General features: G+C 60.3%; 54 protein-coding genes (2 of these 54 only partly in view). 23 read left to right on the top strand and 31 right to left on the bottom strand.

Annotation, left to right across the window (positions count from 1 at the left end):
• Window positions 1-6, bottom strand: the start of a protein-coding gene (locus AB1J88_RS07735) for a LysR family transcriptional regulator (RefSeq protein ID WP_430290679.1). It extends 909 nt beyond the left edge of the window; only the first 6 of its 915 coding nucleotides appear in the window; its start codon is at window positions 4-6; its stop codon lies beyond the left edge, outside the window.
• 99 nt (window positions 7-105) lie between these two features.
• On the opposite strand from AB1J88_RS07735, the gene AB1J88_RS07730 reads away from it, so the two are divergent.
• The 5 genes from AB1J88_RS07730 to AB1J88_RS07710 all read left to right on the top strand — a co-directional run bounded on the left by AB1J88_RS07730 (window position 106) and on the right by AB1J88_RS07710 (window position 4,663).
• Window positions 106-1,197, top strand: coding sequence for a polyamine ABC transporter substrate-binding protein (locus AB1J88_RS07730; protein ID WP_086791523.1), 1,092 nt, complete (start codon window positions 106-108; stop codon window positions 1,195-1,197).
• A 16-nt stretch (window positions 1,198-1,213) separates the two neighbouring features.
• Complete coding sequence (gene speB, locus AB1J88_RS07725; RefSeq protein WP_430290678.1) at window positions 1,214-2,173, top strand: agmatinase; 960 nt, start codon at window positions 1,214-1,216, stop codon at window positions 2,171-2,173.
• Between the two features lie 121 nt (window positions 2,174-2,294).
• On the top strand, window positions 2,295-3,413 hold the full coding sequence (gene zapE, locus AB1J88_RS07720; protein ID WP_430290677.1) for a cell division protein ZapE: 1,119 nt from the start codon (window positions 2,295-2,297) through the stop codon (window positions 3,411-3,413).
• A gap of 17 nt (window positions 3,414-3,430) precedes the next feature.
• Window positions 3,431-4,012, top strand: coding sequence for a DinB family protein (locus tag AB1J88_RS07715; RefSeq protein WP_198759374.1), 582 nt, complete (start codon window positions 3,431-3,433; stop codon window positions 4,010-4,012).
• 153 nt (window positions 4,013-4,165) lie between these two features.
• A complete protein-coding gene (locus AB1J88_RS07710; protein ID WP_430290676.1) occupies window positions 4,166-4,663 on the top strand; it encodes a GNAT family N-acetyltransferase in 498 nt (165 codons plus the stop codon).
• 84 nt (window positions 4,664-4,747) lie between these two features.
• On the opposite strand, the gene AB1J88_RS07705 is transcribed toward AB1J88_RS07710, so the two are convergent.
• Window positions 4,748-4,957: a hypothetical protein gene (locus tag AB1J88_RS07705; protein ID WP_430290674.1), complete on the bottom strand. Its 210-nt coding sequence runs from the start codon at window positions 4,955-4,957 to the stop codon at window positions 4,748-4,750.
• Between the two features lie 204 nt (window positions 4,958-5,161).
• Window positions 5,162-7,408, bottom strand: coding sequence for a TonB-dependent siderophore receptor (locus AB1J88_RS07700; RefSeq protein WP_430290673.1), 2,247 nt, complete (start codon window positions 7,406-7,408; stop codon window positions 5,162-5,164).
• Between AB1J88_RS07700 and AB1J88_RS07695 the strand changes: the two genes are divergently transcribed.
• Window positions 7,395-7,622: a hypothetical protein gene (locus AB1J88_RS07695; RefSeq protein WP_430290672.1), complete on the top strand. Its 228-nt coding sequence runs from the start codon at window positions 7,395-7,397 to the stop codon at window positions 7,620-7,622. The genes AB1J88_RS07700 and AB1J88_RS07695 overlap by 14 nt on opposite strands.
• Window positions 7,606-8,964, top strand: a complete 1,359-nt coding sequence (gene gorA, locus AB1J88_RS07690) for a glutathione-disulfide reductase (RefSeq protein ID WP_430290671.1) — start codon at window positions 7,606-7,608, stop codon at window positions 8,962-8,964. Before AB1J88_RS07695 ends, gorA begins: the two co-directional genes overlap by 17 nt.
• Here the strand turns inward: gorA and AB1J88_RS07685 are convergent.
• Window positions 8,961-9,977 (bottom strand): DNA-binding protein, encoded by a 1,017-nt coding sequence (locus tag AB1J88_RS07685; protein WP_430290670.1) that lies wholly within the window; start codon window positions 9,975-9,977, stop codon window positions 8,961-8,963. The two genes, gorA and AB1J88_RS07685, sit on opposite strands and share 4 nt — an antisense overlap.
• Window positions 9,978-10,154: 177 nt before the next feature.
• Between AB1J88_RS07685 and AB1J88_RS07680 the strand changes: the two genes are divergently transcribed.
• The 3 genes from AB1J88_RS07680 to ahpF all read left to right on the top strand — a co-directional run bounded on the left by AB1J88_RS07680 (window position 10,155) and on the right by ahpF (window position 13,488).
• Window positions 10,155-11,093, top strand: coding sequence for a site-specific integrase (locus tag AB1J88_RS07680; protein WP_041067146.1), 939 nt, complete (start codon window positions 10,155-10,157; stop codon window positions 11,091-11,093).
• A 136-nt stretch (window positions 11,094-11,229) separates the two neighbouring features.
• Window positions 11,230-11,793, top strand: a complete 564-nt coding sequence (gene ahpC / locus AB1J88_RS07675) for an alkyl hydroperoxide reductase subunit C (protein WP_003224621.1) — start codon at window positions 11,230-11,232, stop codon at window positions 11,791-11,793.
• A gap of 132 nt (window positions 11,794-11,925) precedes the next feature.
• Complete coding sequence (gene ahpF / locus AB1J88_RS07670; RefSeq protein WP_222019241.1) at window positions 11,926-13,488, top strand: alkyl hydroperoxide reductase subunit F; 1,563 nt, start codon at window positions 11,926-11,928, stop codon at window positions 13,486-13,488.
• Between the two features lie 126 nt (window positions 13,489-13,614).
• Here ahpF and gloA read toward each other — a convergent pair whose 3' ends face one another.
• On the bottom strand, window positions 13,615-14,136 hold the full coding sequence (gene gloA / locus AB1J88_RS07665) for a lactoylglutathione lyase (protein ID WP_108182643.1): 522 nt from the start codon (window positions 14,134-14,136) through the stop codon (window positions 13,615-13,617).
• 139 nt (window positions 14,137-14,275) lie between these two features.
• Here gloA and AB1J88_RS07660 point away from each other — a divergent pair, with 139 nt between their 5' ends.
• Window positions 14,276-14,794 carry a DUF4946 domain-containing protein gene (locus AB1J88_RS07660; RefSeq protein WP_430292674.1) on the top strand — a complete coding sequence of 173 codons (519 nt, stop codon included), beginning with the start codon at window positions 14,276-14,278 and terminating at the stop codon, window positions 14,792-14,794.
• A gap of 217 nt (window positions 14,795-15,011) precedes the next feature.
• Here the strand turns inward: AB1J88_RS07660 and AB1J88_RS07655 are convergent, their stop codons facing one another.
• The 3 genes from AB1J88_RS07655 to AB1J88_RS07645 all read right to left on the bottom strand — a co-directional run bounded on the left by AB1J88_RS07655 (window position 15,012) and on the right by AB1J88_RS07645 (window position 18,135).
• A complete protein-coding gene (locus AB1J88_RS07655) occupies window positions 15,012-15,377 on the bottom strand; it encodes a histone-like nucleoid-structuring protein, MvaT/MvaU family (RefSeq protein WP_003224630.1) in 366 nt (121 codons plus the stop codon).
• A gap of 234 nt (window positions 15,378-15,611) precedes the next feature.
• A complete protein-coding gene (locus tag AB1J88_RS07650) occupies window positions 15,612-17,147 on the bottom strand; it encodes an EAL domain-containing protein (RefSeq protein ID WP_430290668.1) in 1,536 nt (511 codons plus the stop codon).
• A 115-nt stretch (window positions 17,148-17,262) separates the two neighbouring features.
• A complete protein-coding gene (locus AB1J88_RS07645; protein ID WP_430290667.1) occupies window positions 17,263-18,135 on the bottom strand; it encodes a LysR family transcriptional regulator in 873 nt (290 codons plus the stop codon).
• 78 nt (window positions 18,136-18,213) lie between these two features.
• On the opposite strand from AB1J88_RS07645, the gene AB1J88_RS07640 reads away from it, so the two are divergent.
• Window positions 18,214-19,161, top strand: a complete 948-nt coding sequence (locus AB1J88_RS07640; RefSeq protein WP_430289931.1) for a DMT family transporter — start codon at window positions 18,214-18,216, stop codon at window positions 19,159-19,161.
• 245 nt (window positions 19,162-19,406) lie between these two features.
• Window positions 19,407-20,483 (top strand): 4-hydroxyphenylpyruvate dioxygenase, encoded by a 1,077-nt coding sequence (gene hppD, locus AB1J88_RS07635; protein WP_041067161.1) that lies wholly within the window; start codon window positions 19,407-19,409, stop codon window positions 20,481-20,483.
• Between the two features lie 119 nt (window positions 20,484-20,602).
• Here hppD and rarD read toward each other — a convergent pair whose 3' ends face one another.
• The 4 genes from rarD to AB1J88_RS07615 all read right to left on the bottom strand — a co-directional run bounded on the left by rarD (window position 20,603) and on the right by AB1J88_RS07615 (window position 25,156).
• Entirely contained in the window at window positions 20,603-21,484 is an 882-nt protein-coding gene (gene rarD / locus AB1J88_RS07630; RefSeq protein WP_041064620.1) for an EamA family transporter RarD, read from the bottom strand.
• 200 nt (window positions 21,485-21,684) lie between these two features.
• Window positions 21,685-22,698: an aldo/keto reductase gene (locus AB1J88_RS07625; RefSeq protein WP_430289932.1), complete on the bottom strand. Its 1,014-nt coding sequence runs from the start codon at window positions 22,696-22,698 to the stop codon at window positions 21,685-21,687.
• A gap of 68 nt (window positions 22,699-22,766) precedes the next feature.
• Window positions 22,767-23,666 (bottom strand): LysR family transcriptional regulator, encoded by a 900-nt coding sequence (locus AB1J88_RS07620; RefSeq protein WP_262947787.1) that lies wholly within the window; start codon window positions 23,664-23,666, stop codon window positions 22,767-22,769.
• Between the two features lie 179 nt (window positions 23,667-23,845).
• Window positions 23,846-25,156: an MFS transporter gene (locus AB1J88_RS07615; RefSeq protein WP_430289934.1), complete on the bottom strand. Its 1,311-nt coding sequence runs from the start codon at window positions 25,154-25,156 to the stop codon at window positions 23,846-23,848.
• 172 nt (window positions 25,157-25,328) lie between these two features.
• Here AB1J88_RS07615 and AB1J88_RS07610 point away from each other — a divergent pair, with 172 nt between their 5' ends.
• The 4 genes from AB1J88_RS07610 (at window position 25,329) to AB1J88_RS07595 (ending at window position 31,029) form a co-directional block, all read left to right on the top strand.
• Window positions 25,329-26,450 carry a sugar diacid recognition domain-containing protein gene (locus AB1J88_RS07610; RefSeq protein WP_430289935.1) on the top strand — a complete coding sequence of 374 codons (1,122 nt, stop codon included), beginning with the start codon at window positions 25,329-25,331 and terminating at the stop codon, window positions 26,448-26,450.
• A 246-nt stretch (window positions 26,451-26,696) separates the two neighbouring features.
• Entirely contained in the window at window positions 26,697-27,839 is a 1,143-nt protein-coding gene (locus AB1J88_RS07605; RefSeq protein WP_430289937.1) for a glycerate kinase, read from the top strand.
• A 335-nt stretch (window positions 27,840-28,174) separates the two neighbouring features.
• Complete coding sequence (locus tag AB1J88_RS07600) at window positions 28,175-29,800, top strand: methyl-accepting chemotaxis protein (protein ID WP_108182650.1); 1,626 nt, start codon at window positions 28,175-28,177, stop codon at window positions 29,798-29,800.
• Window positions 29,801-29,841: 41 nt separating this feature from the next.
• A complete protein-coding gene (locus tag AB1J88_RS07595) occupies window positions 29,842-31,029 on the top strand; it encodes a pyridoxal phosphate-dependent aminotransferase (protein ID WP_108182651.1) in 1,188 nt (395 codons plus the stop codon).
• Window positions 31,030-31,171: 142 nt separating this feature from the next.
• Here AB1J88_RS07595 and AB1J88_RS07590 read toward each other — a convergent pair whose 3' ends face one another.
• The 8 genes from AB1J88_RS07590 to AB1J88_RS07555 form a co-directional block, all read right to left on the bottom strand.
• Window positions 31,172-32,149 (bottom strand): 2-hydroxyacid dehydrogenase, encoded by a 978-nt coding sequence (locus tag AB1J88_RS07590; RefSeq protein WP_430290666.1) that lies wholly within the window; start codon window positions 32,147-32,149, stop codon window positions 31,172-31,174.
• A gap of 14 nt (window positions 32,150-32,163) precedes the next feature.
• Window positions 32,164-33,462 (bottom strand): MFS transporter, encoded by a 1,299-nt coding sequence (locus AB1J88_RS07585; RefSeq protein ID WP_430290665.1) that lies wholly within the window; start codon window positions 33,460-33,462, stop codon window positions 32,164-32,166.
• Between the two features lie 43 nt (window positions 33,463-33,505).
• Window positions 33,506-34,564 carry a sugar kinase gene (locus AB1J88_RS07580; protein ID WP_430290663.1) on the bottom strand — a complete coding sequence of 353 codons (1,059 nt, stop codon included), beginning with the start codon at window positions 34,562-34,564 and terminating at the stop codon, window positions 33,506-33,508.
• Window positions 34,557-35,339, bottom strand: coding sequence for an AP endonuclease (locus AB1J88_RS07575; protein ID WP_430290662.1), 783 nt, complete (start codon window positions 35,337-35,339; stop codon window positions 34,557-34,559). The genes AB1J88_RS07580 and AB1J88_RS07575 overlap by 8 nt, the downstream gene beginning before the upstream one ends.
• Before the next feature lie 177 nt (window positions 35,340-35,516).
• Window positions 35,517-36,545 (bottom strand): LacI family DNA-binding transcriptional regulator, encoded by a 1,029-nt coding sequence (locus tag AB1J88_RS07570; RefSeq protein ID WP_430290661.1) that lies wholly within the window; start codon window positions 36,543-36,545, stop codon window positions 35,517-35,519.
• 166 nt (window positions 36,546-36,711) lie between these two features.
• Window positions 36,712-37,353 carry a DUF1345 domain-containing protein gene (locus tag AB1J88_RS07565; RefSeq protein ID WP_198758109.1) on the bottom strand — a complete coding sequence of 214 codons (642 nt, stop codon included), beginning with the start codon at window positions 37,351-37,353 and terminating at the stop codon, window positions 36,712-36,714.
• Between the two features lie 138 nt (window positions 37,354-37,491).
• Window positions 37,492-40,590 (bottom strand): efflux RND transporter permease subunit, encoded by a 3,099-nt coding sequence (locus AB1J88_RS07560; protein WP_108182657.1) that lies wholly within the window; start codon window positions 40,588-40,590, stop codon window positions 37,492-37,494.
• A gap of 15 nt (window positions 40,591-40,605) precedes the next feature.
• Entirely contained in the window at window positions 40,606-41,763 is a 1,158-nt protein-coding gene (locus AB1J88_RS07555) for an efflux RND transporter periplasmic adaptor subunit (RefSeq protein WP_430290660.1), read from the bottom strand.
• Between the two features lie 277 nt (window positions 41,764-42,040).
• Between AB1J88_RS07555 and AB1J88_RS07550 the strand changes: the two genes are divergently transcribed.
• On the top strand, window positions 42,041-42,742 hold the full coding sequence (locus AB1J88_RS07550; RefSeq protein WP_041063735.1) for a response regulator transcription factor: 702 nt from the start codon (window positions 42,041-42,043) through the stop codon (window positions 42,740-42,742).
• Window positions 42,743-42,746: 4 nt separating this feature from the next.
• Complete coding sequence (locus tag AB1J88_RS07545) at window positions 42,747-44,048, top strand: ATP-binding protein (RefSeq protein WP_430290659.1); 1,302 nt, start codon at window positions 42,747-42,749, stop codon at window positions 44,046-44,048.
• A 107-nt stretch (window positions 44,049-44,155) separates the two neighbouring features.
• Here AB1J88_RS07545 and pncA read toward each other — a convergent pair whose 3' ends face one another.
• From pncA to AB1J88_RS07525, 4 genes are all read right to left on the bottom strand, one after another.
• Window positions 44,156-44,782 carry a bifunctional nicotinamidase/pyrazinamidase gene (gene pncA / locus AB1J88_RS07540; RefSeq protein WP_108182660.1) on the bottom strand — a complete coding sequence of 209 codons (627 nt, stop codon included), beginning with the start codon at window positions 44,780-44,782 and terminating at the stop codon, window positions 44,156-44,158.
• Between the two features lie 50 nt (window positions 44,783-44,832).
• Entirely contained in the window at window positions 44,833-45,591 is a 759-nt protein-coding gene (locus AB1J88_RS07535) for an anti-sigma factor family protein (protein ID WP_430290658.1), read from the bottom strand.
• Window positions 45,588-46,046 (bottom strand): sigma-70 family RNA polymerase sigma factor, encoded by a 459-nt coding sequence (locus AB1J88_RS07530; RefSeq protein ID WP_430292673.1) that lies wholly within the window; start codon window positions 46,044-46,046, stop codon window positions 45,588-45,590. Before AB1J88_RS07530 ends, AB1J88_RS07535 begins: the two co-directional genes overlap by 4 nt.
• A gap of 90 nt (window positions 46,047-46,136) precedes the next feature.
• Window positions 46,137-46,670 (bottom strand): tetratricopeptide repeat protein, encoded by a 534-nt coding sequence (locus AB1J88_RS07525; RefSeq protein WP_430290657.1) that lies wholly within the window; start codon window positions 46,668-46,670, stop codon window positions 46,137-46,139.
• A 175-nt stretch (window positions 46,671-46,845) separates the two neighbouring features.
• Between AB1J88_RS07525 and AB1J88_RS07520 the strand changes: the two genes are divergently transcribed.
• The 3 genes from AB1J88_RS07520 to nudC all read left to right on the top strand — a co-directional run bounded on the left by AB1J88_RS07520 (window position 46,846) and on the right by nudC (window position 49,484).
• The gene (locus AB1J88_RS07520; protein ID WP_430290656.1) at window positions 46,846-47,619 is read left to right on the top strand and encodes a class I SAM-dependent methyltransferase; all 774 of its coding nucleotides are present in this window, start codon (window positions 46,846-46,848) and stop codon (window positions 47,617-47,619) included.
• Between the two features lie 215 nt (window positions 47,620-47,834).
• Complete coding sequence (locus AB1J88_RS07515; RefSeq protein ID WP_430290655.1) at window positions 47,835-48,647, top strand: crotonase/enoyl-CoA hydratase family protein; 813 nt, start codon at window positions 47,835-47,837, stop codon at window positions 48,645-48,647.
• 6 nt (window positions 48,648-48,653) lie between these two features.
• Window positions 48,654-49,484, top strand: a complete 831-nt coding sequence (gene nudC, locus AB1J88_RS07510; RefSeq protein ID WP_430290654.1) for an NAD(+) diphosphatase — start codon at window positions 48,654-48,656, stop codon at window positions 49,482-49,484.
• Here the strand turns inward: nudC and AB1J88_RS07505 are convergent.
• From AB1J88_RS07505 to AB1J88_RS07490, 4 genes are all read right to left on the bottom strand, one after another.
• The gene (locus AB1J88_RS07505) at window positions 49,452-50,231 is read right to left on the bottom strand and encodes a TSUP family transporter (RefSeq protein WP_222019259.1); all 780 of its coding nucleotides are present in this window, start codon (window positions 50,229-50,231) and stop codon (window positions 49,452-49,454) included. The two genes, nudC and AB1J88_RS07505, sit on opposite strands and share 33 nt — an antisense overlap.
• A 104-nt stretch (window positions 50,232-50,335) precedes the next feature.
• Window positions 50,336-50,857, bottom strand: coding sequence for a hypothetical protein (locus tag AB1J88_RS07500; protein ID WP_430290652.1), 522 nt, complete (start codon window positions 50,855-50,857; stop codon window positions 50,336-50,338).
• 222 nt (window positions 50,858-51,079) lie between these two features.
• Complete coding sequence (locus AB1J88_RS07495; RefSeq protein ID WP_430290651.1) at window positions 51,080-51,559, bottom strand: DUF1348 family protein; 480 nt, start codon at window positions 51,557-51,559, stop codon at window positions 51,080-51,082.
• A 56-nt stretch (window positions 51,560-51,615) separates the two neighbouring features.
• Window positions 51,616-52,179 (bottom strand): TetR/AcrR family transcriptional regulator, encoded by a 564-nt coding sequence (locus AB1J88_RS07490; protein ID WP_430290650.1) that lies wholly within the window; start codon window positions 52,177-52,179, stop codon window positions 51,616-51,618.
• Between the two features lie 204 nt (window positions 52,180-52,383).
• On the opposite strand from AB1J88_RS07490, the gene pssA reads away from it, so the two are divergent.
• On the top strand, window positions 52,384-53,727 hold the full coding sequence (gene pssA, locus AB1J88_RS07485) for a CDP-diacylglycerol--serine O-phosphatidyltransferase (protein ID WP_430290649.1): 1,344 nt from the start codon (window positions 52,384-52,386) through the stop codon (window positions 53,725-53,727).
• Window positions 53,728-53,836: 109 nt separating this feature from the next.
• On the opposite strand, the gene efeO (AB1J88_RS07480) is transcribed toward pssA, so the two are convergent.
• The 3 genes in view from efeO (AB1J88_RS07480) to efeO (AB1J88_RS07470) are tightly spaced (at most 25 nt apart) and all read right to left on the bottom strand, a layout consistent with a single transcriptional unit that may run on beyond the window.
• Complete coding sequence (gene efeO / locus AB1J88_RS07480) at window positions 53,837-54,661, bottom strand: iron uptake system protein EfeO (protein WP_430290648.1); 825 nt, start codon at window positions 54,659-54,661, stop codon at window positions 53,837-53,839.
• Window positions 54,662-54,686: 25 nt separating this feature from the next.
• A complete protein-coding gene (gene efeB / locus AB1J88_RS07475; RefSeq protein ID WP_430290647.1) occupies window positions 54,687-55,985 on the bottom strand; it encodes an iron uptake transporter deferrochelatase/peroxidase subunit in 1,299 nt (432 codons plus the stop codon).
• Between the two features lie 17 nt (window positions 55,986-56,002).
• Window positions 56,003-56,029 carry the end of an iron uptake system protein EfeO gene (gene efeO, locus AB1J88_RS07470; protein ID WP_430290646.1) on the bottom strand. 1,173 nt of this gene lie beyond the right edge of the window, so only the last 27 of its 1,200 coding nucleotides appear in the window; its start codon lies off the right edge, out of view — the gene reads right to left on this strand; it ends in the stop codon at window positions 56,003-56,005.

The following is a 56,029-nucleotide window of genomic DNA, read 5'->3' as shown; positions in this document are numbered from 1 at the left end:
GAGCATCACATTACTCCCGGATAAAGTCAGGTTAACAAACTTGGTATTTCTGCAATGTATCCGACGGCGCATCCTGCCACCACTTCCTCCGGTCAGGTGTTCGTCATGGCTCCCGTATTCAAGCTGTGTTTTCCCGCGCTGTTGTTGTCCGTGGTCATCCAGGCACAGGCCGAGGACAAGACCCTCAATCTCTACAGCTGGGCCGATTACGTGCCGGCGCAGACGCTGCAGCGTTTTGAGCAGGAGACCGGCATTCATGTGCGATACGACACCTTCGATACGTCCGAGGTGTTGGAAACCAAACTGCTCACCGGTGGCAGCGGTTATGACGTGGTGGTGCCGTCGTCCAGCGTGCTGGCCCGTGGCTTGGCGGCGGGCGCGCTGAAGGAAATTCCCCATGAGGGCCTCAAGGGTTACGCCAACCTTGATCCCGATCTGCTGGAAAAACTTGCCGCCGTCGATCCCGGTAATCGCTACGCCGTGCCTTATACCTGGGGCACACTCGGGTTGGGGCTGAACGTCGAGGCGGTGAAAAAGCGCTTGCCGGACGTGCCGCTGAACAGCCTCGACCTGCTGTTCAAACCCGAGTACGCCAGCAAGCTCAAGGACTGCGGCATTGCTGTACTCGACTCGCCGCAGGAAGTCATTGGTCTGGCGTTGCACTACTTGGGTAAAGATCCCTACAGCACCGACAAAAATGATCTGGCCGCCGCCGAAGCCTTGTTGCAGAAACTCCAGCCGTCAGTGCTGTACGTCGCCACCGGCCGGCAGATCAACGATTTGGCCAATGGCAGCGTATGCCTGGCGCTGACCTACAACGGCGATGTGAGCATGGCAGCCGATCAGGCGCACAAGGCCAGCAAACCGTACGAGGTCGCTTACCGGATTCCGCGCGAAGGCACGTTGATCTGGCAGGACAACCTGGCGATTCCCAAGGACGCGCCGAACCCGCAGGCCGCGCGGGCGTTCATCGAATTCATGCTGCGCCCCGAATCGGTCGCCGAGCTGACCAACACGCTGTTTTTTGCCACCGCCAATCAGGCTGCAACGCCGCTGGTGGACGAGGCGGTGCGCAATGATCCGGACATCTATCCACCCGCCGAAATGCGCGAGCGCTTGTACGCCGACCGCAGCATGAGCCTCAAGGACATGCGTCAGCGCACGCGCCTGTGGACCACTTTCCGTAGCCATCAATAATCAAAGGAGCACACCGATGGACGTGCCGATGCTCAACGACCAAGCCATGACCCGTGACAGCCTGTACGGGACTGCCGCCGAAAGCACCTACGCCGGGATCACCAGTTTCATGCGTCGCCGCTACAGCCGTGATTTGCGCGGCGTTGACGTGGCCGTCAGCGGGGTTCCGTTCGACACGGCCACCAGCAACCGCCCGGGCGCGCGTTTCGGGCCTCGGGGGATTCGCGCCGCGTCCACCGGGATCGCCTGGGAGCGCCACTGGCCGTGGGCGTTCGATCCGTTCGATCATCTGGCGGTGATCGACTACGGCGACTGCGACTTCGATTACGGTTCACCGCACACCATCCCGGAAAGCATCGAGGCGCATGCCGAGCGCATTCTTGATGCCGGCAGTGCGATGCTGACCTTTGGTGGCGACCACTTCATTACCTATCCGCTGCTCAAGGCCCATGCCCGCAAACACGGCGCGCTGTCGCTGATCCACTTCGATGCGCACAGCGACACCTGGCCGGACGAGGGCGGCAAACGTGTCGATCACGGCACCATGTTCTGGCATGCGGCCAAGGAGGGCTTGGTCGATCCGGCGCGCTCGGTGCAGATCGGTTTGCGCACCACCAATGACGATCATCAGGGCTTTGCCGTGCTTGATGCACGTCAGGTACATCGGCGGGGCTGCGAGGCGATTGTCGAGGCAATTCGCGCACGGGTTGGCGACCACCCGGTGTATCTGACGTTCGATATCGACTGCCTCGATCCGGCCTTTGCCCCGGGCACCGGCACTCCGGTGTGTGGCGGGTTGAGCACGGTGCAGGCGCTGGAAATCCTCGGCGGCTTGCGCGGAATCAATCTGGTGGGCATGGACGTGGTGGAAGTGGCACCGGCCTATGATCATGCGGACGTGACGTCACTGGCAGCGGCAACCCTGGCCATGGAAATGCTCTGCCTCTACGCCGCCCGACATAAAGTCGACCTCTGACACCCCACAACCCCTGTGTAGGAGCTGCCGAAGGCTGCGATCTTTTCATCTTTAAAACAAAATAAAAAGATCGCAGCCTCGTTGCACTCGACAGCTCCTGCAGGGATATATACTGCCGCGCATGACTTTCGACTCTCCTTTAAGCGCCTGGCAACACGCGATCGAGCACAAGGGTTTCATCCAGGATGAAGCCCAGGAGCATGCGGTCTGGGCGCTGCAAAAATGCCATGAAGCCTTGCACGCCGGTGCCCGTTCGGTCGCCGGCGTGTATTTGTGGGGCCCGGTCGGGCGCGGCAAGACCTGGTTGATGGATCAGTTCTATCAGAGCCTGCGGGTGCCGGCCCGACGGCAGCACTTTCATCATTTCATGGGCTGGGTGCACCAGCGCTCATTCCAGTTGACCGGGATCGCCGATCCGCTGCGAGCGCTGGCAAAAGAGCTGGCGGCGCAAGTGCGCGTGCTGTGTTTCGATGAGCTGTTCGTCAACGACATCGGCGACGCGATCATCCTCGGACGCCTGTTTCAGGTGATGTTCGACGAAGGCGTGGTGGTGGTCTGCACCTCCAACTTGCCGCCGGATGAGCTGTATGCCGACGGCTTCAACCGTGATCGTTTTGTCCCGGCGATTGCCGCGATCAAGGCGCATATGCAAGTGGTGGCGGTGAACGGTGCCGAGGATCATCGCCTGCATCCGGGTGCAGGTCTGCAGCGGTATTTTGTCGTTGCGCCGGGGCAGGACAGCGCGCTGCAGCAGGTCTTCCAGTCGCTTAACGCCGGGCAGCCCGCCAGCAACGAGCCGGTGCCCGTCGGCCATCGTGTGCTGAACGTGGTGCAAGCCAGTGCGACGTTGCTCTGGAGCCGCTACGCCGATCTCTGCGAGCAACCGTTTGCCGCGATGGACTTTATCGCGCTGTGCGATCGCTATCGGGCTATTCTGTTGAGCGATGTGCCGAACCTCAGCGCACAGAAGCGCGAAGGGCGTATCGCTCGCGGTACCGAGGATGGCTCGGCGCAGGTGGTGGCCGGCGACCGCGAACTGCCGCAACTGTCGGTGCACGACGACGGCGTGCGTCGTTTCATCGCCTTGGTCGACGAGTGTTACGACCGTAAAGTCCCGCTGTACATTGAGGCGCAGGTGCCGATGGACGCGCTGTACACCGAGGGTTATCTGGAATTTCCGTTCCGGCGCACCCTCAGCCGATTGCAGGAGATGCAGTTGCAGCGTTTTGCCGAATCCTGAGCGCAGAGGGCGCGAACATGAGCCAACCGCTGTCGCATCATTTACTGACCATGGCCTACCAGAACGCGTGGGCCAATCATCGCTTGGGCAACGCCTGGGCCCAACTCGACGCTGAGGCTCTGGCAGCGCCACGGGTGAGTTTTTTTCCGAGCATCCGCCTCACACTCAATCATATCCTGACGTGCGACTGGTTCTACGTCGACGCGCTGGAGCGCGAGTTGCGCGGTGACGAGCCGCATCCCGACTGCTATGTGTTTTTCAACCGTGACGAGCCGTTTACCGAGGCCTCTGCGCTGCGTGAAGAGCAGGCGCACGTGGACCGTCGGTTGATCGCTTATTGTGAGCAACTGCGCGATGCCGATCTGGGGCGGATCGTCACCATCGCCCGGGAAACGCCGCAGCACGACAGCCGCCTGCGCATGCTTTCGCACCTGTTCGAGCATCAGATCCATCATCGTGGGCAAGTGCATGCGATGCTCAGCGCAACTTCGGTGAAACCGCCGCAGCTGGATGAGTTTTTCTGCGCTGGCGAGAGCGGCCTGCGTGCTCAGGATTTTGCCGAACTGGGTTGGACCGAGGAGCTGATCTGGGGGCGCTGACGCTGGAAAATCAAAAGATCGCAGCCTGCGGCAGCTCCTACAGGCGTTTGCTATCAGCGTTTCTCCGGTTGTGGCCCACGGCAGCCTCGCGTTAAGGTCGAGCAGCCTTTCAGGTGTGCACCTTGCACGCCGGGGCTTTGATCGGGGATGGAAATGGATTCCGCAGAAATACTTGTGCTGCAAGCCAGCTACACCAATCCACTGCACGCCGAAGCCATCGGCATTGTGCTCAATCATTACGCAGAAGACCCGATGGGCGGCGGCCATTCGCTTGACCCGGATCTGCTGCGTCGTCTGCCTGAAGAGCTGGCCCGCCGGCCCCACGCGTTCAGCGTGCTGGCGTTCGTCGGTGGTGAGCCGGCAGGGCTGGTGAACTGCTTTGAAGGGTTCTCGACGTTTGCCTGCAAACCGCTGGTCAATATTCACGATGTGTCAGTGCTGGCGAAATTTCGCGGCCTCGGGCTGAGCCAGAAAATGCTACGCAAGGTCGAGGAGATTTCCCGCCAGCGCGGCTGCTGCAAGATCACCCTGGAAGTGCTCGAAGGCAATGCGGTGGCGCAGAACGCCTATCAAAAGTTCGGCTTCGCCCCCGGCATGTTCGACCCGGAACATGGCCGCATGCTGTTCTGGATCAAGGATCTGCAGGCATAAAAAAAGGCGCCCCACACAGGGCGCCCAACTGTCGTCTCCGAGGCCAGAGCGGAGCCATCGGAGGTCCATCGGTTGCTCGGCGAATCAGTCGCGATAAGACTCGGTGACTTGCGCGGTCTGATCGATCGGGACCTGCAGTTCCGCTGCTTTGTTGTCGGTCGGTTGTTCACTTGGCGCGGGGTGGACCGGGAAGTTGTCGTAGTAATGCCGCATACGTTCGGCGCCGCCCTCGGCAAAGGCGCTGGCGGAACCGAAGGCGAGTAGCCCGGCAAGAATGGCGGTGGTGGTTTTCATGGTGCCTCCTACTGAAAAACGTGGGAGCCGTTCGTCCATGAAGCAGATCTCGGGGCACAGTGTCCCGGCGCGGCATTAACTCGGGGTTAACAGCGGTGGTGAGGGGATTGGGTGACGCATTGCGCGTCACCTCGAGCGTGGGGCCGCTTCGCGACCCATCGGGGATGAATCCCCTCACCACAGGGTTTGGTTTGATTGGATGGGTCAGAGCTTCCAGTCCAGGCTCAGCGTCACCGTGCGCGGGTCGCCCCAGTACACGCCGTTGTAGAAACCGACATTGTCGTAATACTTCTTGTCGAACAGGTTATCGACGTTCAGCGATGCCGACAGGTGCTTGTCGAATTCATAACGCGACATCAGCTTGACCACGCTGTAGGCCTGTTGAGTGATACGCGCCGGTTCGGTGATGATCCGGCCGTTGGCGCCGCGCCCGACCGGGCGGTTGGCCGCGCCATAGACGTCGCTCTGCCAGTTCACCGCGCCACCGACAGTCAGTGCGTGCCAGTTGCCCGGCAAGCGATAGGCCGTGGACAGCCGCAGCATGTTCAGCGGTTGCGCGGTGTTGCTGCGCTGTTTTTCGCCGTCGACGGAATGGGTGTAGGTGTAGCCGGCGGTCATGTTCCAGCCATTGAAGATTTCGCCGGACACTTCGGCCTCGAAGCCATTGACCTTGTTGCCCTTGCCGCCGGACTTGAAAAACTCCTCGCCACTCACCGGGTCTGGTGGCACCGAGTTGTCGCGCTCGGCGACGTTGTCCTGTTTGCTCCAGAACACTGCTGTCGCCAGGTTCAGGCGTTCGTCGAGCAGGCTGCCCTTGAGCCCGACTTCGTAGTTGCTGCCAACCACGGGGTCGAGGTAATTGCGGTTGCTGTCGCGTTTACTCTGCGGTTTGAAAATGTCGGTGTAGCTCACGTAAGCCGTGTACTCCGGCGTCAGGTCATAAAGCAGGCCGGCGTAGGGCGTCCAGATATCGTTCTGACGCTGATGGGTGGCATCGGTGCTGGTCAGTTTTTGCTGCGCGTCATAGTAGTAATCGGTGCTGGATTCGTCCCAACTGCCATAGCGGCTGCCGATGACGGCATGCAGCTCATCGGTCAGGCTCAGGCGGGTCGCGAGGTAACCGGCCTTTTGCCGAGTGATGCCTCGCGCGCCCGGCAGGCCGGTAACGGTGTCGGCGAATTTGCCGATGTCACCCATGTATTTCCAGTCGCGGATCTTGCCGTAGTCGGCGGCTTGGGGGCTGTTGAAGGCGTAGGGCGAAGTCGAGCGGTTTTCCGCCTCGCCGTAGCCGAACATCATCTCGTGTTCGCGGCCGAACAACTGGTATGGCCCCGACAGGTTGAAGTCGTACACGCTCATTTTCTGCGTGCCGAGCATGTGCCCCATGTAGGCCGTCATGCCGCTGCGGTCGGCCTCGGGGAAACCGGAGCCGCCGTAATAGACCTTGCCGTCGGTATCACTTTCGCGGTGGGTGTAGGCGGCCTTCAGCTTCCAGCCATCACCCAATTGCTGGTCCAGAGTAACGAACGCGGTCTTGTCCTTCAGCGGCCAGGAGCTCCAGGAGGTCGCCATGTTCGTTGACCGGCCAAGACCCGCCTTGCTGCCGTCCGCGTTCCAGTACGGCACGGTGCCCCAGGAGGTGCCTTGTACCTGCTTGTCCTGATAGTCGTAACCGACGGCAAGCACCGTGGAGTCGGTCAGATCAGCCTCGAGAATGCCGTAGCCGACCTCGCGTTGCAGCGCGTATTTGTCACGGAACGACTGGCTGTCACGATAGGCCAGCACCGTGCGCCCGCGCAGCCGGCCGTCGAAAGCCAGCGGCCCACCAACATCGACATAGCTGTAATAGTTGTCATAGCTGCCACCGCTGACCCCGGCCAGTGCCTGCCACTGGGCAGTCGGGCGTTTGCGTACCATGTTGATGGTGGCGGAGGGATCACCGGCGCCGGTGGTAAGGCCGGTCGCGCCGCGGACCACTTCGATGCGGTCGTAGATGATGGTGTCCGAATCCGATTTCATGCGCCCGAAGGTGTTGAGCATTCCGTCGATCTGGAAGTTGTTGATCGGGTAACCCCGCGCCGAATAGCTGACTCGGTCCGAGTCGTTGTGTTGCACGACGATACCGGTGGTCTGACGCATGGCTTCGGACAAGGTACCGAGCTTGAAATCATCCATCTGCTGGCGCGTGACCACGGACACCGATTGCGGGGTTTCTTTGATCGACAGGTTCAGCCGCGTTGCGGTGCTCATCGCGCCGGTGGTGTAGGAATGGGTGTTTTCGGTATTGAGGCCGAGGCCTTCAGCGCTGACGCTGGTGGCGTCCAGTTCCAGCGCCTGGGCGGCGGATTGTGGCGCTGTTTCAGGGTCGGTTTCAGCCAGCAGATCGGGACTCAACGCCATGCTGAACAAGCCGACAGTCAGGGTCATGGAACGGGTAATGGGCGCGAACATCGCAGCCGACTCCTTGTCTTCGAGGGAAAAAATCCGTTGGTTCAAAGACGAGGTGCAGCCCGACGATTTAGTATCAAACAAGAGATATTATTATTTGGAGATATTTCCCGACTTCGCCGAGACGGGCGAAAAGCTGCTCACGGCGCTTGCCCAATGGACGGCGGCGGGTATGCTGTTGGCCTGCCGAGGAGATAGCAATGGCCTACGATTTTGACCTTTATGTGATTGGTGCCGGTTCCGGCGGTGTACGTGCAGCGCGCTTCGCGGCCGGTTTCGGCGCGAAAGTGGCGGTGGCCGAGAGTCGTTATCTGGGCGGTACCTGCGTCAACGTCGGCTGCGTGCCGAAGAAACTGCTGGTGTACGGCGCGCATTTCGCCGAAGACTTCGAACAGTCGTCCGGTTTCGGCTGGAGTCTGGGTGAAGCCAATTTCGACTGGGCGACCCTGATCGCCAACAAAGACCGCGAGATCAATCGCCTCAACGGCATTTATCGCAACTTGCTGGTCAACAGCGGCGTGACCCTGCACGAAGCCCACGCGAAAATCGTCGGTCCGCATGAGGTCGAGGTCAACGGTGAGCGCTTTACCGCGAAGAACATCCTGATCGCTACGGGTGGCTGGCCGCAGATTCCGGAGATTCCGGGGCACGAACACGCGATCAGTTCCAATCAGGCGTTCTTCCTCAAAGAGCTGCCGAAACGGGTACTGGTGGTCGGTGGTGGTTACATCGCGGTCGAGTTTGCCGGGATTTTCCACGGCCTGGGCGCGAACACTACGCTGCTGTATCGCGGTGATCTGTTCCTGCGTGGTTTCGATGGCTCGGTGCGCAAGCATTTGCAGGAAGAGCTGACCAAGCGCGGTATGGATCTGCAATTCAACGCCGACATCGCGCGCATCGACAAGCAGCCTGACGGTAGCCTCAAGGCGACCCTCAAGGATGGCCGCGTACTGGAAGCCGACTGCGTGTTCTACGCCACGGGCCGCCGTCCGATGTTGGACAATCTGGGCCTGGAAAACACTGATGTGCAGCTGACAGACAAGGGCTTTATCAAGGTCGACGAGCAGTATCAGACCAGTGAACCATCGATTCTGGCGTTGGGTGACGTCATCGGTCGCGTGCAACTGACGCCGGTTGCACTGGCCGAAGGCATGGCGGTGGCGCGGCGCTTGTTCAAGCCGGAGCAATATCGTCCAGTGGATTACAAGATGATCCCGACGGCGGTGTTCAGTCTGCCGAACATCGGCACTGTCGGCCTGACCGAAGAGGACGCGCGGGAAGCGGGCCACGAAGTGGTGATTTTCGAGAGCCGCTTCCGTCCGATGAAGCTGACGCTGACCGAATGTCAGGAGAAAACCCTGATGAAACTGGTGGTCGACGGCAAGACCGACAAAGTGCTCGGCTGCCATATGGTCGGCCCGGACGCGGGTGAGATCGTGCAAGGTCTGGCAATTGCTCTGAAGGCTGGCGCGACCAAGCGTGACTTCGACGACACAATCGGGGTGCACCCGACGGCCGCCGAAGAGTTCGTCACCATGCGTACGCCGGTCGGCGCTTAAGCATCCTTCGCTTTGGCTGTGTCTGGCGCTGCTGCAACGGTAGCCGCCAGACGCAGGCTGTCTTCCAGGCTCGCTTGAGTCTTGGTCAATTCCTTTTCCAGTGACTGATTGAGCTGCCGCTGTTCGTCGGCATCCTGTTTCAGCGTCTGACTCTCCAGCAGGGCCACGCGCAAGCGTTCCTGGAGGAGGGTGCGCTCGCTGTCGACGCGAGTGGCTTGCTCCAGCAACTGATCCTGACGCTGGTTGCTGTGCTTGAGCTGCTCCTGCATCAGGCTCAGTTCGCGCTGGGTACCACGGTTTTCCGTGAGCAGACGTTCGTTGTCGCGGTGCAGCTGGGTGATCTCGTCCTGACGCACCAGTGCACTTTGTTGCGCCTGGCGCAATTCCATCTGCAACTGCTGCAGCTGTCCTTCGTGACGGGCCTGCTCCTGTTCGCGCTGCTCTTTAGTGGCGTTGCGGTAATGCTCGAGAGCATCGCGGGCGTGCAGATGTTTTTCTTCCAGCGAGCGGATCTGCTCGTCCTTGTCCTGCAGGCGCAACTCGAAGTCGGCCAGCGCCTGATTGAGTCCGGCGTTGCGGGTTTGCTCGGTCTGCAGCATCGAGCGGGTTTCTTTCAACGCCTCGGACTCCCGGGCCAGTGCTGCGCCCTGGATGTCGTGCTGATGCTCCAGTTGTTCGAGTGCCTGGCGTACCTGTTTGAGTTCCGCTTCCAGCGTTTCACGCTGCTCTTCGAACTGCTCGCGCGCTTGCTCGATGGGCTCTTGTGCCTGTTCTTTCAGGCGCTGGGCGAGGCGTGAGACCAGCGCCGTCAGCTCATCGTTGATCGGTTCCGCGGACGCTTCGACCGGTTGGCTGCCGTCATCCAGCTCTTTCAGATAGCGATGGATCGTGGTTTTCGAACCGGTGTTGCCCAGTTCGATGCGTACTGCATCGATGCTGGGGTGTTCGCCTCGGGCCAGAATCGCTGCGCGCGCGATCTGCACCACTGCCTTATTTACGCCGCCACGGGCCATGTGAATTCCTACCATTTCGTACTGTGGTACATGCCACCAAAGTACGCAGTGTACCACGCTGAAAATAAAGTTAAATGCTTGATTATTCACAGGCGGGATATACTGGTATTACCCAATGTCAGGTGATTAAATTGCTTTTTTGCGCCCTGAATCAGTACGCCAGCGAGAACACTGTCCATGAGCGAGATTGATCGCTATCTGCAAGCCGCCACCCGTGACAACACCCGCCGCAGCTATCGTTCGGCGATTGAACACTTTGAAGTCAAGTGGGGTGGATTCCTGCCGGCGACGGCCGATAGCGTTGCGCGTTATCTGGTCGAGCATGCTGGCGTGCTGTCGATCAATACGCTGAAGCTGCGTTTGTCGGCGCTGGCGCAGTGGCACAACAGTCAGGGTTTTGCCGACCCAACCAAGGCGCCAGTGGTGCGCAAGGTCTTCAAAGGCATTCGCGCACTGCATCCGGCGCAGGAAAAACAGGCCGAGCCGCTGCAATTGCACGATCTGCAGCAAGTGGTCGACTGGCTTGAACAGGAAGTCCGCAGTGCGCGGCAGCAGCAAGATCGCCCGCAGTTGCTCAAGGCCTGTCGCGACCGGGCGCTGATCCTGCTGGGTTTCTGGCGCGGCTTTCGCAGCGATGAGCTGTGCCGTTTGCAGATCGAGCATGTGCAAGCGCACGCCGGCAGCGGCATCACCCTGTACCTGCCGCGCAGCAAGGGCGACCGCGAGAACCTCGGGCAGACCTATCAGGCACCGGCGCTGCTCAAGCTGTGCCCGGTGCAGGCTTATATCGACTGGATCACCGAGGCGGCGCTGGTACGCGGTCCGGTGTTTCGCGGCATCGACCGCTGGGGACATCTGAGCGAGGAGGGCTTGCACGCCAACAGTGTCATTCCATTACTGCGTCAGGCGCTGGAGCGCGCCGGCATCCCGGCCGAGCGCTACACCAGCCATTCCCTGCGTCGCGGCTTTGCCACCTGGGCGCATCAAAGTGGCTGGGATCTGAAATCCTTGATGAGCTATGTCGGCTGGAAGGATATGAAGTCAGCTATGCGCTATGTTGAAGCGAGCCCCTTTCACGGGATGGCTCGGATTACGGATAAGCCGGCTTCGTCGTAGATATGGTTTTCTTCTATTAATACAGTCAGCTAATAGCGAAAACAAATCAGCAGCATCAGGTTTGCCAATGAGCCATCCGTCGAGTGAGTGGGTAGGATTCACCCATCGAATTCACAACCCTGACGGAGAGTCATCAATGCCTATCATCAACAGCCAAGTAAAACCGTTCAAAGCTACCGCATTCAAAAACGGCGACTTCGTACAAGTCTCGGACGCTGACCTGAAAGGCAAATGGTCCGTAGTGTTCTTCTACCCAGCCGACTTCACCTTCGTGTGCCCAACCGAGCTGGAAGACCTGGCCGACAACTACGCTGCGTTCCAGAAACTGGGCGTGGAAATCTACAGCGTTTCGACCGACACCCACTTTGCCCACGCTGCCTGGCACAACACTTCGCCAGCCATCGGCAAAATCGAATACACCATGATCGGCGACCCGACCCACGTCATCTCCCGCAACTTCGACGTGCTGATCGAAGAAGCTGGTCTGGCTGACCGTGGCACCTTCGTGATCAACCCTGAAGGCCAGATCAAAATCGTTGAACTGAACGATGGCGGCGTTGGCCGTGACGCTTCCGAGCTGCTGCGCAAGATCAAGGCTGCTCAGTACGTTGCTGCTCACCCAGGCGAAGTTTGCCCAGCCAAGTGGAAAGAAGGCGAGGCCACTCTGGCTCCGTCCCTGGACCTGGTCGGCAAGATCTGAGTCTGTGAGACACGCAACACAGGGCGGGACTCCGCACCTACTTCAGTAAGCTGCACCGCCCATTGAAAAAGCCCGGGCGAAATTCGCTCGGGCTTTTTTTCGCCTTGAATAAACACACAGGAGATCGCCCGTATGTTGGACGCCAATCTTAAAGCCCAGTTGAAATCGTACCTGGAACGGGTCACCCAACCGATCGAGATCGTTGCTTCCCTCGACGACGGTGCGAAATCCCGGGAAATGCTTGACCTGCTGAAAGACGTTGCCAGTCTTTCGAGCCAAATTACCCTGATCGACAGCGGCACCGATGCCCGCAAGCCGTCGTTCTCGATCAACCGCCCAGGTGCCGACATCAGCCTGCGTTTCGCCGGCATCCCGATGGGCCACGAATTCACATCGCTGGTGCTGGCCCTGTTGCAGGTCGGTGGCCACCCATCGAAAGCCAGTGCTGAAGTCATCGAACAGATCCGCTCGCTCAAGGGTGAGTTCAGTTTCGAAACCTACTTCTCGCTGTCGTGCCAGAACTGCCCGGACGTGGTCCAGGCGCTGAACCTGATGGCCGTGCTGAATCCGAACATCCGTCACGTCGCCATCGACGGCGCGTTGTTCCAGGACGAAGTCAACGATCGCAAGATCATGGCCGTGCCGAGCATCTATCTTAACGGTGAAAACTTCGGTCAGGGCCGCATGGGCCTGGAAGAAATCCTCGCCAAACTCGATAGCGGCGCCATCGAGCGTCAGGCCGAGAAGATCAGCGCCAAGCAAGCTTTTGATGTCCTCGTAGTTGGCGGTGGCCCGGCCGGTGCTTCGGCTGCTATCTATGCCGCCCGTAAAGGCATTCGCACCGGGGTTGCGGCTGAGCGCTTCGGCGGTCAGGTGCTGGACACCATGGCCATCGAGAACTTCATTTCCGTGCAGGAAACCGAAGGCCCGAAACTGGCGACGGCGCTGGAAGAACACGTCAAGCAGTACGACGTCGATATCATGAACCTGCAGCGCGCCGACAAACTGATCCCCGGCAAGAACGGCGAGCTGCACGAAGTCCATTTCGCCAGTGGCGCGACCCTGAAAGCCAAGAGCGTGATCCTGGCGACCGGCGCACGCTGGCGTGAAATGAACGTGCCGGGTGAGCAGGAATACCGCAACAAGGGCGTGGCGTACTGCCCGCACTGCGACGGTCCGCTGTTCAAAGGCAAGCGTGTGGCGGTGATCGGTGGCGGTAACTCCGGCGTCGAAGCGGCCATCGACCTGGCCGGTATCGTTTCCCACGTGACGCTGCTGGAGTTCGACGTGCAACTGCGTGCCGACGCGGTGCTGCAACGCAAACTGCACAGTCTGCCAAATGTCACCGTGATCACCAGTGCGCAAACCACTGAAGTCACCGGCAATGGCGAGAAGGTCAACGGCCTGCGTTACAAGGATCGCAAGACTGACGAACTGCGCAACGTCGAGCTGGAAGGGATCTTCGTACAGATCGGTCTGCTGCCGAACACTGACTGGCTCAAAGGCACCATCGAGCTGTCGCCACGTGGCGAGATCATCGTCGATAACCGTGGCGAGACGTCGATCCCGGGGATCTTCGCGGCGGGTGACGTGACCACTGTGCCGTACAAGCAGATCGTGATTGCAGTGGGCGAGGGCGCCAAGGCTTCCCTCAGCGCGTTCGATCACTTGATCCGTACTTCGGCGCCGGCGTAAACGTCAGTCGCTGAAACGCAAAAACCCATGAGCGATCATGGGTTTTTTTATGGGTGAAGCAAAAGATCGCAGCCTGCGGCAGCTCCTACAGGGGATGTGTAAGAGCTGGCGAGGCCTGCGATCTTTTTACAGCGGCGCAGGCTGAATGATTTCAACCCAGTAGCCATCCGGGTCCTTGATGAACGCCAGGCTTTTCATGCGGCCATCGGTCAGGCGCTTCTGGAAGTCACAGCCCAGCTCTTCAAAGCGCGCGCAAGCCGCAACGATGTCCGGCACCGAAATGCAAATGTGACCGAAACCGCGCGGGTCGGTGTTGCCATTGTGATAAGCGAAGTCGGCGTCGTTTTCGGTGCCGTGGTTGTGAGTCAGTTCGAGGATGCCGGGAATCGACTTCATCCACTCGGTGCGGGCCGCGGCGTCGGCCGGGATCTGCGACTTGTCGACGAGGGCGAGGAAGTACAGGCTGAATTCGGCCTCCGGGAAGTCACGCTTTTCAACCAGCGAGAAGCCCAGGACGCGGGTGTAGAAGTCCAGGGACTTGGTGATGTCCTTCACACGCAGCATGGTGTGGTTGAAGACGAAGTTGCGGGTTGCGCTGTCTGGCGTGGCAGTGACGCCGGGGAAAGTGTTCAGTTCGTGCAGGCTCATAGGCCCTCCGTAACAATGGGGCGAGTGAATGAGCGCAATGATACGCATGCGGGGCGGCATCGCCAAACCGAATGCGCGGCTTGCTCTGGGGGCGACCGGGCCTCAGACTTTGCTGCTCAATCTGCGAGTGCCTCTGGTAATGATCCGACCGTTCAACGTGCTATTCGTTTGCCTTTTTTCGTCGCTGCTGGCCGCTCCGGCATGGGCCGATCAGCCGAGTATCACCTGGCCTGCGGGGTGGGAAATCCAGGCATTGCCCGACACACCGCCGCAGGTGTCGCGCCAGCGTGCGGTGAAAAACGACGCCGATGGCAATCAGGTCATGGTGATGGAGTTGACCATGACTCAGGTTGAAGCTGATCATCAGGTCAATGTGCCGGGCGTGCTGCTGGAGATGCGCAAGTCGATTCAGAAAGACTTTTTCCAGGGTGGTTATCAGAGTGTGTGCAATAAGGTGCACCCGGCGAAACTCGGCGCTCTGGACGCACTGGAAACCACCTGTACGATCACTGAAAATGGCCGACATGTGTTGTCGCAAACATTGGTTGCGGCGGTCGGGGCGGATAAGGCTTATGTACTTTCTTACGCGGGTCAGGCTGAGATTTATAAGGCCAGTGCTGACGAAATAGTCGCCGTGAGAAACAGCTTGAAACTTTAAGCCTCTGTATCACCTCGGCCAGGTTAGATACCTCGAAGGCATTAAGCACAAAGTTTAGCAGCGGTGACCGTCGCAACATCCCGGCATGAATTTTTAGCCTCACGTCTTGTGGGTGCTAAAGCGGATTGATAACTAGCGCGGGGGAAATCGTTGCTTTTGTTAGATATTGTCGAAAAAAAAGCCCTGCATACAGCAGGGCTTGTTTGTTGGCGCAAGATTAACCGCGCAACCAGGAATCAACGGTGGCTGCACCGTATTGTTCCTTCCAGGCTTTCAAGCCACGGTGGTTGCCGCCCTTGGTTTCGATCAGTTCACCGGTGTGCGGGTTCTGATAAACCTTGACCACGCGAGCGCGGCGGGTTTTTGGTGCGGCGGACACTTGCAAGCCGGACTTGGACGGGTTCGGATCGAGAATGGCGATGATGTCTTTCAGGCCTTTGCCGTAGGTTTTCATCAGCCCCTGGAGCTTTTCTTCGAATTCGATTTCTTTCTTGAGCCCGGCATCGTTCTTCAGCGATTCCAGCTGCTTGAGCTGTTCCTGAAGGGCCTTTTCAGCTGCACGAAATTCAGCGAGTCTGGACAATATCTTTACTCCAATAGTGTGTTTGGCTGATACCAACCGCAAACAAAGCTATAAGCCAAGAGCCTTGAAGCGACTCGGTGATAATGGCTCACCTGTCAATCTTGCACAGGCTGAAAAAATTGTAGTAGTTAATGCGCCAAGAGTAAATCCTGATCTTGTCGTCATGTAACAACAGTGGTGTTTTGTATCAATTTGGTGCGTCGGGTCGAAGCGTCGGGCTTAATTTATTTTTAGTTAACGATCACTTAATGCAGCGATGAAGTCAGCGCCGGGCATGGGTTTTCCGAACAGATAGCCTTGCAGGAAGTTGACGTGGTGTGCGGTCAGGTAGTCAGCCTGTGCCGGAGTTTCTACACCTTCGGCAACAATACCCAGATCAAGCTTGGCCGAGAGTTCGATAATCGTGTCCAGAATATGCCGCGACAGCGCATCAATGCCGATCATCGCGACAAAACTCTGGTCGATCTTGAGAAAGTCGACATTGAATTTTCGCAGGTAGCCCAGGCTTGAATGCCCGGTGCCGAAGTCGTCGATGGCGATCATCACGCCGAGCATGTGCAACTGCTCGAACAACTGGTGCGTGACATCGGTCGGCTCGATCAGTTGGCGCTCGGTCAGCTCCAGCACCAGGTTGATACTGCCGGGGGCAAACCCGGCGAGAAATTCGCGACAGTCCTCCACTAGCTCCAGGTCCTGGCAGTGACTGGCGGTGATGTTGATGCCGATATGGAACGGTTGGTCGAAGTCCACAGAAAGCGGGCCAAGCAGGGCGGCAGTCTGTTGCATCAGCGAGCGGGTCATGGGCACGATCAGACCCGAATGTTCAGCGAACGGGATGAACAGGTCCGGGCGCACCAGACCTTCCTTGGGGTGTTTCCAGCGCATCAGCACTTCGGTGCCGGACCATTTCCTGCTGTCACCATGCACCACCGGCTGAAAGTAAGGGACGAACTCGCCGGCCTCCAGAGCGCGGAGCATTTCATGGCTGGGCGAGGTGGCGCGTCGTTGCAGGACGTGAGCGATTGCGCCCGAGATCACCCCGAAAAAGATCAGCAGGCTGAACAGCGGTGGGTATTCGGCGGCCATGTAGCGCCACGTTTGCCCTTGCGCGAACCCTGCGCTGACACTGAAGGCGTAACGTGAAGACACCAACGTACTTTGCGCAATCGGCAGCGGCGGGAGGGCGCCCTGATGCACTTTGCCATCGGCCGACAGCCAGTTGTCGCCGACCTGCAGTACCAACTGCGTCTGCCGACCGATCAGGCGCAGGATGTTGCTCAAGTGATAGCCATCGAGCGTAGTCAGCGCGCCACCGCGACCTTCGCTGAGCCGATACACCAGCAGCGCGGTGTCGGGCGTGACGGGGTTGCCATTCATCAACCACAGTTTGCCTTGCGCATAGTCGCCCGGATTCACGGCTTCCTTGAAATCACCGAACAGCGAGCTGCAATAGAGGTTGTTGTCCCACACCAGGTTGGTCGAGCGCACGAAAGGCCGGCGGGTCACCTGTTCGCGCAAAGCCAGTTTTACGCTTTCGCAGGGCTGGCCAGCCAGGGGCAATAACTCGATGGCAGCCTGGGCAGTGTTGTCGAGCATCAGCTCGAATTGGCGCAACGCCTCATCGGCGGTGTTTTGCGTGCTCTGCTGCAAGGCCCGTTCGGCTTGCATATACAGAATCCCGCCGCCCAGCAGGACGGGCAATACACCGCAAAGCAGGGTCACCAAAATGCGCACGCTACGTTTGCGGCGGGGTCTGACGGTCAAGGGCATAGGCGCATCCTGTTGCGATGAGGTGGAACGCTCGAATGCAGGCCTGGCAACGGCGCATCGGTGAAGAACAGCGGAGTCAGAAGGGATGATAGATGGCTGCTGGCGCTTGTGCTGCTCACGGCTGATTGATCTGCTTGGCGAGTTCGATAAATGCCCGCGTGGCGGGCGAAGCCTGACGCTGATCGAGAACAGCGAGGCCGATCAGACGTTGCACTGCCGGCAACAGCGGCTTCTTCACGTAGCGCGGCGCTGGATCGTCTGGCAATGAGCCTTCGGCGACGACCGTGACTGCATCGCCCCGGCTGACGACGTCAAGGGTGCTGAGCAATTGCGAGCAGCGGTAGCGAATGTTCGGTTGCAGGCGCGCGGCAGTGAACAGGCGTGAAACCAGTTCCGCTGAACCGGCCTCGGTCAGCACAAAGGGAGCGGCACATAAATCCTGAAGACTCAGCGCCGCGCTTGCGGCCAGTGGATGACCGAGCGGGAGCAGGGCAACCATCTGGTCTTCGACCAGCGCAAAAGTGTCGAAGCGCTCCTCGGGCAACACCACGAAACCGACGTCGATTCGCCGCTCTTCCAGCCACTGCAGCACCTGCCGGTCCGGCCCCTCATCGATGTGCACTTCTATGCCGGGATGGACTTGGCGATAACGCTGCAGAATTCTCGGCAGCAACTTGATCGACGCCGTCGGGCCGAACGAGCCAATGCGCAGCGTACCGCTTTTCATGCCCCGCGCATCGGCCGCCTCCTGGCGCAGAGTGTTGGCCAGGCCGAGCATGGCGCGTGCGCGCTGGAGCAACTGCTCGCCGATATCGGTGAGCTCCACCTGCGACGGGTGTCGGCGCAACAACTCGACGCCCAACTCCTGCTCCAGGGATTTCATGGCGTGGGATACCGCTGACTGCGAAATCCCCAGACGATGGGCGGCGAGGGTGAAGCCGCGCAGTTCGGCGACCAGTGAGAAGATCTCCAGTTGCGTGAGGGTCATGAGTGTTTGCTCATTTTACGATGAGAGGGAATGAGGTAAATGATACGCCATCCTTTGGCTTCTCTGGTTTGGAGCGTCATGCGCAACGTGGAGCAAACTCGCAATAACGTTTCTGATCGGTCGGTTTATCTGACGCTGGCAGCCGTGACCATGATTTGGGGCGGGACCTTTGTCGCCGGGCGTTTTCTGGCGGGCAGCCTCAGCCCGCTGTTCGCCGCCAGCCTGCGCTTCCTGCTCGCCAGCGTGGCGTTGCTCGGGTTTGTATGGATTGCGCGTATCCCGCTGGCACGACCGACGCCTCGGCAATGGCTGCAATTGACGCTGCTGGGGTTCTTCGGGATCTTTTTCTACAACCTCTGTTTCTTTTATGGCCTGCAGTACATCAATGCCTCGCGCGCTTCGTTGATCGTCGCGTTGAATCCAGCCGTGATCGGCCTGGCTTCCTGGCTGTTGTTCAAGGAGCGCCTGGGCCGGGTGAAAGTCGCCGGCATCGCCCTGTGCATTGGCGGCGCGAGTCTGGTGATCGTCAGTCGCAACCCGCAATTGCTCGCCGTTACTCCGAATGCCTGGATCGGCGATTTGTTGATTCTCGGTTGCGTAGCGGGCTGGGGTATTTACTCGCTGTTTTCCCGCGAGTTGAATCAGGCACTCGGCCCGCTGCAGACGGTGACGTTTTCGGTATTGATCGGCTGCGTGATGCTGTTGGTGCTGGCGACATTGCGTGGCGAGATGAGCGCGGCAGCCTTGCTCAATCTCGACACGCCGCAATGGCTGAGCCTGATCTACCTCGGTGTGTTCGGCTCGGCATTGGCTTACATCGGCTACTACGACGGCATCCGCAAAATCGGTGCGACCCGTTCCGGCGTGTTCATTGCCCTCAATCCACTGACCGCAGTGCTGCTCGGCGCGCTGTTGCTTGGCGAGCAACTGACCTTGACTCTGTGCTTTGGCGGCGCGCTGGTGCTGGCGGGAATTTACCTGTGCAACAAACCCCTTGCACCGATGCGAAAAAGGCGGATTTTATAGAGAAGGCAGACAACCCTATTTACGCTGTGTAGAATCCGGTTACGCATACAATAATAAACGTCTTCTGGCAGCAGAAGCCTCGCCCGCAAGAGCCTTGGGTCGACAATGAAGATATTCGGGTTTCAACTGATCTACGGTGACTTCCTCGCCCGCAGTGTGCGAGGCATCTCCTGCGCACCACCCGCCGGTCTCAGCATTACTGACAACTAACTCTGGTTAATTGATAAGAATGATGAGGCGTCACCATGGCAGATTTATACGAAAACCCAATGGGCCTGATGGGCTTTGAGTTCATCGAGTTCGCATCGCCGACTCCTGGCACCCTGGAGCCGATCTTCGAGATCATGGGCTTCACCAAAGTCGCGACCCACCGTTCCAAGAACGTGCACCTTTACCGCCAGGGCGCGATCAACCTGATCCTCAACAATGAACCGCACAGCGTAGCGTCGTACTTCGCTGCCGAGCATGGTCCGTCGGTGTGCGGCATGGCGTTCCGGGTCAAGGATTCGCAGAAAGCCTACAACCGCGCCCTGGAATTGGGTGCTCAGCCGATTCATATCGAAACCGGGCCGATGGAGCTGAACTTGCCGGCGATCAAAGGTATCGGCGGCGCGCCGCTGTACCTGATCGACCGTTTCGGCGAAGGCAGCTCGATCTATGACATCGATTTCGTGTTCATCGAAGGCGTTGACCGCAACCCGGTCGGTGCCGGCCTGAAGATCATCGATCACCTGACCCACAACGTGTACCGCGGCCGCATGGCCTACTGGGCCAACTTCTACGAGAAGCTGTTCAACTTCCGTGAGATCCGCTACTTCGACATCAAAGGCGAATACACTGGCCTGACCTCGAAAGCGATGACCGCACCGGACGGCATGATCCGCATCCCGCTGAACGAAGAGTCGTCCAAGGGCGCCGGGCAGATCGAAGAGTTCCTGATGCAGTTCAACGGCGAGGGCATCCAGCACGTGGCGTTCCTTACCGACGATCTGGTCAAGACCTGGGATCAGTTGAAGAAGATCGGCATGCGCTTCATGACCGCGCCGCCGGACACCTACTACGAAATGCTCGAAGGCCGTCTGCCGAACCACGGCGAGCCGGTGGATCAACTGCAATCGCGTGGCATCCTGCTCGACGGCTCGTCGAACCCGGATGACAAGCGTCTGCTGCTGCAGATCTTCTCGGAAACCCTGATGGGGCCGGTGTTCTTCGAATTCATCCAGCGCAAGGGCGACGATGGTTTCGGCGAGGGCAACTTCAAGGCGCTGTTCGAATCGATCGAGCGTGACCAGGTGCGCCGTGGTGTACTCGCGACCGAGTAAGCCATAAAAAAGCCTGGCTTATGCCAGGTTTTTTCAAGATCAAAAGATCGCAGCCTTCGGCAGCTCCTACAGAGAATGTATCCAATGTAGGAGCTGCCGAAGGCTGCGATCTTTTGCTTTTAAGAGCGGCGTTGCCGCATCAAGTGCTTGAAGCCTTCAAACACCAGCACCACCACCGCCAGCCAGATCGGGATGTACGTCAGCCATTCACCGGCCTTGATACTTTCACCGAGCAACAGCGCGACACCGAGCAGCAATACCGGCTCGACATAGCTGAGCAGACCAAACAGGCTGAACGGCAACAAGCGGCTGGCAATGATGTACACCACCAGCGCCGACGCACTGATCAAACCGAGCAGCGGGATCAGCCAGAGCAAGCCCGGATACTGATCGAACACGGCAAAGCCTTGCTCGCCACCGCGTACAAACCAGTACGCCACTGGCAGCATCAGCGTCATGTCGACCCACAGACCGCCGAGGTTGTCGGTCTTCAGGCGTTTGCGCAGCACGAAGTACAGCGGGTAACCGACAACGACCACCAGGGTCGCCCAGGAAAAACCGCCGACCCGATACAACTCGTTCGCCACACCCAGCGTGGCAAAGAACACCGCGATTTTCTGCAGGTACGACAGGCTGTCGCCGTAGACGATGCGCCCGGTCAGCACCATCGCCAGCGGCAGCAGGAAATAGCCCAGCGACACGTCGAGGCTATAACCATTGAGCGGCGCCCACATGAACAGCCACAACTGCACGCCGAGCAACGCTGCCGAAACGATCAGGCCACCTGTCAGCTTCGGAGAACCGGCCACGCGCCGCAGCAATTCCAGCACCCGCCGCCATTCACCGGAGACCAGCATGAACACGGTCATGCACGGCACAGTCAGCAGCATCCGCCAGCCGAAGATTTCCACGCCGCTCAACGGAGTGAGCAGCGAGGTGTAGTAATACATGACGGCAAACAGCACCGAAGCTGAAACCGATAGAGCGATACCTTTAGACAAACTGTCCTCGCGGATGGGTGATCAAACAGGGCGCGCAGGATACGTGGTTTTTGTTCTGAATATTGGCCGAGTGCTCAATATTTCCCACATTCTGAACCGTCTGCCGCCCTGTAGGAGCTGCCGCAGGCTGCGATCTTTTGCTTTTGAGCTTTTAAAATCAAAAGATCGCAGCCTGCGGCAGCTCCTACAGGGCAGCGGTGTCAGATAGGGCGCGGTTTACGGCCGGACACAAAATGGCTCACATCATTGAACCCCGGTGTCGACGCGTGCCCCGGGGTCACCAGCGAGTCGATAAACGCTTCATCTTCCGCCGTGATCTGCACCGCCTGCGCCTTGGTGTAAGCATCCCACTGCTGCTCGGTGCGCGGCCCGACGATCGCCGAAGTTACCGCACTGTTGTTCAGCACCCAGGCAATTGCGAATTCGACCATGCCCACGCCACGGCCTTGGGTGTATTGCTGGATCTGCTGAGCAATGCGCAGCGATTCAACCCGCCATTCGGTTTCCAGAATGCGTTTGTCCTGACGTCCGGCGCGGCTGTTGGCATCCGGAGTGACATCGGGTGCGTATTTGCCGCTGAGCACGCCACGGGCCAGCGGGCTGTAAGGCACCACGCCGAGGCCATAGGTCTGCGCGGCGGTGATCTGTTCGGTCTCGGCCTGGCGGTTGACGATGTTGTACAGCGGCTGGCTGATCACCGGGCGGTCGATACCGAGCTTGTCAGCGATGCTAATCACCTCGGCGATGCGCCAGCCGCGATAGTTCGACAAGCCCCAATAGCGAATTTTACCCTGACGAATCAGATCGCCAATCGCCGACACGGTTACTTCCAGAGGGGTGTTGTGGTCCTCGCGGTGCAGGTAATAGATGTCGAGATAGTCGGTACCGAGGCGCGTGAGGCTGGCTTCCAGACCGTTGAAGATGTGCTTGCGGCTCAAACCGCTGCGGTTTGGCACGCCGTCCGCCGGGCCGAAACCGACCTTGGTTGCCAACACCCAGTCGTGCCGATGGCGGGCGATCGCCTCGCCGACAATTTCTTCCGAGCGGCCGTTGGTGTAGACGTCCGCGGTGTCGATGAAATTGATGCCCTGATCCCAGGCCTTGTCGATGATGCGCAGCGAATCCTCGGCGCTGGTCTGTTCGCCAAACATCATCGTGCCGAGGGTGAGGGTGGACACCTGCAACCCCGAGTGCCCCAGTGTGCGATAGCTCATGCCGAAATCCTTTTATCGGTGGGAAAGCTTCCATCAAATACCAGAAGCATCCGACGGGGCAAAGTGAATTATCGGCTCAGTGCCGCGCAACGCGTCTGTAAAAACGCCTGTAACACCCGAACGCGTTCGGACACTTGGACCCGATGCGGGCAGAGCAGATTGAACGGCACGCTCTCGCCATGCCAGTCATCGAACAGCGTCAGCAGGCGTCCGCCGCGCACATCCTCGGCGACGTCCAGCCAGGCTTTGTAGGCAATGCCATGCCCGGCCAGCGCCCAGCGCCGCGCGACTTCGCCGTCATCGCTGAGATAGTCACCGTGGACTTCAACTTCCAGCGTTTCGTCCTCGCGACTGAAGCGCCAGGTGTTGTAAGGCCGGCCGTTGCGCAAATAGAGCAGGGCGCTGTGCTCGTTCAGTTCGCCGGGATGTTGCGGGGTACCATGGCGAGCCAGATAGTCCGGGCTGGCGCAGGCTACTCGTCGATGCGCCGGCAGAATCGGCAGCGCCACCAGCGTCGAGTCGCTGGGCACGCCGAAGCGCAGCGCGACATCCACGGTTTCGCGAAACAGATCGGCGTGCCGATCGTTTAGCAGCAGTTGCAATTGAATATTCGGGTGTTCGCGTTTGAATTCATCCAGCCATGCCAACAATACGTTGCGCCCGAAATCCGACGGCGCCGCCAGTTGCAGCACCCCACTGAGGCCTTCGTCGTGTTGCTTGAGCGCTTGTTCGCCTTCGGCCAAGGCGGACAAGGCGATGCGTACACTGTCGAGATAGCGCCGACCTTCTTCGGTCAGGCGCATGCTGCGGGTGGAGCGCGCGAGCAGGCGAATGCCGAGACGGGTTTCCAGGCGCTTCAACGCAATGCTGGCGGCGGCCGGCGTCAGTTCCAGGGCGCGGGCGGCGGCGGAGATGCTGCCGGAGTCGGCCACGCGGACGAAGATCTCCAGATCGAGAATCGAGCTCATTGGTAAAAATCCTTTAAAGATCTGTGCGTTTTTGCGGGATTTTTCCGTGATTGGCAAGTTCGGGCGTTGCAATCAGTAAAGAAAAAAGATCGCAGCCTGCGGCAGCTCCTACATGGAAATACGCGTTTTCCTGTAGGAGCTGCCGCAGGCTGCGATCTTTTGATCTTAAAACGTGATGATTAAGCCCGCAGAGTCCGCGTCATGCGCAACGCCAGCAAACTCCCGCCAACAATCACACCCGCCAACAGATACAACGCCGCATCGGTCGACCCGGTGCTGTCCTTGACCCAACCCACCAGGTACGGGCTGAGGAAACCGGCCATCTGCCCCATCGAGTTGATCAACGCCAGTCCGCCGGCCGCGGCGCCCGCGCTCAACAGCGCGGTCGGCACTGGCCAGAACATCGGCAGACCGGTCAGCGCGCCCATGGTCGCAAGGGTCAGGCCGAGGATCGCGATGGCCGGGTTGGCGGCGAAGTTCACCGCGATCAGCAGGCCGAGGGCGCCCATCAGCATTGGCACCACCAAATGCCAGCGACGCTCTTTGCGCAAGTCCGCCGAACGCCCGACCAGCAGCATGAACACCGCCGCCAGCAGATACGGAATCGCGCTCAACCAGCCGATCACCAGGTTGTCGCTGAAACCGAGGTTCTTGATGATCGACGGCAGCCAGAAGTTGATCGCGTACACGCCGCTCTGGATGCAGAAGTAGATCAGGCCAAACGCCCAGATCGCCGGGTTCTTGAATACCGCAAGCAACGAGTCGGAGGTGGTTTTCGGTTTGTTCGCCAGGTCTTCGGCCTGATCGGCTTCAAGCACCGCGCGCTCGTACGGGCTCAGCCACTTGGCGTTGGCAAAGCTGTCACTCAGCAGGAAATAGGCGAGGGCGCCGAGGATCACGGTCGGAATGCCTTGCAGCAGGAACATCCACTGCCAGCCCGCCAGGCCGCCCTGCCCGGCGGCGAAGTGGTTGAGGATCCAACCGGAAAACGGGCTGCCGAGCAGGCCGGAGACCGGGATCGCCGACATGAACAGCGCCATGATCCGCCCACGGCGAAACGTCGGGAACCATTGCGAGAGATACAACACCACACCGGGGAAGAACCCGGCTTCGGCCGCACCAGTGAACAGGCGCAGGGTGTAGAACTGGGTCGGGGTGGTGACGAACAACAGGCAGGTCGATAGCGTGCCCCACGTGATCATCATCAGCGCGATCCAGCGCCGTGGACCGAACTTGGTCAGCGCGAGGTTGCTCGGTACGCCGCACAGCACGTAGCCGATGAAGAAGATCCCGGCGCCGAGGCCGTACACGGTTTCGCTGAATTTCAACGCGTCGAGCATCTGCAGCTTGGCAAAGCCGACGTTGACCCGGTCGAGGTAGTTGAACAGGTAGCAGATGAAAATGAAGGGAATCAAACGCAGGGTGATGCGTTTGTAGACGGCGTTTTTACCGTCGTCGATGGTCTGGGTAGCTGCGGCGCTCTGCGACATAGCGGCTCTCTCTTTATTATGATTTTTTGCGATGCACAGGTTAACGTTGATCGCCCCGAGAGTCTCGGCCACCTGTGGCCGGATTGTCTTTGTGCCTGAGCACAGGGTTTGCCGCCAGACCCTGTGCGGGTGAACAACCGTCCGCCGCCGCTGCTTAAGGATTTTGCCGATCATGTTCGAACTCGATCACGACCTCGCTCAGGATATCGTCGACCGGGCCATGGCCATTTTGCCCTACAACGTCAACGTCATGGACAGCCAGGGCCTGATCCTTGGCAGCGGCGAGCTGGAGCGCATCAACACCCGTCACGAAGGTGCGCAACTGGTGCTGGCCAACGGGCGGGTGGTAGAGATCGATGCACAAACCGCCGTGCACTTGAAGGGTGTGCAGCCGGGGATCAACCTGCCGCTGATGCTCGATCAACGCCTGATCGGCGTGCTCGGTATTACCGGCGAGCCGGAGCAACTGCGCACCTACGCCGAACTGGTGCGCATGACTGCCGAAATGCTCGTTGGTCAGCGCAATCAGCAGGCCGAGCAGCAATGGCGGCGCCAGCGTTGCGATGACCTGCTGGCGTTGCTGTTGAGCGATGCCGGCGACTCGCCGCGGCTGGTCGATGAGGCGCAGCAACTGGGGCTCAAGCCGCAGTTGACCCGGGTGCCGTACCTGTTCGAGCTGGGCCTGGAACAAGGGCCGGGACAAACCGTCGAGGCGCTGAGTGCGTGGCTGACCTCGCGCTACCCGGACAGCTGGTGCGTGAGTTCGGCCAAGTCATCGCTGCTGTGGTGCCGGCCCGCAAGTCAGACGGTTGAGCATGATCGTTTGCTGGAAAAACTCGATGGCCTGGGCTGGAACATTCTGCGCATCGCCGTGGGCGGGCAGGCGGATGGGCTGGCCGGTTTGCGCCGCTGTTATCGACGGGTCGGCGATCTGCTGGCGTATGGGCGTGAGGTGCTGCCGCAGTCGCGACTGCTGACGCTCAATCGCTATCGTTTGCCGGTGATGCTCTGGCGCCATCGCAATGACGACGCGCTGGATGAACTGCTCAAACCGTTGCGCAAAGTGATTGCCAAGGACGGTAACGGCCAGTTGCTCGCGACCCTGCGCAGTTGGTGTGAACACGACGGCCAGAGCCAGGCCTGTGCCGATGCGCTGGGCATTCACCGCAACAGCTTGCGTTACCGGATGGAGCGGATTGCCGAGATCAGCGGAGTTGATCCGTTGCGGCTGGACGGGATGTTGGCGTTGTACCTTGGGGTGCAATTACTGCCGCAGACTGATCCGGCGGTATGAGTTGTTCTTAAGGCCGCCATCGCTGGCAAGCCAGCTCCCACAGGTTTACAAGGTGATTACAAGTTATGTAGCCACTGAAGATCCCTGTGGGAGCTGGCTTGCCAGCGATGAGGCCAGAGCATTCGGCATCAAGTCCAAGGCTTTTGTAGAAATGAACAATAAACGCCAACCGCCCTTGTGCAGCGGACAGGCGTCAATGCGCGTGCCGACTGGCAGCATGAAGCGCATTGGAACTGGAGAATTCGCATGAAGATCGTCATTGCCCCCGATTCGTTCAAGGACAGCCTGAGTGCCCAAGGCGTTGCCGAGGCCATTGAGCTGGGCCTGGCGCAAGTCTGGCCGCACGCCACGCTGGTCAAATGTCCGATGGCCGACGGCGGCGAGGGCACGGTGGAGTCGATTCTTGCTGCCTGCGAAGGCGAACTGCGCCGGACTCGGGTACGCGGGCCGCTGGGCACTCCGGTCGATGCGGCGTGGGGCTGGCTGCCGCACAACCACACCGCGATCATTGAAATGGCCGAGGCCAGTGGTTTGCAGTTGGTGCCTACGGGGCAGCGCGATGCCTGCATCACCAGCACCTTCGGCACCGGTGAACTGATTCGCGCCGCACTGGATGCCGGTGCGCAACGGGTGATTCTGGCCATTGGCGGCAGCGCCACCAACGATGGCGGCGCCGGCGCGATGCAGGCGCTGGGGGTGAAATTGCTCGATGCACAAGGTCAGGTGCTGGTACCGGGCGGCCTGGCCTTGGCGCAACTGGCGCGGCTGGACTTGAGCGAGCTTGATCCGCGTCTGGCCCAAGTGCGGTTCGACATCGCCGCCGACGTCAACAATCCACTGTGCGGGCCGCACGGTGCCTCGGCGATTTTCGGCCCGCAAAAGGGCGCGTCACCGGTACAGGTGCAACAACTGGATCAGGCCCTCGGTCACTTCGCCGACTTCTGCGCGCAAGCGTTGGGCAAAGACGTTCGCGATGAGCCGGGCAGCGGCGCGGCCGGCGGGCTGGGCTTTGCGGCGAAAGCGTTTCTGGGCGCGCAATTTCAAGCAGGCGTGGAAGTGGTGGCCGAATTGGTGGGCCTTGCGGAAGCGGTCAACGGCGCCGATCTGGTGATCACTGGCGAAGGTCGCTTCGACGCGCAGACCCTGCGCGGCAAAACGCCGTTTGGTGTGGCGCGGATTGCCAAAAAACACGATGTCCCGGTCATTGTCATCGCCGGCACGCTCGGCGAGGGTTATCAGGAGCTCTACGAGCACGGCATCGACGCCGCATTCGCAGTCACCAGCGGCCCGATGACCCTGGAGCAGGCCTGCGCCGAAGCTCCACGCTTGTTGCGCGAGCGCGCGACGGACATCGCCCGGGTCTGGCAAATGGCCAAAGTCAATAACTGACTGCGTGAAGATGTTGTGGCGAGGGGATTCATCCCCGATGGGCTGCGAAGCAGCCTCCTGCGCTTTTCGCTAAAAACCAGTTTTGAGATTTTGCGACTGCTGCGCAGCCGATCGGGGATGAATCCCCTCGCCACAGAGGGTTGGTGTCAGGGTGTTTCAGTGTTGAAACACCTTGAAAAATATTTCTGCTTTACACGAAATCTTCCTAAAGCCCAGCCGATACAGAGGTCAGGCGCACACAGATTCCCTCGAACAGTGCCGCCGGACTGACCCCGCTCAAGGGCCAGTGATGACGGCAAGGACGCTCGCAGTTACCTCTATCCGAGAGTCCAACCATGTCCTTGCGTAACCTGAATATCGCGCCTCGTGCTTTCCTCGGTTTTGCCTTTATCGCCTTGTTGGTGATTGTCCTTGGTGTGTTCGCCGTCAACCGCATGTCGACCATCCGCCAGGCCTCCATCGACATGGAGACCAATCAACTGCCCAGCGTCACGTACCTTGGCGTGGTAACGGAAAACGTTCTGCGCCTGCGGATTCTGTCGTTCCGGATTCTGGTCAACCGCGACCCGGCAGGCCTGCAAGAAGCGCAAACGCGCATCGGCGTGCTGGTGGACAAGGTGCGCAGTGCTCAGGCCAGTTACGCCGCGTTGCCGGCAGAGGGCGAAGAGCGTGCGTTATATCAGACGTTCGCGACCACACTCGACAACTACCTGCAAGCGCAAAACCAGATGATGGAGCTGTCGCGCCAGGACAAAGTCGACGAGATGCGCACCCTGATCAACACGCGGATCAAGGACGGCACCGACCAGATGGGCGAACAGCTCAACAAGCTGATCGCAATCAACGCTGCAGGCGCGAAAGTCGCCTCCACGCAGGCCGGTGAGCATTACGACAGCGCCATTACCGGCATCGTCATTGTGGCTGTTGTCGCGGCGCTTGCCACCGTCCTGCTGGCCCTGCTGCTGACCCGCAGCATCGTCACCCCGCTGAACCGTGCCGTGCAGGCGGCGCAAACCATCGCTGGCGGCAACCTGACCCAGTCGATTGAAGTGGATGGCAAAGACGAAGCCACACAATTGCTGCAAGCCTTGTCGACGATGCAGACCAATCTGCGCAAAACCATCGAACAGATCGCCGGCTCCGCCACCCAGTTGGGCGCCGCGGCCGAAGAGCTGAGCGCAGTCACCGAAGAAGCCTCCCGTGGCTTGCAACAGCAGAACAACGAGATCGAACAGGCCGCCACCGCCGTCAACGAAATGACCGCCGCGGTGGAAGAAGTCGCACGTAACGCGGTCTCGACCTCCGAAGCCTCGAACCAGTCGACCCAGGCCGCCCGCGAAGGTCGCGATCAAGTGGTGAAAACCGTCGACGCGATCCAGACCATGACCCATGACGTGCAGAGCACTGCGCAAATGATCGAAGGCCTCGCCGCGCAGGGTCGCGACATCGGCAAGGTGCTGGATGTGATCCGCGCCATCGCCGAACAGACCAACCTGCTGGCCCTTAACGCGGCGATCGAAGCGGCGCGCGCCGGTGAGGCCGGGCGTGGTTTTGCGGTGGTGGCGGACGAAGTGCGTGCCTTGGCCCATCGCACCGCGCAGTCGACTCAGGAAATCGAAAAAATGGTCGCCGGCATTCAGAACGGTACCGGCGAAGCTGTGTCGTCGATGCAGCAAAGCAACCAGCGCACCCAGACCACGTTGGAAATGGCTCGTGCCGCTGGCGTGGCACTGGAGCAGATTACCCAGTCGATCCACCAGATCAACGAGCGCAACCTGGTGATCGCCAGCGCCTCGGAAGAACAGGCGCAGGTCTCGCGTGAGGTCGACCGCAACCTCGTCAACATCCGTGATCTGGCTACGCAGTCCGCCGCCGGGGCCAACCAGACCAGCGCCGCGACCCATGAACTGTCGCGTCTGGCGGTGGATTTGAATGCGATGGTGGCGCGGTTTGTGATTTGACCTAGGGTGAAGGCTGGAGACCGCGCTATCAGGAGACGTACATGCGCTATTCAGCCTTGACCCAACGCATCGCCGGGGAGGGTGCAGCGGCGTGGCAGATTCATGACCGCGCGCTGGCGTTGCGCGCCGAGGGAGTCGACATCCTGCTGCTGAGCGTGGGTGATCCGGATTTCGACACGCCGCTGCCGATCATCCACGGCGCCATCGACAGCCTGTTGGCCGGCGATACGCATTATTCCGAAGTACGTGGCCGACTGGCGCTGCGCAAGCTGATCGCCGCTCGCCACCAGCGGCGCAGCGGTCAGGTGGTGGATGCCGAGCACGTGATCGTGCTGCCCGGCGCGCAATGCGCGGTGTATTCGGTCGCTCAATGCCTGCTGGATCCGGGTGACGAGGTGATCGTCGCCGAGCCGATGTACGTGACCTACGAGGGCGTGTTCGGCGCGTGCGGCGCGACGGTGGTGCCGGTGCCGGTGCGGCCGGAAAATGGCTTTCGCGTCGACCCCGCCGATGTCGCCGCGCGGATCACGCCGAAGACCCGCGCGATGTTGCTCAACAGTCCCAATAATCCTTCCGGCGCGAGCCTTTCCCTGCTGATCTGGCAGGAGCTGGCGGCGCTGTGCGTGCGTCACGATTTGTGGCTGATCAGCGACGAGGTCTACAGTGATCTGCTTTACGAGGGCGAGCACATCAGCCCGGCGAGTCTGCCGGGCATGGCCGAACGTACGGCGACCATCAACAGTCTGTCGAAGTCCCACGCCATGACCGGTTGGCGCATCGGCTGGTCGATCGGGCCGAAAGCGCTGGCCGAGCATCTGGTGAACCTGTCGTTGAGCATGCTTTTTGGCCTACCGGATTTTGTGCAGAAAGCGGCGGAGATTGCGCTGCACAGCGATCTGCCGGAGGTGACACAGATGCGCGAGGAATATCGTTTGCGCCGCGATCTGGTCTGCGAGCATTTGCGCGGCTGCCCGGGGTTGCAACCGATTCGCCCGGATGGCGGGATGTTCGTGATGGTCGATGTGCGCCAGACTGGGTTTGGTGCGCAGGCATTTGCCGAGCGGCTGCTGGAAGGTTACGGGGTGTCGGTCCTGGCCGGTGAAGCGTTCGGGCCGAGTGCGGCGGGGCATATTCGCATCGGGCTGGTGCTGGACAGGGTGAAGTTGGCGGATGCCTGTGCGCGGATTGCGTTGTGTGCGGTGCAGTTGTTGCAGGCGCGTAGTGCCTGACAGTTTTGTGTTGCCTGTCCCGGCCTCATCGCTGGCAAGCCAGCTCCCACAGGTTCTTCAGTGTTCATTACAGTTCAGAACGACACAAAACCCTGTGGGAGCTGGCTTGCCAGCGATTTGGCCAAAACAGGCACTGAAGATCTCAGCCCTGCCAAGCCACCGGATTCACCAGATTCACCGGCTTCCCCCCAGCCAAAGCCGCCAGCAGATTGTCCACTGCACACCTGGCCATCGCCTCCCGCGTCTCATGCGTCGCCGAACCCATGTGCGGCGTTGCCACCACATTATTCAGCTGCAACAACGGCGAGTCATGATTCAGCGGTTCACGCTCGAACACATCCAGCCCCGCCGCGCGAATCCGTTGATGGCGCAGCGCGTCGATCATTGCCGCTTCATCCACCACTTTGCCGCGAGAGATATTGATGAAGATGCTCTCGGGGCGCATCAGCGCAAATTGCTCGGCGCCGATCAAACCTTCAGTCTGCGCGGTCAGCGGCAAGGTAAGACAGATGAAATCCGCCTCTTGCAGCAGCGCCTCAAGGCTACGGTACTGCGCGTCAAAACGCGCCTCGACTGCCGGTTTGCGCGACTGGCTGTGATAAAGCACCGGCATGCCAAAACCGAAATGCCCGCGCTGCGCCAGCGCCTCGCCGATGCGACCCATGCCGATGATGCCCAGGGTCTTGCCGTGCACATCGGTGCCGAAATGTGCCGGGCCGATGTTGCGGTGCCACTGGCCGCTGCGCACCATGTTCGCCAGTTCCACCACGCGCCGGGCCGTGGCGAGGATCAGGGCGAAGCCAGTGTCGGCGGTGGTCTCGGTGAGCACATCCGGGGTGTTGCTGAGAAGGATCTTGCGTCGGCTCAGGTAGTCGATGTCGTAGTTGTCGACGCCCACCGAAACGCTGGCAATCGCCTGCAGTTGCGGCGCCAGATCGAGTAGCGCGGCGTCGAGTTTCAAGCTGGCACCGAGCAAACCGTGGGCGCTCGGCAAGGCGTCGCGCAGCTTCATCAGGCCGTCGGCGTCGAGGCTTTCGATCAGCGTCACGTCACAGTGTTGCTGCAGGCGCGCCATCAGCGCTGGCGACAGTTTCTTGTACAGCACGACTTGCTTTTTCATGGGCAAAAATCTCTTCAGGAATGCGCCGGCACAGGACGCGTGGCAACGGCTTTGGCCACGACACGATCACTGGCGCCGGGCTTGAGAAAAATTGTCAGCACCACCGACAGCAGCAACGCGCCGCTCATCAGCAGGTACGAAGCACCGGGCGAACCGGTGGAGCTATTCAGGTAGCCGACCAGGTACGAGCCACCGAACGAACCGAGCGCGCCCATGCTGTTGATCAGCGCCATGGCCCCACCGGCAACGTTGGCCGGGAGGATCTCCGGAACGATGGCGAAGAACGGCCCGTAAGGCGCGTACATGCAGGCGCCGGCGATCACCAGCAGCGTGTAGGACCACCAGAAATGTTCCGCGCCCAAGGCGTAGGAGCCGTAGAACGCGATGGAGGCGATCAGCAGCGGCGGCCAGACGAAGCGTTTGCGTTTTTGCAGCTTGTCCGAGCCCCACGACACCCCGAGCATACCGATCACCGCCGCCAGATACGGCAGCGCCGACAGCCAGCCGGCTTCGATCATGTCCATTTGCGCGCCGGCCTTGAGGATCGACGGCAGCCACAGCACGAAGCCGTAGACGCCAATGCTCCAGCAGAAAAACTGCAGCGCCAGAATGATGACCTTCGGCGAACGGAAGGCTTCGGCGTAGTTCTTCACCGCTTTGATCCCGACCTGTTCGGCGGCGAGAGCGCTTTCCAGATCGTGCTTTTCCTGATCGCTCAGCCACTTGGCCTGAGCCGGACGATCATCGGCCAGTTTCCACCAGATAAACGCCCAGAGCACCGCCGGCAAGCCTTCGATGATGAACATCCAGCGCCAGCTGAAGTGCTGCACCAGATAGCCCGAGACCACCGACATCCACAACATCGTGACCGGGTTGCCGAGGATCAGAAACGTGTTGGCCCGCGAGCGCTCGGCACGGGTGAACCAGTGGCACAGGTAGACCAGCATCGCCGGCATTACTGCGGCTTCGACCACGCCGAGCATGAAGCGGATGACGATCAGCCAATAGGCGTTGGAGACCACGCCGGTCAGCGTGGCGAGCCCGCCCCAGAAGATCAGGCTGAAGAAAATCAGCTTTTTCACGCTGTGCTTTTGCGCGTAGATCGCCCCGGGCACCTGGAAGAAAAAGTAGCCGAGGAAGAACAGCGCCCCGAGCAATGAAGACAGGCCCGGGGTGATCATCAAGTCGGCGGCCATGCCGGACGCGGCGGCGAAGCCGTAGTTGGCACGATCGAGGTACGCCAGGCTGTAGGTGATGAACACGATCGGCATGATGTACCACCAGCGGCGGGCGGCGAGGGTTGTGGTTTTCATGGTGTTGCTCCTGAGCTTGTTGTTTTTGTCGCAGCAGGTTCAATTAATGGGTTGTCTGAGCGGGCCTCATCGCTGGCAAGCCAGCTCCCACAGGTATCTCGGGTAAGTCGACTATTGCATTCCCACCGCCGAACCCTGTGGGAGCTGGCTTGCCAGCGATGGCGGACTGGAATTCAGCGATGAGCTCGGACCGGGTCGGCAACCCCTCCATATCCCCGCGACTCTGCACCGCCCGACTGCCAATCCAGTTGGCGCGTTGCACCGCCTCGGCAAAGCTCTGATGTTCAAGCAGGGCACTGATCATGCCGACGGCAAATCCGTCGCCCGCACCCACGGTGTCGACCACGTTGGCCACCGGCACTCCGGCGACAAACCCCTGATCCAGTTGCGTGCGGTAATAGGCGCCTTGCGGCCCAAGCTTGATCGCCACGGCTTCAGCGCCCTGATCGAGATAGAACGCGGCGATGTCCGCCGGGTCTTCGAAGCCGGTCAGCAAGCGACCTTCGCTCAAACCCGGCAGTACCCAGTGGGCGAGGGCGGCGAGGCGATTGATTTCGCGGATCATCTCCCGTTCGCTGGCCCACAGGCTCGGGCGCAGATTGGGGTCGAACGACACGCTGCGCCCGGCATGGCGCATGCGTGTCATCAGCTCGAACGACATTTCCCGAGCGCTGGCTGACAGTGCCGGTGGAATCCCGGTGGCGTGCAGGTGACGGGCGCTGAGCAAGGTATCGGTGATCGACTGGACGGACAGACGACTGGCCGCGGAGCCACGGCGGAAATACTCGACCTGTGGGTCGCTGCCATCGTCGTTACGGGATTTGAACTGGAAACCGGTCGGGTGCTGGTGATCGACCGCGACGTGACTGCAATCCAGACCTTCCTTGATCAAGGTCTCGACCACGAAACGTCCGAGGGAATCGGCGCCGACCCGGCTCAGCCACGCCACATTGAAACCCAGGCGCGACAGGCCGATCGCCACATTGCTGTCGGCGCCGGCAATGCGTTTATGAAAATGCTCGACTGCAGCCAGATCACCGGTCTGCTCGGCGACCAGCATCGCCATGGTTTCACCGAACGACAGAATATCGATCTCAGACATGGGCAGGCTCCAGACGCGATTGGCCAAGGCGGGCGAGGGCGGCGACATGTTCGGTGGTCAGTGCCACCAGGTCATCGCCCTGCAATGGGTATTCGGCGGCGCGCATAACGCCTTGGGCCATGTGCCGCAGCAGTTGTTCCCACAAATGCAGGTCGCTGACGGCGGGCGGCACGGCGACCAGTTTGCCGTCGGCGCGCCGGGCCACGGCTTTGCAGTGCACGTAGCCGACATGCCGTCCGAGCAGACGTGCGGCGTTGGCGGCGGACTGGTCCTGCCACTGCCAGTTGCCGATGTCGAAGGTCATCTTGATCGGCAAATCATGCTGCTCGACCGCCGCGAAAAAGCGCTGGAACGGCTCGATGCGGCCGCCATGCAAGGTCTGGTCGTTTTCCACCAGCAATTGCACCGGGCTGTTGCCCAGCAGTTGCTGCAGCGCCTGCAGATCACAGTTGTCGGTGAAATAGCCGAGCGAGACTTTCAGCCATTTCGAGCCAAACGCCTGGGCGTGTTGCAGGGCGTTGATCAATTCGGGATTGGGCCGCGCCTGACCGGCGAGCCACAGTTCGGTCGGCGACGAATAGATGCTTTGCAGACCCTGCGCCTGGGTGGCGGCTTGCAATTGTGCAGGCACTTCGCGGGTCAGCAACTCTTCGCGCCATTCGATGCGATCGGCACCGGCGGTGGCCAGCACGTCGATGAAGAAATCTTGCCCGCGTTGGCGCACAAGCTCGGCGCCGTAGCTGGACAGGCTGATGGAAACGGCGGGTTTATTCATTGTTATCTGCCTCTGAAACCGGTTTCATTTTTGTTCAAAAAAATATCAGGTGGTTCTGTGATGGCCTTTCGGGCCGCATCGCTGGCAAGCCAGCTCCCACAATGTTCTGGGGGATTGGATAGATTGCATTAACACCCCAATCCCTGTGGGAGCTGGCTTGCCAGCGAAGGCGTCAGCTCACACACCACCATTCCCTCGGGTAGAACCGCGCTCAATCAGCACCGGGGCAAAATCGAGCCTGCGTGGGATCTCGACATCCCCCCGCAAACGCTTCAACAGACACTCAAACGCCCGCGCGCCAATCTCGGCCGTTGGCTGGGCGAGGGCGGTAATCCCGCTGCCCACCAACGGGTACCAGTCCAGGTCATCCAGGGCAATCAGCCCGACATCCGCGAATAACCCGCAGCCGATTTCGCGCAAGGCGAGGGTGCAGGCCAGCGCCGCCACGCCGTTGGCGCAGAACAGTGCTTTAGGCCCGGTAGCCGGTGTGTTCAAAAAGGTTTGAAGATCAGTGGCGAGTGTGTCGCCGGTTTCCAGCACGGCCCCGGTCAATTCGGAACGCTGGGCAATCTGCGCCTGAAAACTGCTGACCCGCTCGATCCGCGAACTGGTGCCGTCATAAGGTTCAGTCACCATCAACACATCGCGATAGCCGCGCTGCTCAAGGTGCGTCAGGGCCATCTCGACAGCCTGCGCGTTGTTCAGCCCGAGCATGTCGCTATTGAGGCCATCGACCTTGCGATCCACCAGCACCAGCGGCATTTCCCGGTGCAGTTCGTGGAGTTCGTCACGGTGATGACCGAGGGTGTTCACGATCAGCCCTTCGATGTTGTACGAGCGCAACAACGCCAGGTGTTGGCGTTCCTGCTCGTCATCGCGGTCGGTGTTGCACACCACCAGGCTGTAGCCATGCGCACGGCAGGCGGTTTCCACCCCGTGCATTACAGCAATCGAATAAGGGTTGCGGATATCGGCCACCAGCATGCCGATCAGGCGCGTGCGCCCGCGTTTCAGACCACGGGCCATCTGGTTCGGGCGGTACCCCAGCTCGCTGATCGCCTGCTCGATACGCAGGGCGATGGCATCGGAGAGCAGGGCGCGGTCATCGCCGATGAAGCGCGAGACGCTGGCCTTGGACACGCCGGCGAGTTCGGCAACATCGAGCATGGTCACGCGGCTGCGCTGGGCGGCGGAAAAGTCGTTCACGGTGTGAAACCTTATTATTGGATTTATTCGTTTCGTGCGCCGCGATGGCGCTGAAACCGGTTTCAGGAAACACCAGAAGCCGACGCTCCGTCAAGTGAATGCGCGTGGTACTTCAACGTGGCGCCGACGGGCGGTGCTTAGCGTTATTGAGGTATCTGCGCAATGCTCAGCCAAACAGGCCGGCAGCAATGTTGATCGAAAAGCCCAGAATCGCGGTGTTGAACACAAACCCGATCAACGACTGCGCCAGGACGATCTTGCGAATGTCGCGGGTAGCCACGCCGACATCGGCCGTCTGCACCGCGACGCCGATGGTGAAGGAAAAATACAGGAAGTCCCAGTAATTGGGCGTGGTCAGGCCTTCGGCAAAACGCAGGGCCGGTTCCTTGCCGTCCCAGGTGTAAAACAGGCGTGCGTAGTGCACACAGAAGATCACCCCGATCACCAGCCACGAACCTACCACGGTGACGGCGGTGAAGGCGTAATGCAGAAGTTTGCGATGGGTATCCAGATCCTTGGTGCCGGCCAGTTCCAGGGTGATGGCGGCGAGACTCGCCAGGGCTGCGATACACACCACGAACAGCACCAGCCCGGCGTTTTCGTCTTCGATGACGGCAATACGTTTGACGTCCGGCGCCTTCGCCCGAACGGTCAACCAGAACATCAGGATCAGGTAGGTCCAGACGCCCGCATTCCAGCCGATGAGGATTTTGCTGACGATGGCGTCGGCAGGAACCAGCAGGCCGGTGGCAAGGCCAACCAGAGCGGCGGCGGACAGGCGAGGGTGGGTGCGGGCGAGAAAGCGCATGGGGATTCACAGTGATGATCGATCCCTGCACCTTAGCGCACGCTATCGTGCTTTTGTAGGCGCTGCAGGCTGCGATTCTTTTGATTCTGTTCTATCAAGATCAAAAGATCGCAGCCTGCGGCAGCTCCTGCAGTGGGATCAAGGGTGTTTGCTGAAGCGTTGGACGAGCTTCATGACCACCACGAAAAACAACGGCACAAAAATCACCGCCAGGGTCGCCGTGATCATCCCGCCGATTACCCCGGTACCGATCGCCTGCTGACTCGCCGAACTGGCACCGGTGGCGATGGCCAAAGGCACCACGCCAAGGATGAACGCCAGCGAAGTCATGACAATCGGTCGCAGACGCAGGCGCGCGGCTTGCAACGTCGCGTCGATCAGGTCGTGGCCTTCGTCATACAGGCTCTTGGCGAATTCGATGATCAGGATCGCGTTCTTCGCCGACAGACCAATGATCGTGATCAGCCCGACCTTGAAGAACACGTCGTTGGGCATGCCGCGCAAGGTTACCGCCAGCACCGCACCGAGTACGCCCAGCGGTACCACCAGCAGCACCGAGGTCGGAATCGACCAGCTCTCGTACAGCGCCGCCAGACACAGGAACACGATCAGCAGCGACAGGCCGAGCAGGATCGGTGCCTGACTGCCGGACAACCGTTCCTGCAGCGACAGCCCGGTCCATTCCTGACCCAGGCCTTTCGGCCCTTGGGCGACCAGTCGTTCAATCTCTGCCATCGCTTCACCGGTACTGTGCCCCGGCGACGGTTCGCCAGAAATCGCAATCGCCGGGTAACCGTTGTAACGGGTCAGTTGCGCCGGGCCTTGGGTCCATTTCGCCTGGACGAACGCCGACAGCGGCACCATGTGCCCGGCGTTATTGCGCACGTGCATTTTCAGCAGATCATCGACCTGACTGCGCTGATCGCCTTCGGCCTGGACCACCACCCGCTGCATGCGCCCCTGATTGGGGAAGTCATTGATGTAGGAAGAACCCACGGCGGTGGACAGCACGTTACCGATGTCGGCGAACGACACACCCAGCGCGTTGGCCTGCTTGCGGTCCACTTCCAGTTGCACCTGCGGCGCTTCGGCCAGCGCGCTTTCGCGCACGTTCATCAGGATCGGGCTTTTCTCGGCGGCGGCGAGCAATTCGGTACGCGCCTGCATCAACGTCGCGTGACCGAGACCGCCGCGATCCTGCAGACGGAATTCGAAGCCGCTGGAAGTACCGAGACCGTCAACCGGTGGCGGCAATACCGCAAACGCGATGGCGTCCTTGATCTGGCTCAGGGCGATGTTGGCGCGGTCGGCAATCGAAGTGGCCGAATCGTCGCTGCCGCGTTCCGACCAGTCTTTCAGGGTGGTGAACGCCAGTGCCGCATTCTGCCCGCTACCGGAGAAACTGAAGCCGAGAATCACCGTGCTGTCGCCCACCCCCGGTTCACTGGCGTTGTGCGCCTCGATCTGCTCGACCACCTGCACCGTACGGTTCTTGCTCGCGCCCGGCGGCAGCTGGATATCGGTGATGGTGTAACCCTGATCCTCGACCGGCAGGAACGAGGAGGGCAGCCGCGCGAAGCACAACCCCATGCCGATCAGCAGCACGCCATAGATCAACAGATAACGTCCGCTGCGCTTCAGCGCGTAACCGACCCAGCCTTGATAGCGATCGGTCAGTTGCTCGAAGCGGCGATTGAACCAACCGAAGAAGCCGCTCTTTTCATGATGCTCGCCCTTGGCAATCGGCTTGAGCAGCGTGGCGCACAAGGCAGGCGTCAGCGTCAGGGCCAGGAACGCCGAGAACAGGATCGACGTCGCCATCGACAGCGAGAACTGCCGGTAAATCACGCCCACCGAACCCTGCATGAATGCCATCGGAATGAACACCGCCACCAGCACCAGGGTAATGCCGATGATCGCCCCGGTGATCTGCTTCATCGCTTTGCGCGTGGCGTCTTTTGGCGACAAGCCTTCGGTGGCCATGATCCGCTCGACGTTTTCCACCACAACGATGGCGTCGTCCACCAGAATGCCGATCGCCAGCACCATGCCGAACATGGTCAACACGTTGATCGAGAAACCCAGCGCGAGCATGGTGGCGAAGGTGCCCATCAGCGCCACCGGCACCACCAGCGTCGGAATCAGGGTGTAGCGAATGTTCTGCAGGAACAGGAACATCACCGCAAACACCAGCAGCATCGCTTCGCCGAGGGTGTAGACGACTTTGGTGATCGAGACTTTGACGAATGGCGAGGTGTCGTAGGGAATCTTGTATTCGACGCCGGCCGGGAAGTAGCGCGACAGCTCGTCCATCTTCGCCCGGATCAACGTGGCGGTCGCCAGCGCATTGGCCCCCGGGGCCAATTGCACGCCAACAGCGGTGGACGGCTTGCCGTTCAGACGCGTGCCGAACTGGTATTCCTGACTGCCGATCTCGACCCGCGCCACATCGCCGATGCGTACGGTAGAACCATCGGGGTTGGCCTTGAGCACGATGTCGGCGAATTCTTCCGGCGTCGACAACTGACCCTTGACCAGAATGGTCGCGGTGATTTCCTGCGTAGACGGATTGGGTAAATCGCCAATACTGCCTGCCGATACCTGGGCGTTCTGCGCGACGATGGCGGCGTTGACGTCGGCCGGGGTCAGGTTGAAACCGATCAGCTTCTGCGGATCGATCCAGATCCGCATCGCGCGTTCAGCGCCGTACAGTTGGGCCTTGCCGACGCCGTCGATGCGTTTGATTTCGTTCATCACATTGCGCGCCAGGTAATCGCTGAGCGCTACGTCATCGAGTTTGCCGTCGCTGGAGGTCAGGGTGATCAGCAGCAGGAAGCCGGCGGAGACTTTCTCCACCTGCAGGCCTTGCTGATTGACCGCTTGCGGCAGGCGCGACTCGACCACTTTGAGGCGGTTCTGCACATCAACCTGGGCCAGTTCCGGGTTGGTGCCCGGCTGGAACGTGGCCTTGATCGTCGCGCTGCCGAGGCTGCTCTGCGATTCGAAGTACAGCAGGTGATCGGCGCCGTTGAGCTCTTCTTCGATCAGGCTGACCACGCTTTCATCGACGGTTTGCGCCGAGGCACCGGGGTACACCGCATAGATTTCGATTTGTGGCGGCGCGACGTCGGGATACTGCGCCACCGGCAATTGCGGGATGGCCAGCGCACCGGCCAACAGGATGAACAGGGCGACAACCCAGGCGAACACCGGGCGGTCGATAAAGAACTGCGGCATAGAAGAGCGTCCTGCTTACTGACCAGAAGTCTGGGCAAGGGGAAGAGGGGTGTCGTCGATCTGCACTTTTTCGCCGGGACGGGCGTGTTGCAGGCCTTCGATGACAATACGGTCGCCGGGCTTGAGGCCGCCGGTGACGATCCAACGGTCGTTTTGCACTGCGCCCAGTTGCACCGGTTGCTGCGCCACGCGCATCTGCTCGTCGACAGTCAGCACCTGAGCGATACCTGCGCTGTCACGTTGCACCGCACGTTGCGGTACGGTGATGCCGTTCTGCACGGTCGCTTGTTGCAGGCGTACGCGGATGAAACTGCCCGGCAACAGGTCGAGATCGGGATTGGGGAACTCGCTGCGCAGGATGATCTGGCCAGTGCCTGGATCGACCGTGATGTCGCTGAACAGCAACTTGCCCGGTAACGGGTAGAGACTGCCGTCATCCTGAATCAGCGTGGCCTTGACCTGATCCTGACCGACTGCCTGCAACTGCCCGGAGCGGAGCGCGCGACGCAGTTCGTTGAGTTCACGGGTCGACTGGGTAAGGTCGGCGTAGATCGGATTGAGTTGCTGGATCAGCGCCAGTGGCGTGGTTTCGTTCTGCCCGACCAGCGCGCCTTCGGTAACCAGAGCACGGCCGACTCGGCCGGAAATTGGCGCGGTGACGGTGGCGTAGCCGAGGTTCAGCTTCGCGCGTTCCACTGCAGCTTTATTGGCGGCCACATCGGCGGCGGTTTGCCGGGCATTGGCGCGGGCGTTGTCGTAGTCCTGAGCGCTGATGGCCTTGTCGTCGATCAACTGCGCGTAGCGCTGCTCTTGCAACTTCGCCTGAAAGGCGTTGGCCTCGGCCTTGCGCAGCGCGGCTTCGGCGCTATCAAGATCAGCCTTGAACGGTGCCGGATCGATGCGAAACAGCACGTCGCCCTTTTTCACGTCGCTGCCTTCACGAAAGGTTCGTTGCAGCACCACACCGGCGACCCGGGCGCGTACTTCGGCGATGCGCGGTGCAGCGATGCGCCCGCTCAGTTCACTGCTGATCGACAGGGGGCGGGCCTCGATGGTTTCGATACGCACGGTGGCCGGCGGCGCTTCTTCTTCGGCCTTCGAAGACGAATCACAGGCGCTCAGCAACGACGCAACAGCGATCAGGCCGAGCCCGGCCAGAAGTTTTTTCGACATGTACCACCCCCAATATTGAAGCCCGCATCCTAAGGCCAGACGCCGAGGGTAGCGGTGAAGCTTTGTAGGCGCTGTGTGAAATTGTGTAAGGGTTTTACTCAGGGACGGGTGAGGGCGTATATCCTTTACGCCTTGAATTCTTTTGTGACGGTTGGACCGCTTTCGCCAGCAGGCTCGCGCCCACACAGGTTTTGTGAACGAGGCAAAATCGATGTGGGCGCGAGCCTGCTCGCGAAGAGGGTCTGACATCCACCACAGCAATATCTGGAACACCCTCATGCCCAACATCCTCCTGGTCGAAGACGACACCGCCCTCGCCGAACTGATTTCCAGCTACCTGGAGCGCAACGGCTATTCCGTCAGCGTGATCGGTCGTGGTGACCATGTGCGTGAACGGGCACGGATCAATCCGCCGGACCTGGTCATTCTCGACCTGATGCTGCCGGGGCTCGACGGCCTGCAAGTCTGCCGTCTGCTGCGGGCCGATTCGGCGACGCTGCCGATCCTGATGCTGACCGCCCGCGACGACAGTCACGATCAGGTGCTGGGCCTGGAAATGGGCGCCGACGATTACGTCACCAAGCCCTGCGAGCCAAGGGTTCTGCTGGCCCGGGTGCGCACTTTGCTGCGACGCAGCAGCCTCGGTGAACCGATGACGGTCAATGACCGCATCGTCATGGGCAATCTGTGCATCGATTTGTCCGAGCGCACCGTGACCTGGCGCGGGCAGCCGGTAGAGCTGTCCAGTGGCGAATACAATTTGCTGGTGGTGCTGGCCCGGCATGCCGGTGAAGTGCTGAGCCGCGATCAGATTCTGCAGCGCCTGCGCGGCATCGAGTTCAACGGCACCGATCGTTCGGTGGACGTGGCGATTTCCAAGCTGCGGCGCAAATTCGACGACCACGCGGGCGAGGCGCGCAAGATCAAGACCGTGTGGGGCAAGGGGTACCTGTTCAGCCGTTCCGAATGGGAATGCTGAGCTGATGTTCAGAATCCTGTTTCGCCTGTATCTGGTGACGATCGTCTCCTACAGCGCGGCGATCTATCTGGTGCCGGATCTGGTGATCATGGCGTTCCGCGAGCGCTTCATCACTTATAACCTCGACTATTCGCGGGGCCTGCAATCGCTGATCACCCGTCAGTTTCACGCGGTGCCACAGGACCAGTGGCCAGCCTTGGCGCAGTCGATGGACAAAGACTTCCAGCCGCTGCACATCGTTCTGGCGCGCATCGACGACGCCGGTTTCACCGCCCCCGAGCAGGCGCGTTTGCGCCGTGGGGAAAACGTGGTGCGCATTGGCGATTGGGGATGGCGCACGTTGGCGGTCACGCCGCTGAACGACGATGTCGCGGTGCAAATGGTGGTGCCGCCGGATCCGCTGGACGTCAATCTGTTGTACTGGAGCATCAACGTGCTGATCGGCGCGACCATGCTCGCCTGCCTGCTGTTGTGGATTCGCCCGCACTGGCGTGATCTGGAGCGCCTCAAGGGGGCCGCCGAACGCTTCGGTAAAGGCCACTTGAGCGAGCGTACGCAGATTCCCGCCAGCTCCAACATCGGCAGCCTGGCCAATGTCTTCGACACCATGGCCGGCGATATCGAGGATTTGCTCAACCAACAGCGCGACCTGCTCAATGCGGTGTCTCACGAATTGCGCACGCCGCTGACCCGTCTGGATTTCGGTCTGGCCCTGGCACTGTCCGATGATTTGCCGGCGACCAGTCGCGAGCGCCTGCAAGGGCTGGTGGCGCACATTCGAGAACTGGATGAACTGGTGCTGGAATTGTTGTCTTACAGCCGCCTGCAGAATCCGGCGCAATTACCGGAACAGGTTGAGGTTTCGCTGGATGAGTTCATCGACAGCATTCTGGGCAGCGTCGATGAAGAGCTGGAATCGCCGGACATCGTCATCGACGTGCTGCTGCACGGTCAGCTCGAACGCTTCACGCTGGATCCGCGCCTGACCGCGCGGGCGATCCAGAACCTGCTGCGCAATGCCATGCGCTATTGCGAAAAACGCATTCAGATTGGCGTGCAGGTCAGCCCTGATGGCTGCGAGATCTGGGTCGACGATGATGGGATCGGTATCCCGGATGACGAACGGGAGCGAATTTTCGAGCCGTTTTATCGCCTGGATCGCAGCCGCGACCGTGCTACCGGTGGTTTTGGTCTGGGCCTGGCCATCAGCCGCCGGGCGCTGGAGGCGCAGGGCGGGACACTGACGGTGGAAAGCTCGCCGTTGGGTGGGGCGCGGTTCAGGTTGTGGTTGCCCACTGCAAGCTGAGCATCAACCCACTGTAGGAGCTGTCGAGTGAAACGAGGCTGCGATCTTTTGATCTTGTTCTTGAAATCAGAATCAAAAGATCGCAGCGTGCCGCAGCTCCTACAGGGTCAGATGAGTTGGTTCGACTGAATCAAGCCAACCCCGGCCGTCTGCATCCGCTCCATGGCCGTCGCCAGTGAGCCCTCCATATCAATCGCGCGACAGGCATCCAGCACCACAAACGTATTGAACCCCGCCGCCCGCGCGTCCAGCGCCGAGAACATCACACAGAAATCCAGTGCCAGACCAACCATGTACACCGTGTCGATACCGCGTTCTTTCAGGTATCCGGCCAGCCCGGTGGTGGTGCGCCGGTCCGCCTCGAGAAACGCCGAATAGCTGTCGATGTCCGGGTTGCAGCCTTTGCGGATGATCAGTTGCGCATGAGGCAGTTTCAGGTCGGGGTGAAACTCGGCACCGGCGCTGCCTTGCACGCAATGATCCGGCCAGAGGGTCTGCTCGCCGTAGGGCAACTGAATCACCTCATACGGTTGGCGCCCGGGGTGACTGGAGGCGAATGACGCGTGGCCGCTCGGGTGCCAGTCCTGGGCAATGATCACTTGTTTGAACAGGCCGCTGAGGCGATTGATCAGCGGGACGATCAGATCGCCCTCGGGTACGGCCAACTGGCCGCCTGGGGTGAAGTCGTTCTGCACGTCAATGACCAGCAGGGCGCTGCGGGGTGAAATCTGCATCGGTGGTTCCTCCTTGGATAATCACTCGCTCAGCATAGTGGCAGCGACTCTCATGCGCTCAACCGTTCGATCAAGCGCCTGGCCAGATCTTCCAGTTCCGGCGCCGGGTTGTGCCCGATCAACATCCACGCATGCTCACCTTCGGTCCAGTACACCACGTTCATTTCATGGCGCCGTTCGTGCGCCAGTGGCCGGCTGCCGCTATTGGAGCGGGTCACGCACAAGGCCAGCGGCCCATGCCTGGCGTCCAGATAGGTCAGTTGCGCAATCGGTACGCCGTCGTACTCGAGCATTTGTGCACGTTTGAGTTCGGCGCCCGGCAACTTCAGCAGCGCCGGTGACAGCTTCAGACCGAGCCGCGCGTCAACCGCACGCAATTGCGCGCGTTGGCTGGCTTCGTCGCCCGGCAAATGATCAAGCGTTTGCGGCACATACAGCGCCATATAGTCGCCCACCAAGGCGCGCCAGTTATGCGCCTGCTGTGACTGCCAGGCGAGAAACAGGCGATCGGCCAACACGCCGCCCGCCAGCAGACTCGCGGCGGCCGCACCGATGAACCAGCGTCGACTCAGGCCCGGCCGCTGGGGGGCGGGGATGGCATCGAGGCGCGCCTGCAAACGTTCCAGCGGTGCCTGTTGCGCCAGTTCGTCATAGGCATCCTTGTACGGCAGGCTGCTGCGTTCAAACCATTGCACGCGCAGGCTGAGCAACGGGTCGTCGGCAATTGCGCTGTCGAGCTGATTGCGATACGCCGGGTCCAGCTCATGATCAAGGTAGGCCACCAGTTGTTCGTCGGAGGGCTTGTTCATGGGCGGTCACCTCCGGTGGTTTTCGGCACGGCTTGCAGCGGCGGGTATTCGGCCAGTTTCAGCCGCGCGGTGGCCAGACGACTCATCACCGTACCGATCGGCACTTGCAGGATCTCGGCGACTTCGCGGTAGGACAGGCCTTCGACGTAAGCCAGGTATACGGTCTCGCGCTGGGTTTCCGGCAACGCATCGACCCGGCGAATCACCTGCGCCGCCATGACGTGGGTTTGTGCGGCGTATTCGCCGTCGAAGGCCAGTTGCCCGTCGGCATCGACCTGACCTGTGCCCTGACGCACCCGGCGGGCGCGCACTTCATTGAGCCAGATCGAATGCAGGATGCTCAGCAACCAGCGATCCATGCGCGTGCCGGCCACATATTGCCCGGCACGTTCCAGCGCCCGCACGCATGTGGCTTGCACCAGATCCTCGGCCACGTGCCGATTGCGCGACAGCAGCAGGCCGTAGCGCCACAGTCGCGCCAGATGCTGTCCGAGTTCCGCTCTGAATGCCTGATCGCTGACGATGATGGCGTTCCTTTATCTGTTTCAGGTTTTCGATAAATCGTGGATGGCTTCAGCCAGGTCCTGGTATTCCTCGCAAGAGGTTCCGCAAATCGATTTGATCTGCTGCAACTGCTCCTGCGCCAGGTCGACGCGGCCTTTGATTACATAGGCTTCGCCGAGGTATTCACGCACTTGCGCGTACTGCGGATCGAGTTTCACCGATTGCAGGTAATAGCCGATGCCTTCATCGGTACGCCCCAGTTTTCGCGTGGCGTAGCCGCGATAGTTGAGGGCTTTGGCGGTGTTCGGTTGTTTGAGGGTGTCGAGCAGGGCCAGGGCTTCTTCGTATCGACCGTCCTTGGCCAGTCTGTAGGCGTAATCGGTACGGTCGGCATCCGGCACGGCACGGCTGGTCTGCATCACGCATTTCTGCGATTTGCTGTCCCAGACCTGGCCTTTGGGGCAATTGGGTTTCTGCACGGGCGCACTTTCATCACCGTTGGCAAACGCCATCGATGCAGACAGCGCGGTCACCAGCAGCAACGGGGCGGCGAACATAACGGAACGGATAGTCATGGGCAAGGCTCCACAGAGGGTTATGTTTCACTTTGAACACCACAGCACGGCATTTTATTCATTGCTTTGTCAGGCTCTGTTCAAGGTAAGCGCAAATTGTGGCGTTATGCTCAAGAACGCCAGCCGTCCATCCAGCGCCTGACGATGCCACCGCACTGCCATACGAGGAACTGCCATGAAAGATCAGGTCCATCACTCCGCTGCTGCCGGCTACAAGACTGCCGCCGACACCTACATCAAGGGCCGCCCGGACTACCCGCCGCAGGTCAGCCAGTGGTTGACCCAGACGTTGGGTCTGGACAGTCACAAGACGGTCATCGATCTGGGTGCCGGTACCGGCAAGTTCACCGGCCGGCTGGTGGCGACCGATGCACAGGTAATCGCCGTGGAACCGGTGGCGCAGATGCTGGAAAAACTTTCCGCCGCCTGGCCGCAGGTGCTGGCGGTGAGCGGTACGGCGACCGATCTGCCACTGCCGGATGCGTCGGTGGATGCAGTGGTCTGCGCGCAGGCGTTTCACTGGTTCGCCACGCCCGAGGCCTTGAGCGAAATCGCCCGGGTGCTCAAGCCCGGCGGCAAGCTTGGCCTGATCTGGAACCTGCGCGACGCGCAAGTCAGTTGGGTGCCGAAACTCGATGCTATCGTTAACGCGCTGGAAGGCGACACGCCGCGTTACTACACCGGCCAATGGCGTCAGGTGTTTCCGCATCCGGCGTTCGGGCCGCTGCAATTGCAGCAGTTCCACCATGGACATACCGGCTCGCCGGAGGACGTGATTTTCAATCGGGTGCGCTCCACCAGTTTCATTGCCGCGTTGCCGCAGGCGCAGCGGGACAAGGTCGATGAGCAGATTCGCGCGCTGATTGCCTCGGAGCCGGCGTTGCGTGGGCGGCATGTGCTGACGGTGCCTTATGAGACGGCGGCGTATGTGGCGGTGAAGGTCAGTTAGATTTTTTGCTGCACATACAAAACCCTGTAGGAGTTGCCGCAGGCTGCGATCTTTTGATCTTGAAAGTCAAAAGATCGCAGCCTGCGGCAGCTCCTACAGGGATGAAGGCGCGCCAGCATTTTTTGTGGGAGTCAGTCCCGCATTTGGCCGAACCGCCATCGTGATGCCTTGTTATAGTTCGGGCCTCATTTTCTGCCCGGTAAAGGATCACTGCCATGACTCAATACACCGCCTTCAGCGTCGAACTGGCCGACAACATCGCGCACGTGCAGATCAATCGTCCGGAAAAGATCAACTCGATGAACGCCGCGTTCTGGAGCGAGATCGTCGAGATTTTCCAGTGGATCGATGACACCGATGAAGTGCGAGTGGTGGTGCTCAGCGGCAACGGCAAACACTTTTCCTCCGGCATCGACCTGATGATGCTCGCCGGCGTCGCCAACGAACTGGGCAAGGACATCGGCCGTAACGCACGCCTGCTGCGGCGCAAGATTCTCACCCTGCAAGCCTCGTTCAACGCCGTCGACAACTGCCGCAAACCGGTACTGGCGGCGATTCAGGGCTATTGCCTCGGTGGTGCCATCGACCTGATCGCCGCCTGCGACATGCGTTACGCTGCCGAGGACGCGCAATTCTCGATCAAGGAAATCGATATCGGCATGGCCGCCGATGTTGGCACTTTGCAACGGTTGCCACGGATCATCGGTGACGGCATGCTGCGTGAACTGGCTTACACCGGTCGTACGTTCGGTGCCGATGAAGCGCGCAGCCTCGGTCTGGTCAATCGCGTTTATGCTGACAAGGACCTGCTGCTTGAAGGCGTGATGGACATTGCTCGCGACATCGCCCGCAAATCGCCCATCGCGGTCACCGGTACCAAGGAAATGATCAGCTACATGCGTGACCACCGCATAGACGACGGCCTCGAATACGTTGCCACCTGGAACGCCGCCATGTTGCAATCCACCGACTTGCGCGTGGCCATGGCCGCCCATATGAGTAAACAGAAACCCGAATTTCTGGATTGAGAAACCATGACAGCTCGCTGGACCACTGCAGTACTGGACACCGATCAACCCGGCGGCTGGGCCGTTGCGCGCAGCCCCGAAGGCTTTCTGTTCGATGACAACGGCGCGCTGTTCCCCCGGGAATGGCTCAAGCGTCAGGACTTGTCGATCCTCGCCGAGCATGGCATTGGCCATCTCGATGGCGAGCCGGTGTATCTGCTGGAGCTGCACAGTCACAGCGAAGTGCCTGGCTGCAACTGGAAGGGGCTGCGGGCGTTCATGCTCGATGGCGATCACACCGTCTACAAGGTGTTGGGTTATGCCGCGCAGATCGGCACCTGGGCGCGCGAACATCGCTTCTGCGGCAACTGTGGGCAGGCGATGATCCAGGTGCCGAGGGAGCGGGCGATGTATTGCCAGCCGTGTGAGCTGCGCAGTTATCCGCGGATCTCGCCGAGCATGATCGTGCTGGTCACCCGTGGTGACGAGATCCTGCTGGCGCGCTCACCGCGTTTCGTCACCGGGGTCTACAGCACGCTGGCCGGGTTTGCCGAGCCGGGCGAGTCGGCCGAGGATTGTCTGATTCGCGAGGTGCGCGAGGAAGTCAGCATCGAGGTGAAGAACATCCAGTACATGGGCAGTCAGTGCTGGCCGTTCCCGCACTCGATGATGCTGGGCTTCCATGCCGAATATGCCGGTGGCGAGATCGTCTGCCAGGAAGACGAGATCGAAGACGCCCAGTGGTTCAACGTGCACGATCTGCCGCCGTTGCCGGCGTCAAAATCGATTGCCCGTTACCTGATCGACGTCTACGTGGCGCGCCGTTTAGGCCACGCTGAACCAGTGTTGCCAGGCTAGGCGCACGGTCAGGCCCAGCACCACGGTAATGAACACCGGACGAATGAACTTGGCGCCGCCGCTGATCGCGGTGCGTGCCCCGAAGAATGCGCCGACCATCACCGACAGGCCCATGCTCAGGCCGATGATCCAGTCCACTTGCCCGGAAAACATGAACACCGACAGCGCCGCAATGTTGCTGACGAAGTTCATGCTGCGCGCCACACCGCTGGCCTTGACCAGGTCGATGGGGTAGAGCAGCAGGCTGCTGACGGTCCAGAACGCACCCGTGCCGGGGCCGGCCACGCCATCGTAGAAACCGAGGCTGAAGCCTTGGCTCGATTGCCATTTCTTCTTGATTGGCGCGTCGCTGTCCAGCGGCGCTTTTGGCGTACCGCCGAACAACAGATAGAGGCCGCAGGCGAAGACGATCACCGGCAGCATCTTGTTCAGCCATTCCGCCGGCAGGTAATGGGCGACGATCGCGCCGGTCAACGCCCCGACCAGGGTGCCGACGATCGCGTGCATCCACTGCCGAGGATGGAACAGTTTGCGTCGGTAGAAGGTGAAACTGGCGGTGGCCGAGCCGAAGGTCGAACTGAGTTTGTTGGTGCCCAGCACCAGGTGCGGCGGCAGCCCGGCAGTCAGCAGCGCGGGCGTGGTCAGCAGACCACCGCCGCCGGCGATGGCGTCGATGAAACCGGCAATGAAAGCGACAAGGGCCAGAACGGCCAGGGTAGTGAGGTCAACGCTGAGTTCGAAAGGCATGGAATCGGCTTGTGTGGCAGGAAGGAACGGGGCGTCATCATAGCCCGTAACACAGGCCTCCTGCGACACGGATCAGTTGCCGTCATGGGCGTCGGGATTTCACTTTAGTCGAGGGTCAAAAACTGAAAATTGTCGAGAAAATAACAGCCCTTGTTGCCGAACGGATCACTGGGTATGGCGACCTGAATATCCACCCGGCCGTAACCCTCTGGCGTAATGCCTTCCACCGTAATTGTCTGTGATTGCCGATCGACGTATCGCCAACTGGTCCAGATAGTTGATTCGCCCTGAGCATTGGTCATCCAGATGGTATAAACGACGAATGCATTAATCAGCGGGTTGTCTGCCGTCTCTCGGCGCTGGATGTGAAAGGTTCTATGCTGGGTGTCTTCAAGCGGCACGGCATCAGGTGCCTGGATATCGAAATCGAACTTGAAAGCTCCGGGTTTGACGCTGAAAATTTCAGCAGCCAGATTTTGTCCTTGATTTCTGCCGCCGACCATTCGAGCGGCAAAGTTGCCTTCGCGAAGTTCTACGGTTATTGGCGTGTCATATCCCCTGGGACGCCAGTAGTCGAAGTTGCCGCTGCTGAAACCACCATTTTTGATGCGATTTGTCTGTTCCATAGAGAGCCCTCAACGATCATGTAGTTGGCGGTGTCCGCCGATCATTGAGTCAATCAAGACTCGTGGCTACTGTCATAAATGACAGTCAGTTAGACATTTTCGCGATAAATCGATGGCGATCATCTTGAAACGGGAAGAAGGCTGCGATCCATTGACCTTGTTGCTTTCGAACAGGCCAATATCTCGCAGCCTCCGCACATTGCGACAGGGATTGCCGTGAGCTTACAGACCCAGGTCCGACAGCCCCGGATGATCATCCGGACGCCGACCCAGCGGCCAATGGAACTTGCGTTCGCTTTCCTTGATCGGCATGTCGTTGATGCAGGCATAGCGCTGGAACATCAGGCCGTGCTCATCGAACTCCCAGTTTTCATTGCCGTAGGAACGGAACCAGTTGCCCGAATCGTCGCGCCATTCATAGGCGTAGCGCACGGCAATCCGCGTGTCCGAATAGGCCCAAAGTTCCTTGATCAGGCGGTAATCCAGTTCCTTGGCCCATTTACGGGTCAGGAACGCCTTGGCTTCTTCACGGTTGTTGGCGAACTCGGCGCGGTTGCGCCATTTCGTGTCGAGTGTGTAAGCCAGCGATACCTTCTCCGGGTCGCGGGAGTTCCAGCCATCTTCGGCCAGTCGAACTTTTTCGATGGCCGATTTACGATTGAACGGCGGTAGCGGCGGACGCACTTGGGCAGCAGTCGACATTGTCAGTCTCCCGATCTAATAAACGATTAAACAACGGTTCAGGCTTATTTAAGGCGTTACAGGTCCAATAACTTACGCGCCATGCATTGCGCATTATCAGCGGCACTGTGATCACCCATCACAAGCGCTACGGTAATGGCGCCGTCAATCAGGATCAGCAACTGCCTGGCCAGACGGTGCGGATCTTCGACGCCATGTTCGGTGCACAGCTCGCACAGGTAGTCGAGCAGCTTCTGTTTGTGGTCTTTGGCGACCTGGCGCACCGGGTCCTCGGGGTCACCGGTCTCGCCACTGGTATTGATGAAGGCGCAGCCGCGGAAGCCTTCCGAGGCGAACCAGCTCTTGAGTACGGTAAACAGGTTGAGCAGGCGGTCGGCCGGGGTTTCGGCCTGATCGACAGCGCTGCGGTACCAGTGCATCCAGCGCACGTCGCGGCGTTGCAGGGCGGCGACGGTCAGCTCCTCCTTGTTGGCGAAGTAGCGGTAGATGCTTTTTCTGGAGACGCCGGCGGTTTTCACCAGAAGATCCATGCCGGTGGCCGCAATGCCACTTTTGTAGATCAACTTTTCGGTGACATCCAGAATGATGTCGCGGGTCGAGGTGTCATTGATTTCGTTCATGTGGCGAACAGTAGAACGATCGTTCTCCTTTCGCAAGCTATTTTTAAGATCAAAAGATCGCAGCCTTCGGCAGCTCCTACAATGATCCCTGTTGGAGCTGCCGAAGGCTGCGATCTTTTGATCTCTTTACAGACACTCACAAGACCCGAACCGGTTGATGGTGTAAGCTCTCGGGTTCTTCGGATTCGACCCATTGCGAGCCCTATGCCGTTGCTTTTCAAACGCTCTTTGCTGCCCAAACTGCGCAGCTTTCCGCTGACTGCCGAGGCCGTGACCATTCTGTCCGGCGCCGCCGAGTTCCGTCGTTGCCTGCTGGAGAAAATCGCCGAGGCGACCCAGCGCATCTACATCGTTGCGCTGTATCTGCAGCACGACGAGGCCGGTCAGGAAATCCTCGATGCCTTGCACGCCGCCAAGCTCAAGCGCCCGGAGCTGGAGATCGTCGTGGTGGTCGACTGGCTGCGCGCCCAGCGCGGGTTGATCGGTGCCGGCAAGCAGCCGGGCAACTCGGCGTGGTATCAGGAAATAACCCGCACCCATCAGAGCGAAGTGCCGGTCTACGGCGTCCCGGTGCAGACCCGCGAACTGTTCGGCGTCCTGCATCTGAAAGGCTTCGTGATCGATGACTGTGTGGTTTACAGCGGTGCAAGCCTGAACAACGTTTACCTGCACAAGTTCGACAAGTACCGCTTCGACCGCTACCACGTACTGCACAGCCGCGAACTGGCGGATTCGATGCATCATCTGGTCAAGCACGGTCTGATCGAATCCAAGGCTGTGCATCGCCTCGACCTGCCGAACCTGCCGACCACCCGCAGCCTGCGCAACGACATCGGCGACCTGCGCAGCCGTCTCAAATACGCGGCGTACGACACCAGCGCCGGCAGCACCGCGCATAGCGGCCTGTCGGTGAGTCCGCTGCTCGGCGTGGGCAAGAACAACCCGTTGAACCGGGTGATTGTCGAACTGATCGCCAGTGCGCAACAGCAGCTGACGATTTGCACCCCGTATTTCAATCTGCCGCTGCCGATCATCCGCGAGATCAATCGCGCGCTGGCCCGTGGGGTGAAGATCGACATCGTGGTCGGCGACAAAACCGCCAACGATTTCTATATTCCGCCGAGCGAGCCGTTCAAGGTGATTGCGGCGTTGCCGTACCTGTACGAAATCAGCCTGCGCCGCTTCGCCAAGCGTCATCAGCGCAACATCGACAGCGGGCAGTTGAACCTGCACCTGTGGCGTGACGGCGACAACAGCTATCACCTCAAAGGCATGTGGGTGGATCAGCGCTATACGCTGCTGACCGGCAACAACCTCAACCCGCGGGCGTTTCGTCTCGACCTGGAAAACGCGCTGCTGATCGATGATCCGCAAGGCGAGTGGCTTGAGCCACGGGCGAAGGAGCAGGCAGAGATTTTCCGCAACACCACACGGATTGCCAGCTTCCAGAACCTTGAGACTCTGCCGGAGTACCCGGCGGGAGTGGCGAAGTTTCTCAAGCGGGTGAGCCGGGTGCGGATTGAGCGGTTGCTGTACCGGATTTTGTAACCGTTAAAAGCAAAAGATCGCAGCCTCCGGCAGCTCCTACATTGGGTATGTGAACACCCTGTAGGAGCTGCCGAAGGCTGCGATCTTTTTTACTGGCGACTCAAATCCGTCAGTTCAGCCCCAACTTGCCACGCAACGTGGACAGGTCTTCCGCCAAGGTATTGACCGGGCCAACCAGCGCCTTGCGATCATTATCCTTCACCTTGTCATACGTCTCGAAACCACCGTCCTTGGTCTTGTACTTGGCGAGGATCTTGTCCACGGTGGCGAAGTTCTTGTCGACTTTGGCAACGAACGCCTTGTCCTGCTTTTCGATCTGCGGACGGAACAGATCGACGATCTTCTTAGCGCCGTCGATGTTGCCCTGGAAGTCGTACAGGTCGGTGTGGCTGTAACGGTCTTCTTCACCGGAGATCTTGGTCGCGGCAACTTCTTCCAACAGCGCGGCCGCACCGCCGACGACTTTCTCCGGCGGGAAGGTCAGGCCGGCGACGCGGGCCTGCAGGTCTTTGACGTCGCTGTCCAGCTTGTCAGCCAGCGCCGTCAGGCCTTCGGTGGTCTTCTCCGAGAACAGCGAATATTCGAGGCGATGGAAACCGGTGAAATCTTCAGCCTTCACGCCTTTTTCGTGGTCGTCGACGCGCGAGTCGATGGACGCATCAAGGTCACTGAACAGCTCGGCAATCGGCTCGATCGACTCGTAGTAAACGCGGGTCGGCGCGTAGAGCTTTTGCGCGGTGGCCAGATCGCCTTTCTTCACCGCATCGGTGAACTGCTTGGTGTGGCTGCCCAATTCATCCAGTTGCTCGGTGACGTAGATCTTGTAGTCCGACACCGGGCCGACCAGATCCAGCGGCGCTGTTGCGGCGAACGCCGACAACGGGGTGTTGAGTAAACCGAGGGTCAGCAATAACGCGAGTGGCGACTTTTTCATGGAGCGGCTCCGAGGTTTTTTATGGTTAGGCAGCTGTTTTGGGTTGGGTGGCGTTGAGCAGCGAGCGACCGATGAAATCCTTGTCGCCGGTGACACCCGGGAGGGTGAAGAAGTAACCGCCGCCGACCGGTTTGAGGTATTCCTCAAGCGGCTCGCCGTTGAGGCGGGTCTGCACGGTGATGAAGCCTTTTTCCAGATCGGCCTGGTAGCAGATGAACAGCAGGCCCATGTCGAGCTGGCCGTTCTTGTTCACGCCGTTGGAGTAGTTGAACGGCCGGCGCAGGATCAGGTTGGCCTGGCTCGCGGCGGTGCGCGGGTTGGCCAGGCGGATATGCGCGTCGAGCTTGGTCAGCTTGCCTTGCGGGTCTTTGCTGTAATCCGGGACCTCGGTTTCATGGTGGGCGCCCATCGGCGCGCCCGTGGTCTTGACCCGACCGATGATGCTTTCCTGTTCCTGCAACGGCGTACGGTCCCAGCGCTCGACGAAATTGCGGATGATCCGCACCGCTTGATAGCTGCCGTGCGCCGCCCAGGCCGGCTCATCGCTGCCCGGTTGCACCCAGACAATCTTGTCCATGGCCTTGGCGTCGTTGGAATCGGGGTTGGCCGAGCCGTCACGGAAACCGAGGAAGTTACGCGCCGATTGCGCCGGCACACCCGGTTTGACCGGGGCTTGCGGCGGCACGCTGCCTTCCTGTTTCCAGCGCACCAGCAGCAGATCAGGCAGGTTCTTGACGATGTCGCGCAAGGCGTGAATGTTGGTGTCGGCAGTGTTCGAGCAGAACTGCAGGCTCAAGTCGCCGTGGCAGCAATCGGCCTCAAGCGCATCGTTGGGGAAGCCGACCATGCGTTGCAGGCGCTTCGGTTTGGCGGCGGCCAGACCGAAGCGTTCGTCGAACAGCGATTCGCCGACCGAGACGGTGATGGTCAGGTTGTCCGGGGTCACGATCGGGCCAAGGATGCCGGAATCCGGCGGTGGCAGTTTCGGATCGACCTGTGCCACCGGGCCGCCCTTCATCAGGAACGCGATGCGCTCGTTGAGCGTGCGGAACAGCCGCTCAAGGTCTTCGCGATCGCTGGCCAGTACGTCGAACGAAACCAGCATGCCGGACGCCGGGCGCGGGGTGACGATGCCGGTCTGGTGCACGCCGTGGAAGTCATGGCGGTCTTCGGTCTTGTCGCTGCTCGGCGCTTCGGTGACTTGCGCCGGGGCTGCAGCCATGGCTGGACAGCTCAGGGCCGACCCGGCCAGGGCGACACCGGCGACACCCATGCCCATCAGCAGGCGGCGACGTTGCACATCGAGGTTTTGCAATTCTTTCATCGGTATTCGTCTTCTGCTTACAGGCCGGAGAGGCCGAGGGCGGG

This window comes from Pseudomonas sp. S8 (assembly GCF_050473925.1).
Taxonomy (GTDB): Bacteria; Pseudomonadota; Gammaproteobacteria; order Pseudomonadales; family Pseudomonadaceae; genus Aquipseudomonas; species Aquipseudomonas parakoreensis.
This window is presented reverse-complemented; position numbering and strand designations above follow the sequence as displayed.

Excerpts from the sequence above, each read along its gene's own strand:
- hppD (WP_041067161.1), top strand. The coding sequence starts at position 19,407 with ATGGCAGATTTATACGAAAACCCAATGGGCCTGATGGGCTTTGAGTTC.
- AB1J88_RS07685 (WP_430290670.1), bottom strand. The coding sequence starts at position 9,977 with ATGGCCCGTGGCGGCGTAAATAAGGCAGTGGTGCAGATCGCGCGCGCA.
- AB1J88_RS07730 (WP_086791523.1), top strand. The coding sequence starts at position 106 with ATGGCTCCCGTATTCAAGCTGTGTTTTCCCGCGCTGTTGTTGTCCGTG.
- AB1J88_RS07575 (WP_430290662.1), bottom strand. The coding sequence starts at position 35,339 with ATGAATAAACCCGCCGTTTCCATCAGCCTGTCCAGCTACGGCGCCGAG.
- AB1J88_RS07705 (WP_430290674.1), bottom strand. The coding sequence starts at position 4,957 with ATGAAAACCACCACCGCCATTCTTGCCGGGCTACTCGCCTTCGGTTCC.
- AB1J88_RS07660 (WP_430292674.1), top strand. The coding sequence starts at position 14,276 with ATGATCCGACCGTTCAACGTGCTATTCGTTTGCCTTTTTTCGTCGCTG.
- AB1J88_RS07710 (WP_430290676.1), top strand. The coding sequence starts at position 4,166 with ATGGATTCCGCAGAAATACTTGTGCTGCAAGCCAGCTACACCAATCCA.
- AB1J88_RS07545 (WP_430290659.1), top strand. The coding sequence starts at position 42,747 with ATGTTCAGAATCCTGTTTCGCCTGTATCTGGTGACGATCGTCTCCTAC.
- AB1J88_RS07500 (WP_430290652.1), bottom strand. The coding sequence starts at position 50,857 with ATGGAACAGACAAATCGCATCAAAAATGGTGGTTTCAGCAGCGGCAAC.
- AB1J88_RS07505 (WP_222019259.1), bottom strand. The coding sequence starts at position 50,231 with ATGCCTTTCGAACTCAGCGTTGACCTCACTACCCTGGCCGTTCTGGCC.
- zapE (WP_430290677.1), top strand. The coding sequence starts at position 2,295 with ATGACTTTCGACTCTCCTTTAAGCGCCTGGCAACACGCGATCGAGCAC.
- AB1J88_RS07490 (WP_430290650.1), bottom strand. The coding sequence starts at position 52,179 with ATGAACGAAATCAATGACACCTCGACCCGCGACATCATTCTGGATGTC.
- AB1J88_RS07695 (WP_430290672.1), top strand. The coding sequence starts at position 7,395 with ATGGGCGCGAACATCGCAGCCGACTCCTTGTCTTCGAGGGAAAAAATC.
- AB1J88_RS07525 (WP_430290657.1), bottom strand. The coding sequence starts at position 46,670 with ATGACTATCCGTTCCGTTATGTTCGCCGCCCCGTTGCTGCTGGTGACC.
- AB1J88_RS07515 (WP_430290655.1), top strand. The coding sequence starts at position 47,835 with ATGACTCAATACACCGCCTTCAGCGTCGAACTGGCCGACAACATCGCG.
- AB1J88_RS07580 (WP_430290663.1), bottom strand. The coding sequence starts at position 34,564 with ATGTCTGAGATCGATATTCTGTCGTTCGGTGAAACCATGGCGATGCTG.
- gorA (WP_430290671.1), top strand. The coding sequence starts at position 7,606 with ATGGCCTACGATTTTGACCTTTATGTGATTGGTGCCGGTTCCGGCGGT.
- pncA (WP_108182660.1), bottom strand. The coding sequence starts at position 44,782 with ATGCAGATTTCACCCCGCAGCGCCCTGCTGGTCATTGACGTGCAGAAC.
- AB1J88_RS07610 (WP_430289935.1), top strand. The coding sequence starts at position 25,329 with ATGTTCGAACTCGATCACGACCTCGCTCAGGATATCGTCGACCGGGCC.
- gloA (WP_108182643.1), bottom strand. The coding sequence starts at position 14,136 with ATGAGCCTGCACGAACTGAACACTTTCCCCGGCGTCACTGCCACGCCA.
- nudC (WP_430290654.1), top strand. The coding sequence starts at position 48,654 with ATGACAGCTCGCTGGACCACTGCAGTACTGGACACCGATCAACCCGGC.
- AB1J88_RS07550 (WP_041063735.1), top strand. The coding sequence starts at position 42,041 with ATGCCCAACATCCTCCTGGTCGAAGACGACACCGCCCTCGCCGAACTG.
- AB1J88_RS07715 (WP_198759374.1), top strand. The coding sequence starts at position 3,431 with ATGAGCCAACCGCTGTCGCATCATTTACTGACCATGGCCTACCAGAAC.
- efeB (WP_430290647.1), bottom strand. The coding sequence starts at position 55,985 with ATGAAAGAATTGCAAAACCTCGATGTGCAACGTCGCCGCCTGCTGATG.
- AB1J88_RS07495 (WP_430290651.1), bottom strand. The coding sequence starts at position 51,559 with ATGTCGACTGCTGCCCAAGTGCGTCCGCCGCTACCGCCGTTCAATCGT.
- AB1J88_RS07680 (WP_041067146.1), top strand. The coding sequence starts at position 10,155 with ATGAGCGAGATTGATCGCTATCTGCAAGCCGCCACCCGTGACAACACC.
- AB1J88_RS07520 (WP_430290656.1), top strand. The coding sequence starts at position 46,846 with ATGAAAGATCAGGTCCATCACTCCGCTGCTGCCGGCTACAAGACTGCC.
- AB1J88_RS07650 (WP_430290668.1), bottom strand. The coding sequence starts at position 17,147 with ATGCCCTTGACCGTCAGACCCCGCCGCAAACGTAGCGTGCGCATTTTG.
- AB1J88_RS07620 (WP_262947787.1), bottom strand. The coding sequence starts at position 23,666 with ATGAGCTCGATTCTCGATCTGGAGATCTTCGTCCGCGTGGCCGACTCC.
- AB1J88_RS07555 (WP_430290660.1), bottom strand. The coding sequence starts at position 41,763 with ATGTCGAAAAAACTTCTGGCCGGGCTCGGCCTGATCGCTGTTGCGTCG.
- AB1J88_RS07605 (WP_430289937.1), top strand. The coding sequence starts at position 26,697 with ATGAAGATCGTCATTGCCCCCGATTCGTTCAAGGACAGCCTGAGTGCC.
- AB1J88_RS07590 (WP_430290666.1), bottom strand. The coding sequence starts at position 32,149 with ATGAAAAAGCAAGTCGTGCTGTACAAGAAACTGTCGCCAGCGCTGATG.
- AB1J88_RS07565 (WP_198758109.1), bottom strand. The coding sequence starts at position 37,353 with ATGCGCTTTCTCGCCCGCACCCACCCTCGCCTGTCCGCCGCCGCTCTG.
- speB (WP_430290678.1), top strand. The coding sequence starts at position 1,214 with ATGGACGTGCCGATGCTCAACGACCAAGCCATGACCCGTGACAGCCTG.
- AB1J88_RS07700 (WP_430290673.1), bottom strand. The coding sequence starts at position 7,408 with ATGTTCGCGCCCATTACCCGTTCCATGACCCTGACTGTCGGCTTGTTC.
- ahpF (WP_222019241.1), top strand. The coding sequence starts at position 11,926 with ATGTTGGACGCCAATCTTAAAGCCCAGTTGAAATCGTACCTGGAACGG.
- ahpC (WP_003224621.1), top strand. The coding sequence starts at position 11,230 with ATGCCTATCATCAACAGCCAAGTAAAACCGTTCAAAGCTACCGCATTC.
- AB1J88_RS07535 (WP_430290658.1), bottom strand. The coding sequence starts at position 45,591 with ATGAACAAGCCCTCCGACGAACAACTGGTGGCCTACCTTGATCATGAG.
- AB1J88_RS07645 (WP_430290667.1), bottom strand. The coding sequence starts at position 18,135 with ATGACCCTCACGCAACTGGAGATCTTCTCACTGGTCGCCGAACTGCGC.
- AB1J88_RS07595 (WP_108182651.1), top strand. The coding sequence starts at position 29,842 with ATGCGCTATTCAGCCTTGACCCAACGCATCGCCGGGGAGGGTGCAGCG.
- AB1J88_RS07615 (WP_430289934.1), bottom strand. The coding sequence starts at position 25,156 with ATGTCGCAGAGCGCCGCAGCTACCCAGACCATCGACGACGGTAAAAAC.
- efeO (WP_430290648.1), bottom strand. The coding sequence starts at position 54,661 with ATGAAAAAGTCGCCACTCGCGTTATTGCTGACCCTCGGTTTACTCAAC.
- pssA (WP_430290649.1), top strand. The coding sequence starts at position 52,384 with ATGCCGTTGCTTTTCAAACGCTCTTTGCTGCCCAAACTGCGCAGCTTT.
- AB1J88_RS07600 (WP_108182650.1), top strand. The coding sequence starts at position 28,175 with ATGTCCTTGCGTAACCTGAATATCGCGCCTCGTGCTTTCCTCGGTTTT.
- AB1J88_RS07585 (WP_430290665.1), bottom strand. The coding sequence starts at position 33,462 with ATGAAAACCACAACCCTCGCCGCCCGCCGCTGGTGGTACATCATGCCG.
- AB1J88_RS07625 (WP_430289932.1), bottom strand. The coding sequence starts at position 22,698 with ATGAGCTATCGCACACTGGGGCACTCGGGGTTGCAGGTGTCCACCCTC.
- AB1J88_RS07560 (WP_108182657.1), bottom strand. The coding sequence starts at position 40,590 with ATGCCGCAGTTCTTTATCGACCGCCCGGTGTTCGCCTGGGTTGTCGCC.
- AB1J88_RS07640 (WP_430289931.1), top strand. The coding sequence starts at position 18,214 with ATGCGCAACGTGGAGCAAACTCGCAATAACGTTTCTGATCGGTCGGTT.